This window comes from Pirellulaceae bacterium, from assembly GCA_029243025.1.
Classification (GTDB): Bacteria; Planctomycetota; Planctomycetia; order Pirellulales; family Pirellulaceae.
On record JAQWSU010000054.1, the window covers coordinates 1 to 57,671 of the forward strand.

The following is a 57,671-nucleotide window of genomic DNA, read 5'->3' on the forward strand; positions in this document are numbered from 1 at the left end:
GCTGGAAGGGTGAGTCCGTATTGGGTAAGTGATTCATCCGGGCTATTCATGAGTGCTTCACGAGCAGTTTTGTCGTCACAGACTGCCTTGAATAGTTGATTGAATCCACTCATTTCATTTTCCATTTTAACCTCGTTTCATTTGTTGAAGGACGGTCAAGCCATCACTGGAGGTTGCTGGATTTCCACAGGAGCTTTGCGAAGCCCTGTGACGCCAGTTGAAATTCGACTTGCTCAACTGGTTGAGGAATCCTACCAATGACGAGTCCATGAATGATGGATTTGCCGATTTGGCCTCCGATGATAGTTCACCAACACAACATCGCAAGTCCCAAAAACGCTTCGAGTCTACCGAGTGAAGCATCGCTTACAAGTGGTTCAGCAGAGTGCTCCGGTTCGATGTAATGACGACATCATGCACGGGTTCATCGAATTGAATTTTCTACCCGTTAGGCACAACCCGTGATTTGATCAGTCACACGGAGGATTGAAAATTAAATTTCAAGCTGCTTTAACCTGTTCAACGATGGCGGCGGAAGCTTAAGGCGACGCAAGTTCCGACCAGGATCAGACAAGCAGAGGTTGGTTCGGGAACTGCGGCGGCTTCGACGCGAGGGCCTACCTCATATCCACCGTCTGTGAAAGCAACGACGAAATCTGACCTGTCTAAGTCGGCATCGCCATTCCAGTCCCCGGTTGCCCAGGTTGAGTTACCCGCAATGCCGTCTTCATACTCGCCCGCTGTGAAAACGACAACAAAGTCACCACTGTTGAACTCGCCGTTCAGGTCGGAATCGCCGATGTAGGTCAGCTTGAGTGTCTTGACCCAAAAATCCCGGTCACCTGAGTCAACCGTTCCACTTCCGTCTAAATCGAACGAAGCATCACCGCCGGTGCGAATTGCAGCCGATAGCAAGTCGATGTCCGGCGCATCCAGGATTTCGTTTTTATTGAAATCTCCGATGATGCCGGCACTCAAAAACGAATCAGGGATTAGCTGAGCATCTCCCTGCAGCACGCCGTCGTTGCCGAAACTCGAGGCGTCTTTGATGACTCCATTTTCGACCGTGTCAAAATGATAAAGTGCAACCGTATGTTCGTCGGACGAATATGCGGTCGTGGGCAGCGGGAACGATTCCTCCGCCTCATATCGGACAATATTCGAGAGTCGGACTTCATCGACAAGTCCTTCAAAACTGCTGTTTGTCTCATCGCCACGTGTTCGGCGTCCAACTTTTAGAGTGTCCGGCGAGTCGTTAACTCCGTCTCCTTCCAGAAAACTTTCGGCTACCCATTCACCATCCATGAACATGTTGATGATTTCACCATCCCACGTCATTGCCAAATGCGTCCATTCATCGATTGGGACTTCAAACCCGCTATAGTGCCATTTCCAAGCCTGGTCTTGCGGTCTGACGGCCGTATCATACATACCATTCACAACTGCGAACTCGTAAGAATCTTCTTTGTTGACGACCAAGTTTTCTCGGTCCAAGACCTCTGCTTTGACCCACGCCTCCAGCGTGAAAACCTCGAGGTCTACATCCAAGCTGTCCGAATCGGGGACTTCAAAGAAACTATCAGGGTCACCAACTAGCTCAAGCACCTGATTGCCGCCAATGGCGAATTGACTCAAGAGGCTACAAATCACAGTGACAAGAACAGCAGACAGTAGATTACGTTCGTTCATGAGATTCATCCAATCAAAGATGAGGAGCGTTCATTACGAGTCAAAGTATGGTGGATTCATCGTGCGGTTACAAGAAACAAAAAAACTGTGCCGTGTTTGCGAGTGAAATGCGTAAGAAGCTGAAGGCTTGTCACTACGAAAATAGCGACCTTGGGTTATGAAAAATAACCTTTGGTTTCATTCGTGATGTTCAGTTATCGATGATAGATCCAGGGCTGAAATGACTATTTTTAAATGCAAATGGAACATCCTGCTTAAGCGAGAAGTTGATCGTTTAACCCTTCAGTCGGTTTCGAATTCCGGCCATTACTTTTTTCAGGCGGGAGGAACTTCTTCATCTCGATTGGTATCGCGTTGGAATTTCATCAGTGTGTGTGGTTAGTGTCGCAGTTTGTGTCCCCATGAGGTCGTAGCTATCGCCTAATTGTTTCTGCTGTTTGAGTAAACTTGTTGTCGCATCAGCTGCGTTTTTTGATTCTCATGTGACGCGCGAAGTTGTCTCGCGATTGGTACAATTCTGGATTGATGTGGTCGTCGTATTTTTCAGTGACGCAACCGAGATACTCCCCAAACATGAAGCCGATATTTGCTTGTTTGAAAGGCCAAAATGAAATATCTGATTCTTTTAATTGCCCTCGCTATTCTGACGCCCGATGTAGATGTGGTAGCCGAAGAGTTTGGGCCTTTGTTCAACGGTAAATCGCTGAACGGTTGGATGTCGACTCCCGGCGGTGATTGGAAGGTCAAGAACGGAGTGATTATTGGTACGAGTGAGAAATCCGAGAGTCGCCACGGAATCTTGCTCTCCGATCGGAAGTACAAGGATTTCGTGGTAAAGGGCAAGTTTCGTGTGATGAAGGGGGACAGTGGTTTCTATTTTCGCGCCGAACCAGTTCAGAGTAGTGTCAGCGTCCATGGTTTTCAGGTTGAAATTGACACGTCTCAAGAAACGGGTGGCTTATATGAAACCGGCGGTCGTGGGTGGGTGAAACAACCGTCGGTCGATGTGATCAAGCAACGCAAGTATGAGCCAGGCCAGTGGACCGATCTCGAATTGAGCGCTGTTGGGAAAGATGTCATTGTCAAAATCAACGGGGTAGTGTCTGCCAAGCTTGAGAATGACAAGGGGCGCCGTGAGGGCCATTTTGGCCTGCAACTGCATGGAGGGCAGGATATGCACGTTGAGTTTCGAGATCTTGTTCTGGCCGAGATTAACGGAGAGTCAAGTCGTGAGAGGTAAAGGGGGCTGACTTTCAACGAGCTGTCTTGGCGTGATTGTTTTCGATGGTCGACACGACAATTTTTCCACCTGGGCGGTACCAGGAACGATCGGTCTCAATCCGGTTGATCAAGGCAGTGGTACAAACCTCAAGCTGATTCACGATCTTACGCATCGTCTGCCTGTCAGCACGACACCCTTTGGGATGCGCGGAGATGACGAGCGGATATGACGAGCGGATATGACGATCTGAGCGACTGGGTCACAATCGTTGAGCGTCGGCAGTTTGCAGCGACGTTATTGAAATCCAAGCTTGCGAGTCCACCAGATCCTTAATGGCTCAAAACCAAGTATGGCTGGCAGGGCATTGCGAGCCAGATGGTACAACGAATTCAAGATTTGAAGGTCTGTTGACGGTTCAATTGCTTCGTGCCGTGACTGTCGAAGTCGGTGTGATTGTACCCCCTTCGGATTAGTGACTGATCGGCTGTGAAATTCGTAGGTAAGCAAAGAAGTCTCGCAATTCTTGATTCGTCATTTCATCGAGTAATCCGGTTGGCATGAGGCTCCGTCCAACGGGTGTGATTGCATCCACCTCCTTACGTTGGATACGGATATCTTCACCAGCCTTTCCTCGCAGGGTGACAATTTGTGTGTCTTGATCCGTTACAAAGCCTGAGAGTAAACGGCCCTCGCTAGTCTCTATCGTGACGTATTCGAAACCTTCGCGGATTTCAATATTGGGAGTGATCACACTCGTCAGTAGCGTGTCAAGATTGCCACGCTGGTAAGGTGTGAGGTCAGGGCCAATGTTACCACCCTTGTGAAACAATCGATGACAGGTGGCACATTGTTTCTTGAAAGTTGCCTCACCTGCATAGGGATTTCCTGTTCCGTTGGCGAGGATGTCGCGAACTTGTTGGATGCGTTGTTGAAAATCCAATGCCTGGCTTTGCTCGCTTTTCCCCAAATGCTGTTTTGCTGCGGTGGCGATCGGGGCGTCGGGATGTGTACGGAGTCGATCAGCCACATCACGAGGGATCACAGACGGATCGATCTTGCCAGCTGCAATGCTCTCCGTGAGTTGCCGCGTCCAGACATTTCGGCAGAGCATCAAGTCGAAGAAAGCAGGGAGGACTTCGTCTGGAAATCGCGAGTGATTACCGAGTAGACGTTCACCAATTTCGGGAGCGGAAAAAGCGGAGACGGCTGTTAACGCTGCTCGTTGAAGTGCCGAGTCGCTGGCGGTTAGGGAAAGATCAAGCAGCGGCTGTAGGCTTTCGTCCGGTTTGACTTCGCCTAAGGTGCGTGTGATCGCGATCCGATCCACGGAAGGGAGCGTTTCTTTTTGGAGCAGTCCGATCGCTTCGCGGATCGCTTGCACGTCTCCCAGACGTACGCGTAGTTCCAGCGATGATTGCCCGCTATTGACCAGGGAGTTGGCGAGATTGCTCGGCAGTCCGACCATTCGCCGCCCAACGTAAGCCTGCTCAAAGCCTTTCAATAGCTCGTCCATTTGGTTTTTTTCGGTAGTGATTTTTAATAATCTTGCGCAATGTTGGAGGTCTTGGTTTTTCCCCTTGAGCGCCAAGCTCCGCATTATTCGTGCCAGAATGTGTCGAATCACCATCGGTTCACGACGAAAACGAGGGTTCTCAAACAACGCCATGACTGCATCGCGTTCACGATCGAGATTAGCTTCGATGACCCACCAACAGAGCAGCGGCAGATAGGGATCATCGATGTCTTCGCGATGTTTTAACAGCGCACTTACCAAAGAAATCGCCTGGTCCGGTGGTAGGCGACGTGCAGAGCCTGCGAGTTGAGAACGAACCTCCGCATTTTTTTCGTTCGCTGCAAGGGCGAGAATGGTTGGGTAAAGATTTTCGGGAACGCGGGCTGCTTTCGATGGATTTGCACCGAGGCTATCGATCAGTCCAACTTGATTGCGTTTGTTGGCAAAGCCCACATCATCACAGATGAAGCGAACCGTCCAGTAGCGGACAAGTGGAGATTCGTGTCCCAGAGCATCCAACGCGGTTTTCTGATCCAAGCCAAAGCCTTGATACAAGGCCCACAGTGCATTCAGGGATTCCTGGTGTTCTCCGCTGACCACCAATTGTTGCAACTTGATTGCTGAACTTGGATCTTTGCGTTCGCCCAATAGTCGCACTGCCGTGTGACGGTGCCAGCGGTTTGGATGACGAAGCAGATCGATCAGTTGGTCGGTTGACTTGGCATGGAGATTGAGATCTCGCTCGGTTTTTTCCTGTTTGCCGCGCAAGCGGAAGATGCGCCCTGTGGTGGGGTCGATTTGGCTTTGATAGTGCTGCCCGTGCGCAATGTAGTGTTCGTAAAAGTCGGCAACCAGGACCGATCCATCTGGCGCATTGCCAATATAAACAGGTCGAAAAGCGAAATCGTCAGACGTCAGTACTTTGTCCAAATCATTGGTTTTGAACGTGGCGCCTCGTGGCTGGCGCTGGCTCGCAATCACAAAGTTGTGCAGCGGTTCCACACTAAAAAAGGTGCGCTGATATTTCGCTGGTAGCGCTGTTGCTTCCACGAATGTGGCGAAATGCGTGAAACGCGGAATCGGCTGCTCGCTTGCCATCATGGGCAGGTCACCAAATGCGAATGGATTTCGAACAGGACCAAACTTGTTGGGTGACGTGCCTTGCATGAGATGTAAGCCGCCCTGCATGTAATGCCAACCGCGAGTCTGTCCGCCATTATTTCCTGTGAACAGACGGCCGCCCGAATCAATTTCCAAACCAAAGTTGTTACCACCGCCCTCAGAGAAAATCTCAAATCGTTGGCTTTCGGGGTGATAACGCCACACCATGCAACCCTGGAAGTAGACGCCCGGTGAATTGGGTGGATCGATTTTCGGTCGTGTTACATGACACGAGGTCGTGCTTCCTTGGGCACCATAGAGCCATCCATCCATTCCCCATACCAGTCCATTGGCAACCGAATGCGTGTCTTCCATGCCGAAGCCGCTTAAATGGACAACAGGAGGTCCGTCAGGCACATCGTCAAAGTCTTCGTCGGGATAAAACAACAGGTAAGGCGTGTGCATTACCCAGACGCCACCGCGGCCGCGAATTGCAGCGTTGGCCATGTTAAGACCGTCCTGGAAAATCTTGTGGTGGTCGTACTTGCCGTCACCGGTTGTGTCTTCATGGATAGAAATAACATCGCGTCCGCGATCGTGATGGGGTGGGGGCGGAGGTGTCTTGTCATAGTGGGATCGGTAATAACGATCGCGGCTGATCATTTGCAAACCGGCCGGATACGGATATTGTCGGTATTGAGCGACCCACAAACGCCCGCGAGAATCGAAACTGAAATAGGTGGGCTGAGCGACTAAGGGTTCGGCTAGCATCAGTTCGACAAGCAGATCATCGGCAGCCTTCATTTTTGCGTGAGAGTCTGCGGGAAGAAGTTTCTCGCCATGAAACAGCTTGTTCGCTTCGCCGAGCACGCGATTCGATTCGTGAAACTGGTCGAAGCCGGTCGTTGTTGGCTTCGTTTCCAAGGATCCACCTAAGCGTGCCGATTTGTTTTCTCGTTGAAAATCCCATTTACCCTTGAGAACACATTCCCAGAAATAATTCATGACGAAGGGTGCTTCGCTGAGGAAGCCCCCCTTGCCGTTGGGGGAATACACCCGTATCGACAATTCGTTCCATTGATCAGGGACAAGACTGCCGGAAGGGATTTTGTGTCGATGATTTCCTTGGAGGCCATCCTGATAGTCAGGCGGGAATTCACCGCCGGTGCCGATTTGCTTGCCATTGATGAAAACCTCGTGAGCGCCTGCCAGACTACGGATGTTAAGGATCACCGACTCGCCGTACAGATCTCGTTCGTGCTTACTGAAGAAGGTGCCGTGTGGCTTGAACCAGGTTCGATACCAGGCATATCCTGTAAAATCCTGTTCACTCGGGACTGATACCGATTCCCATTCATCGCCGTTTACACTGGTTGTGGGGTTCAACAACGGGCAAGTGAACAGGATCACAATCAAGATCTTCGAATATTGGTTCATGAATGTCTGTTTCATCAGGGCATGCTGAGCGAGGAAATTAATTTGGTTCCACTCGTGGACTTCATTCGTGATTTGCTGCTTGCTGAGCCTTTTGCATGACGCTGCTCAGCGTGACAGGAGTTCCGCCTAGTCGTTTGCTTTCGTCGGCCGCTTCCATAAAGGCAAAGATCTCCAACGTTTGTTCTGCAGAGACGGGCGGTTTTCCTGTTTTGAAAAATCGAATGATTTCTACGATCAGCGGTTCATAACCGTCAAAGCCACCACCGGAGACGATTCCTTTCGTACCAAAGACCGTGGATCCATAACCTCGCTGTCCGTCTCGAATACCACGGAAGTTTCCAATGCGACCGTCCTTCCAGACGCCGACTGCCATGTCGGTACCCTGCGTTTGGATGCGAGAAACAGAAACACAGCCGCTCCCCATGATTGTAAAAAGGGGTTCGACTCCGTGAATGCCATACCAGAACAAATCAGGATGGTGTGGTTCTAATGGACAGGGGGCATATTGATCGCACCCTATCAGTTCGCCCAGTTGTGGATCTTGCCGAAGGTTAGCCGTTCGCGAGGAAAATCGCAGTGCTGAACTGGAAAAGCAGGGCACGTTGTGTTGCTGAGCCAGTTGGAAGATTTTGATGGCATCCGTAAGTGAGTTCGCGATTGGTTTGTCGACAAAGACCGACTTACCCGCCTCAAACACTGGGCGGACTTCGGCCAAGTGCTTTCGTCCATCGATGCTCAAGATCATCACCACATCGACCTTTGGTAAGAGTTCGTTGATCGAGTTGACAAGTTCGACGCCCAACTTTTTGACTGGCTCGACTTGCGCCCGAAGCAGTTCCATGCTCTGCGGAATATCAGGGCTGCCGCCGGGGAATCCGGCCACCACGGTCATGTCGGCAAGTTCTCCCGTTGCCTCTGGGTCATTGATGATTTTTGTCCATGCTAAGGCATGCGCGTCCATGCCGATGATGCCGGCTTTGATTGGCAGGGATGGCTGATCGGCCCAGCCGATTTCGAAAGACAGTGAAAGGAAGCATGCCGCCAGCAGGACGTCGTGGATTAACTTGAATCGCATGGTGTCATCTCCGATCGTCTTGATCGTTTGCATTCGATTGATAGATTGCTGCCATCGGATCGCCACCTGACTTGAGATACACAATCAGATCGAGGATTTCATCCAGCGTCAGTACATTGACCAAGCCTGACGGCATGGGCGAAACCCTGGATGGTGACGTTTCTTCGATTTGCTCGCGTAGGACTTCAATTGTGCGAGTGTCGAGCGGATTTACTTGCAGCGTGATCACTGTCGAACTCACACCAACGGGTCTTCCAGTGACGATTTTTCCATCCGTCAGTAGGTAATTCGACAGCCGATATTTGTCGTCCATTACCTTGGAGGGTAGTAGGATCGATTCCAACAGCGCTCGCTCGTCAAATCGGCGACCGACATGAGTGAGGTCCGGTCCCGTAAATGTGCCTTGTTCGCCGAGTCGGTGGCATTGAATGCACGATGCCTTGGCGAAAGCGTTTCCGCCCTGTTCCCACGAACGATCGTGTTGAATTTGGGATAATTTGGCTTCTAGTTCTTGCCAGCTCCACTGTTTCACGAAAGGCGCTGATTGGATATCCGGGACGGTTTTTTCTGCTTCTTTCAATTGGTTTAGGTAGGGCGCGAAAACTTCTTGCTCGGCTTTCGTCAGTGTGGAAATCGCATCTTCCCGAATTGCATTCCGGGCATCCGTAAGTAGTTTGCCGCCCTGATACTGTTGAGCTTTGATGAGTGCGTTAAAAAATGTCTCCCGTGTCTCCGCCGTCCAGCCTTCATTTATGCGCGCCAATAGCTGTGAGTAAAAAATGGCATCTTCTTGGCTAATCGATTTGTGAAGTAAATTGACGGTCCGTGGTACAACCTTAGGTGCTTGCAGGTAGATCAGCAGGCGGCAGAGTTCGCGATTGACGTGGCTACTTGGGTGAGGGAAAAGTGAGTCGAGTTGTCGCAGCGCACGATCAGAATTTTTCGCGGAAGGCGAGCCTTGGCGGATGAAAACTAATTCGTACAAGCGCAAGGCATCGAGAAGTTGCTCACGATCCAGCTGTTCAAGCGACAGTTGTTCTAAGGCGATTAACAGATCGGTTTGGTCCTCGGGGCGCCCCCGTCGGGCCAAGGCTATTTTGGCAGCAATCGAAGCATTGGGGCGTGTTTCCTGCAATGCTCTTTCTCGCCACCAAGCAAGGGTCTGACGTTCAATAGCTAGCCTGGCGGCAAAACGCAGCCAACGGTCTTTGCTATTTAAGTGTGGCCAAGCAGCGTTGATTGCGCGGATGTCCTGGCGGGAATGAAATGTTTCCAATTGGTGCCGAATTTGTCGGGATTGAGATGCAGCTTGGATATGTCTGCGATCTTCTTCACTGGGTGAAATTGTTGGTTCCTCTGGACCCTGATACGAGATGCGATAGAGACCCGATTGCGAACCACGGCCGCCGGTTATGAAATACATTGCACCGTCTGGGCCGAACGTGAGATCACAAATGTTCAACGCGCCGCCTTCGAGGAAAACCTGGTATTGGCAGCTATATGTCGCGCCGCTGGGTGACATTTTCACCTCAAGAATGCGGCCATTTTGCCAGTCTCCCATAAATAATGATGCACGATAACGGGAGGGAAAATGAGAGTGAGTGCCAAACTCTATGCCGGTTGGCGAACCCAATCCTGTGTTGAGCGTTGACGGTAGACTATCGGCAAAGTAGGCCGGCCATTTTCCCGTTCCCCAACGCCAACCGTATTCTCCGCCAGAGACAACGTGATTAAGTCGAGTTGGGCGATACCAAGGCAGGCCGACGTCCCATTCCATGTCGGCATCGTAGGTGAACATCTCACCGTCCTGGTTGAAGGCCAGATCGACCTGATTGCGAAAACCACCGGCGATCACTTCCCAGTCACGACCTTCGGGATCGGTGCGCAAAATGTGTCCCACTCGGACTTCGTCGACCGCGTCTCGAGATTCAGGTAGCAAGTGGTCATCTTGAGGGTTGCGGTAGGGCGAATTTGTGGCCACGCCTTTCGGGAAAGCCACGTCGTTACCGTTCACCACGTAAATCATTTCGTCCGGGCCGAGCACGACTTGATTGGTCCCATGGCCGTAACGGCTTTGGTAGTCCATTGATTTGAGTTTTTGGATCTTGTCATACTGGTCATCGCCATTGGTGTCTCGTAAACGATAGAAGCCTCGGCTGTTGGTTGCACAAACATAGAGGCTGTCGTGTGCGTGAAGTACTCCCCGACAATGTTGAAGAGTATTTTCTAATACCTCAAATTCAGCGATTGCCTGCCGCTCGTCATTGAGTGTCAGTCGGACGATTCCTCGTTTGTCGCGACCGATAATCACGCGGCCACGATCATCAAAGGTCATGCTGATCCACGAACCTTCGCCCTGGCGCGCTGAACGCAACAACTGAGCGTGAAATCCTGCTGGTAGGGTAATTGATTCCACGGCGGTGGCCTGCCCACCGCCAGGCAGATCGTTATCCGCATGGAGATCCTGGTAGGCGATTCCCATTGCTAACAAAAACCATGTGAGAAATCGCGATGCTCGGCGATTTGAGCGTGGTTCTGCCAAGAAAAAGTGTTGCATTTTCAAAATCACACCTTCGCAGCTTGCAGAGTAGTCGAGTTCTTTGGTTTTACCGCCACAAATTTATGCTCGACCTGCCATGGTCGAGTGGATTGTTTTGTGGTCCACTCAGCTCGAAAAATGAGAGGGAACGTGAGGGGCGTCGCTGTCGACAGTGGATCGCGATTAGGCCAATCAACAAGATCAGTGCGGATTCCGGTTCTGGGATCAGTTTTCCCGCTGCACGCGGACCTTGCTCGTAACCTGCGTCCTGAAATGCCTTCACGAGATCCCCGGACCCAAAACGTTGGTCAGCGTTCCAATCGCCATGTTGCCAACTGGCAGCGATGTCCTGTTCGAATTTTCCAGCTTGGAAAACGGACACAAGGTCTGAGGAATTGAATTTGCCATCCAGGTTAGCATCGCCAAACCAGCTCCGCTTTAGGTCGCGTACCCAAATCTCCGAATCGGTTGTATCAACCACTTTGTCAGCGTTTAAATCGAAGGAAACGTCGTTTGTTGCCAGTGCAATTTGTTCATGCAAGGCATTGATGTCCTGCAGGTCGAGATTACCGTTGCCGTCAAAATCGCCTGGCAAGATGACAGTCCCGAGTTCGTAAGAAAGGTAAAAACCATCCAGGTTTGCGCCTTCGTTCGGGTAGATGTCGTCCGGTTCTTGAAAGTCACAGCAGAAGTTGTTCGCAAAAAGGATGAAATTGAACTCGGTCGGATTGCCGATGGCTGAGCGAGGAATGGCCAATTCCACGTCGAGCATCGATGATTGATCTCGTTCGAGGTCTGCTGTGTGCCCCCAACCCCACTCTGCTTGGGTGCCGCCAGTAAATTGGTAGGTGGTGGAACCCTCGATTAAATAATCGCTTCCAACCGCCAAGAAATTTCCGTTGTAACCCGATGTTTCGTCTGCGTCCGCATCCAGGTAGGTACCGATGCGCCATGCTTCGTCAACTTCCCATGCGATGGATTCCAGGTGGAAATAGACATTTTGACTGTCGTTTGCGACTTGAATTCGGAAGATGTCGACAGGGAAGAAATCATCGAAATCTTCGTCTTCTTCATACCACGGGATGCCTTCCCAGTCACTGCGGTCTGGATCCCCGGCTGCGACCTGGATCGTACCATCGGGAACCGGATTGCTTTGTTCTTCAAGTGGGTCCGCGTGAGAAAAGGTGGCCAAGTTTAGCACCGAAACGCCACAGACGATACGGAAAATGGAGTTGGACATTGCAAAATGGTTCCAGCTAATTGGCATCTAAAAGGAAGCGTCGATGGATTGCAGAGGTTGCCTTCTCTGCTTTGAGCGATAGACGCAGTTTACCAGATCGAAGAGCGGCGAAAGCAAAAATCAACCAGTCGACTACGAGGGCATGATGTGGTTCCGGGACACTCCTAACGCTGGTCTGATACGTGCCCGCTTGAAATGCAACGATGAAGTCGGCCGATGAAAAGTCGCCATCTCCGTTCCAATCGCCCGTTGCCCATTGAGCATTTAGCGGAATTGTATCTTCGTATTGTCCGGTTTGAAAAACGAAGATTAAGTCAGCTGAATTGAAAATGCCGTCGAGATTCGAATCGCCATAGACGCTCTTCGCGACATGGGTAATCCAATGAGTGCGATCCTTTGCGTCAACCACTCTGTCCTGGTTCAAGTCGTAATTGTGATTCGTCGATTCGTTACGAATCGCTTCACTTAATTCGTCAATTTTCACTGGAGGAATCACGGCAGTTAACAGATCTGACCAGTAGTTTGGCAGGCGGTCGTAGGGGTTGGGTAACAGGTCGTCAGTGATGTAGACTGCCCCGATGTTTCGCTCATCCGCAAGTTGTGTGATTTGCATCATGGTTGATCGATCCGCGGAGTGTACGATATGGGCAAATCGTTCAGCTGGATATCGAGTTACCCATGCAGGTGTTGTGAAGGTCTGATGGTAGAGGTGGCCGAAGCTTTCGTAGGTCACCAGTTTATCGAACGACTCCACAAAATCATTGGGATGAAATCCAGCCGCGCCGTTGCTGCTGTCAAACAAGGCTGATGTTCCCGGATTTCCCGTGATTCGAAGCTGCTCGTTTTTCGAGATGAGATGTGTTTTGATCGCCTGGTAGTAGTTCAGGTTCGCCAGGTCGTTGGAGACTTCATCCAGGAAAATCCCACCGACGAGTGCTTGATCGGTGCGGTAAAAGTCTGGGGTCAGATAGCGATCGATTTCACTCAGGACGAACGATAAATCTCGGCTTCCCCAACGGGTGTGGACATAACCGTAGAGGGTGGCGCCGGCTGCGAAAAGGTCGATTAGGGGGCCTTCCGAGCCCTCGCGATTGATGTAGTTAAATCCAATGTTGCCGTTCCCCGGTCCACTGTTGGGGTTGAGGATTACATCCAGAATTCCCGGCCGGGCAATGTCGGTCATGGCGGCCCAAAGGTCCTGTCCGGATCCACAACACGGGTTGCCGTAGGCCGGAATGATCAATTGCGAAAGTTCGTCGCCGCTGCAGACTGTCTCAAGTCCCAGGCCGCTCAACAACATAAGCACACAGGCTGCCATTCCGGCAATTCTTGATGTGCTGATTCGACTCTTAATGGACCAACGCTCCGGCGTTGGATTGGGGCTTTCCGATCGACGCTGCGAATTGAAAGGGCCCTGTAAGCTGAAGCTCAGCTCCGTCACGTGGATCAATTGATGGTACGGGACTGTTATCAGCGACTCATGTCGGAATATTTTCAGGTCGTCGTTTGCCATAAGAGGTGGAGTTTCGATGGATGAAGGCTGTTTCAACGATCGGTCAGTATATCCCCCGGGATTATGAGGGGCAAAAGGCTGTTTTCGGTAGTTTCATCGTTTGGGGAAATTTTTCCGAAGTGGATGATGTCGTTGTCCGATTTCTGATCGTTGATTACTAAAATCGGAATTTTTCGAAGTGTTATTTAATTTGTTGCAGCTTGTCTTTTTCTTGATCGCATTCCTCAGGAGGGCGGGACAGCAAATGTCAAGGAGATCTGTCGCCGGAGGGATATTATTTTGACTACTCAAGCAATTGTTACTATCTTGAATTGTGTTGAGGAGAACAGAGAGGGAGGCCTAACTCTCAGGGAAGTTGTTGAAGCGACAATGGCGTCACGATTGACGGTTGATTTGCCCTCTTTCGTTGGTGCGTCTTGACGGTGCGTCTTGACGGTGCGTCTTGACGATCTCATATTGCTCCTGTGGGACGACATAACGCTTAGGTAATAGGCGTGGTCCGACGGGAAAGGCAATGTTCTCGGAATTTCAGCCGCAATCTGGGCCAGATTTCTTGCCCTCATCACGAAACAAATTAGCATTTGAATTTATACGGAAATAATCAACGGAGAAACACAAGTGGAGAACACCATGGTGCTGTATCGGGTGCTGTATCGGGCGCTGTATCGGGCGCTGTATCGCCATTTTACGCCAGGGACGATTTTGTGGGTCGGGCTTTTGTGTGGACTATTTACCAGCCCAGTTTTTGGCGTCGAGACCGCTCTCCAACAAACGGCGAACGTGCCTCAAGCTGCATCCTCTGATGCACCCAAAAAACAGTCGGTGAAAAAGCAGGCCAATGCGAAGAAACGGAAACAGAAAAATCGAAAAACAGTGGGGCCTGCAATTGGTGGTAACACAGCAACGCCAATTGATCGAATAACTGCTGCCCCAGGTTTCAAGGTGGAACTGTTGTATTCCGTGCCGGGCGTCGACCAGGGTTCGTGGGTGAATCTATGCACAGACAATCGAGGACGGCTCTTAGTGAGTGATCAGTATGGAGGCATGTACCGAATCGCTCCGCCAGCTCCCGATCAAGGGATTACACAAAATGATGTGGAAAAGGTTCCTGCCGACATTCGAGCTGTTAACGGAATGGTCTGGGCGCGTGACTCGCTCTATGTAGGGGTCAACGATTATGAAGGTAAGATTCCATCTGGTCTCTACCGTCTCACGGATAGCGACGGGGATGATCATCTCGATAAGGTGGAAATGCTGCATGAAATTAAATCCAGAGGCGATCATGGTGTTCACGCGGTAATGCCGACGCCTGATGGGAAAGCGTTATATCTGATTACTGGAAATAACACGGAACCTCCGCCGCTTGCAGACAGCTCACCTGTACGCCAGGTCTGGGGGGAAGATCATTTGCTGCCCAGCATGCCCGATGGCCGAGGCCACAATCGAGGCCGATTAGCACCCGGCGGAATTATTTATCGCGTTTCTTGGGATGGGAAACAGTTTGATGGCGTGGCATCGGGATTTCGAAATATCTACGACGCTGCGATCAATCGCGACGGTGAACTATTCACCTACGATGCGGATATGGAGTATGACTTCAACACGCCTTGGTATCGACCAACGCGGATTTGTCATGTGACGAGTGGTGCGGAATTTGGTTGGCGTAATGGGGCTGGTAAACGTACGCCGTTTTACGCCGATAATATGCCGGGAGTGCTTGATATAGGACCCGGTTCACCGACTGGTATGACATTTGGATACGGTGCGAAGTTTCCTGCCAAGTACCAGAATGCACTGTATGCGCTCGACTGGAGTTGGGGGCGGCTGTATGCCGTGCATCTTGAAGAAGATGGTGCCTCCTATAAGGCGACCAAAGAAGAATTCCTGACAGGGGCTCCTTTGCCGATCACGGATGCGATTATTCATCCTGGTGACGGTGCTATGTATTTTACGATTGGTGGTCGACGAGTTCAGTCTGGCCTTTACCGTGTTACCTATATTGGAGACGAGTCGACAGAGCCTGTTGTTGCAGAACCACGTACGCCAAACGAAGCGACTGTGATTCGGCGCAAACTGGAAACTTTTCATGGCAAACAGGATCCGGCTGCGATTACAGTCGCCTGGCCCTACTTATCCGCCGAAGATCGATTCGTTCGATTTGCGGCAAGAAACGCCGTCGAACATCAGCCAACTACATTATGGGCGGAGAAGGCCTTGTTGGAATCCGATCCGGCGAAACAAGTAGAAGCCTTGTTGGCACTGACGCGCGTCACCGGTGTTTGTCCCCTACATCGCAAAGGCGAAACTGCCGAAATCGATACGGGAATGCGCGACCGAATCCTATCCGCTGCGATTGCGATTGATTCATCAAAACTAAATCAATCCCAGCGGCTTACACTTCAACGAACGATTCAACTTGCGCTGATCCGATTTGGTCGTCCTGATGAAGTGATGGTCAATCGGTTGATTGCAAATCTTGATCCGCAATTTCCAGCCAACTCATTTGAACTCAACTGGTTTCTCTGCGAAACCCTGGCATTTCTACAGTCGCCGACCGTTGCCAGCAAAGCGATCGAATTGATCCAAACAGCTCCCGCTCAAGAAGAGCAAATGCAATATGCTCGATCGATTCGAATGTTAAAGCCTGGGTGGACACCTGAACTGCGGATTGCTTATTTCGAGTGGTTTCTAAAGGCCGCCAATTACAAAGGTGGCGCAAGCTTCGATAAGTTCATTGAATTCATTCGGAATGATGCGGTTGCCTCGTTGTCTGACGATGAAAAATCCTCGTTGGCCGAACTGCTGGCGATCAAGCCGGAAAAAAAATCGGCTCTGGAAAATTTCGGAAGTGTGTTCGAGGGTCGTGAAGAAAATAAATGGACTCTCGAAGAACTGTCAGCTGCTGCGCAAACCGGTCTCACTCAGCGTGATTTCAAGAACGGTCAAAAAATGTTCGCCGCTAGTGGGTGTTACGCTTGTCACCGTTTTGGTAATCAGGGTGGCATGACTGGGCCCGATCTAACCTCTGCCGGTCGTCGCTATTCGCCCCGTGATTTACTGGATCAGGTCATTCATCCAAGTAAAGTCATCAACGAACAGTTCTCCGCAGTCACCGTCGTGACCAACGAAGGGAAGGTGCATAACGGAGTTGTTGTGAATTTGAACGGTGATGGTTTGACACTGAATACGGATCTGACGAATCCGAATCAGCGCGTCAACATCGACCGTAAGCAAATTGACGAATTAGTCGTTTCCAAGACCTCGCCGATGCCGGAGGGATTGTTCAGTCGGATGACCGAAGCTGAAATTCTGGATCTGGTCGCCTATTTGCTCAGTGCAGGTGATGCCACGCATGACTATTTTAAACAGTGATGGATCCCGTTGATTCTGTCGGGTTCAAGATGTAAGCAAGCGTCGCAACGGATGTGCGACGCGAAGGGAAAAGCATCCTGGTCAGTGGCACCCCAGATTTTTTCGTTGTTAATCTCGCTGCGAAAATAACAACGTGGAAAATGAGCTAACCGAATCAAGGCGGACAGTAACTTGCCTCGCTTTTCACCTCTGTTTGTGAGGCGACCAGACCGTCGTTCGCCGAATGGGAGCTCGAAACAGCCCGGTTTGTTAGTCTGAAATTGCCTCGCTTGCTGATTTCAAAGGCCGTCTCTCGCTATGAACGGTTGGCTTGCGAGGTAGATCGTTGCTATCAATCCAAATCAGCCGCTTCCCGAAATTAGCAGTTTTGGATGGAAAAACGCGCGGCGATAGATTTTGCTTGTCACTCTCTGGGATCGTTAGTAGGATCGCCTAGATCACCCTTGCTGTTTTCGCGATTTGCTTGCTTGACACACCACCGTGTCGTGCTGATCAAGGTGTTCGCATTCAGGACTAACTTCAGGCATCAGGTCGGGTGAGCTGAATGACGGGTTGTTCCTGACAGCGAAAAGGGCCACTGTGATGAAGTAAGATTTGCGAGAGGCCCATTTTGAGTGCGATTTTGGCTTCCAGCTATTCAGGAATCAAATTGATTGAGCGCTATTCGCGGATCTATTGTTGCGGGGGAGGCCGGGTTCGCGGAGTGTTCACCTTTCTACTTGTGAGATTTATATGATTAGGCCCCGCGGATCCAATTATCTCTCATCGGAAAAGCGGCGACGACTAAAGGGGCGTTGTTTGTCCGTCGACCGTTTGGAGCAACGCTTGTTACTCGCAGGCGATTTGACGGCGCATTGGTTGGCCGATGATTTGTCAGCGAATCTTCAAGCGGGAACGGTGGTAACCGAATGGATTGATTCGGTTGCCGATTTGCAATCGCGTGCATCGGGATCGCCGACCATGGAGTTCGATCCGTCAAGTGGCAGGGCATTGGTTCGATTCAATGGCAACGACGGTGTCGATACGTTGGTGGTTGATTCGAGGCAGAATCCATTGTCCGAAGCGAATGATTTCAGCGTCGTTGTTGTGTTTCGCACCGACGACACTGAGTTAGTGGGTGGTGATGATCAGTGGTTTCATCACACGGGAATCGTGGATGCAAATCGGATGGGATTTGGGCATGATTGGGGTTTGAGCGTCAATGCTTTGGGGCAAGTGACGACTGGCATGGGCGGTGGCTTTGCCCTCGAGCCCCGTACCGTTATTTCGTCCGTCTCAGGGGTGAATGACGGTCGACTTCACACAGCGATCGTCACGCGTTCAGGCGCTACGCTTACCTTGTCGGTGGATGATCAGGAAATGAATTATCGGGATGATGCTCCTTCGACACAACGCAGTAATCTCGATTTAACTTTCGGTGCCTTAGCCGAGGGACGTTTGCCCTTTCATGGTGATATTGCCCAGGTGAGACTTTATAACGGCGCACTAAACCGAACTGAAATCGTGGAACTGCGGGCTGAGATAGACGCTTACTATCAAAATACCCTGCCGCAGGCGCATGACGATACCTATGAACTTCGAGAAGATGCGTTGTTGTTTCCTGTCAATGTGCAGAGCGGGGTGTTAGCGAATGATTGGGACCTTGAGGGTGACCCTCTCACTGCAGAATTGATAAGTGAACCGAAAGTCGGTACGGTCGCTTTGGCCGAAAACGGTTCCTTTGTTTATACGGCTCCCCAAGATTTTTTTGGCATAGATCGCTTTACTTACGCGGCGAAAGATCATCGCTCGTCGCCCATTGCTACGGTATCACTTAACGTACTTCCAAGTTACGATTCTCCCCAACCCGTTGCCGATACTTACCAGGTATTGCCGGGGGAGTTGCTCCAGATTCCTGCCCTTATCGGTTTGCTGGCCAACGATGGAAATCCAGATCGTGTGAATCTGACTGTATCTGAAATTCGCCCAGTAAACGCTGGGACTCTTTCGCTGAATTCGGATGGAGCATTTGTCTACGATTCGAATGGTTTTGAAGGTGCCGCCACGTTTGCCTATCAGATTCACGATGGGACAACGGTCACGGGACCTGTCGAAGTGACGATCGGAGTCAACACGCCACCCATCTCTGTCGATGATCATTACGTTATTGCAGAGGACGGGTTGTTGGTTGTCGATGCGATCGAAGGGGTGATCTCCAATGATTTGGATCCGCAGACTGACAACGTTCTTTCGGCAACGTTGCTGTCGGATCCAAAGAACGGCACATTGGAGTTGAAGCCTGACGGTAGTTTTTTCTACGCCCCGAATGCTGAATACTCAGGTGTCGATACATTTGAATATAAACTTTTCGATGGTTTTGAAGAATCAGAGGTGTCGACTGTCACGATTCGCGTTCAAATCGTTGATGATCCGCCGACAGCTGCTGTTGATAGGTATTTTGCTCTGCCAGGTCAGGTATTGGCGATTGCCGCGGATACAGGTTTACTGTCAAATGACTTTGACATGGAGGGTCAGAGCCTCGCAGCTCGTCTGCTAACTCGCCCCGCCAACGGTACGGTTGTGCTGCAGCAAGACGGTTCATTTGTTTACGAGGCAAACACCGAATTCGAAGGACGGGATACGTTTTCGTATGTTGCCAACGATGGTGTTACTGATTCCGAGGAGACGTTTGTTTTCGTCCAGGTCGCTGCGCGGCCGGTAGTCATTAGCGAGTTTCTGGCTGTGAACTCCGAAACCGTGCCAACGCGTTTACGAGATTCGGTAGAAAGTCGATTTCGAGGAGTTGATCAGTTTTTCGATTGGATTGAAATTCAAAACTTGCTCGACGTCGATTTGGATATCTCGGGTATTTATCTAACGGACGATGTTGCAGCTCCGATGAAGTGGGAATTTCCAGCTGGTTCAGTCATTCCGACTGGCGAATTCCTGGTTGTATTTGCCTCTGGACTGGATGTCGTCGATCCCCTACTCGATGAGCGAGGCTTGTTGCATGCGAATTTTAAAATTGGCAATCAGGGGGAGTATTTAGGGCTGACAAATCAATCGGGAACGACAATCGATCGATTTGAGAACCCTCCGGAACAGTTACTGGACATCTCTTACGGAAGATTAGATGAGCAACCTTCCTATTTTGCTAAGCCGACGCCCGGTGAGGAAAACCTGAACGCACGCTTCGATCGAATGAACGAAGTGGCTGTCGATCCGATTCATGGATTTTATGATTCACCGATTCAAGTCACGATTGCCAGTGAGGATCCTACCGCTCGTATTCGTTACACGTTGGATGGATCGGAGCCGACAGAAGATAACGGTAACGACTATACCGGTCCCATCTCTATTTCGTCTACGACCACATTACGAGCGACAGCTTGGGGGAACCAATCCCTGCCGGCGCCGATCACGACCCACAGTTATCTGTTTTTGGCTGACATCATGCGGCAATCGCCCAGTGGTGATGCGCCCAACGGTTGGCCCGATCGTCCCGTGCGAGGACAAGTATTTGATTATGGCATGGATCCCGCAATCGTGAATGATCCGACGTGGGGACCACAGTTGTCGGATGCATTGACTCAAATTCCCTCTGTTTCGATTGTGTTGGGGCAGGATGATTTGACCGGCAAGAAGGGAATCTATGTCAATCCGACCCAGGATGGTCGCGACTGGGAGCGACCGGCTTCGGTAGAGTTGGTTTATCCGGATGGAACCCGCGGTTTTCAGATTGATGCGGGACTTCGTATCCGTGGCGGTTTTAGTCGGGGCGGATTTAACCCCAAACATTCGTTTCGATTGTTCTTTCGTGATCAGTACGAGGGAGTACTGAACTTTCCGCTGTTTGATTCTGAAGGCACTGATGAATTTCGTGCCATCGATCTGCGGACGGCACAAAACTATGCCTGGAGTAACGACACCTTTAATGATGAAACGCGAAACAGTTTTTTGAGAGATATTTTTTCCCGAGACCTGCAGCGCGAAATTGGTCAGCCTTACACCCGCGGGCGTTATTATCATTTGTATTTGAACGGACAATACTGGGGCCTTTACCAAACGGAAGAACGCCCCGAGGCCTCTTTTGCCGAAACCTACTTAGGAGGTGAGGCTGCGGATTATGACGTGATCAAAGCCAGTGGGGGAACGCTTCAGGCGACCGACGGCGAACTTCAGCCTTGGCGAGATCTTTGGGAAATTGCCCATCGTGGCTTTGAGTCACTCGAAGATTACTTCTTGATTCAGGGGAAAAACCCTGATGGAAGTGATAATCTCAATCTGCCGGTGCATGTTCAAGTCGACAATGTGATTGATTTTGCCATCAACTACATGTTCACCGGCAATCAAGATATGCCCACGTCGTTAGGCAATGCATCGGCTAACAATTTTTGGGCCATTCGTAATCCTAATACGCGAGATGGTTGGCAGTTTGTTGCTCATGACAATGAGCACAATATGTTGTCGGCAAGGGACGATCAAACTCGCGATGATCCCGCCGGACGAGCTTTCGGTTCCTTTAATCCAAAGTATCTGCATCAGCAGTTGGACGCCTTGCCGGAATATCAATTGCGGTTTGCTGATCGTATTCAGAAACATTTTTTCAACGGTGGCGCAGTAACTCGGGAAAGGGCTCAAGCCTTAATGCAGGCACGCGTGGAACAGATCAACACAGCGATTGTCGCTGAATCCGCGAGGTGGGGTGATCAACATAACGAACCACCACTCACAAAGGATACCTGGCGAAAAGAAGTTGATTGGCTCCTGAATACTTTTCTGGGTCAACGCACACAAGTCGTTCTGAACCAATTCCGGAAACGTGGCCTTTATCCAAGCGTCGAAGCACCGCAATTGAATCAACATGGTGGATTGGTTGATGTTGGATTTTCGCTCGAGATGGCAACGCCAACAGGAGTGATCTACTACACGCTGGACGGAGAGGATCCACGGGAAATTGGCGGTGCAATCGGTGCGAAGGCGCGCGAATGGTTGCCCAATCAACGACTCGATTTCCAGGTCGATACGCGAGTTATGGCACGGGTTTGGACCGGGGCTGAATGGAGTGCATTGAGCGATGCTCACTTTCAGGTAGGCGAAGCAGTTAGCCCAATCGCTTTGCGCATTTCCGAAGTTCACTATCACCCATTGCCCGCTTCTGATGTGGAAGTGGCGGCAGGGTTTGAAAACGCCGATGACTTTGAGTTTATCGAGTTGGTTAACACGTCAGAGCAAACGCTTGATCTTGGCCGTGCCGAATTGGTGCGAACCGACGTTGAAGGCAGGAAGGTAGGAGTTGATTTCGATTTTGCCGCAGCTGAGGTGGTACGCTTGGAGGCAGGAGAACGTGTTGTCGTGGTCGAAGATCGGGCGGCATTTGAATTCCGCTATGGCACTGAGCTACCTGTCGTTGGTCAATGGAGTGGTCGCTTGAGTAATGCCGGTGAGTTACTGACACTATTGGCTGACGGTCAACCACTGCAGCAATTTAGTTACGATGATGAGTGGTACCCGAATACGGATGGTGGAGGCCGATCTTTAGAGATCCTGGATCCAGCAAATCCCAATCTTGATAGCTGGAAGCTGGCCGCATCCTGGCGAGCAAGTTCGCTTCCCGGTGGTTCTCCGGGACGCGCATCGCGAATTGTCGGAGATGTCAACAACGACGGTGTCTTTAACCCGAGCGACCTCGTGCTGGTTTTTCAAGCTGGCAAATACGAAGATCACATTCCGAAGAACGCCATTTTTGAGGAGGGAGATTGGAATGGCGATGGCGACTTTAACTCGAACGATCTTGTGCTGGCGTTTCAGGTTGGTGCCTTTGTCGCTGCTGGAAAACCGTTGGATCATCAAATAGCCGCTGCGATTGATGCACTTTTTGCGGCCGAAGATGATGAAGAATAATCTCCGCGATTCTATCGCTGGTTGTTGATTCAGCTGCCATGAATGTGGTTCCTGCGATCAATCCCCAATGAAATCTGTGGTTTGTGTGAGCCATTCGATTTGATTTCGTGTCGGAATATCCTGAATCCAATTCCGCTGCACAGTCACGGGAATCGCCAGCCCGACCGGTTGAATTCGCTTGGGCAGTTTGGGGAGATTTATTCGAACCCGAGGAAGATCGTTGAGGAACGGCTTTGTCTTCGGACCCAACGTTTGTAAAATCGAGTGCGGACAAGTTGGAGTAAATAGCTGCGGAGAAAAAGAATTGCGTTCTGAATCACCTTCATCGACAGACAAGTTTGACGCCGGTTGGAAGCTCGAGAATTCCTATGCACGACTTCCCGATGTGTTTTTTCAGGAGGTCGATCCGGCGCCCGTCGCGGCTCCAGAGGTTTGCACGTGGAACCAAAGCCTCGCATCACAGCTTGGTTTAGATTTGATTGATTTACCCCAATCCGAATTAGCACGACTACTGACAGGACAAAGGATGCCTCCCGGAGCGAAACCGATCGCCCAGGCTTACGCGGGGCATCAGTTCGGCGGGTTCACCATGTTGGGAGATGGGCGTGCTATTCTGCTTGGAGAGCAGCGTACGCCGACTGGGGAACTGCTTGACATCCAATTCAAAGGTGCGGGGCGAACGCCATTTTCGCGTGGCGGTGATGGGCGAGCTGCATTGGGGCCAATGCTTCGCGAGTTAATCATTAGCGAATCGCTAGCTATGCTGGGGATCCCAACGACGCGCAGTCTCGCGGTTGCGACCACGGGGGAAGTTGTCCAACGTGAAACACCTTTAGCCGGAGCGATTCTGACGCGCGTTGCCGCGAGCCATTTACGGGTTGGTACTTTCCAATACGCTGCCGCCCGCCAAGAAATTGGAAATCTGCAAGCCTTGGTCGATTATGCCATTGACCGGCATGATTCGGACTTAGTGGGCCATCCAAAAACATACCTCGAGTTTTTTCGACGTGTGATGGATCGACAGGCGGCGTTGATTGCGCAGTGGCAGCAAATTGGATTCATTCATGGTGTGATGAATACGGACAATATGACGATTAGCGGCGAGTCGATTGATTTTGGACCATGTGCATTTATGGACCACTATGACCCGGACACTGTCTTTAGTTCTATCGATCACGGTGGTCGATACGCCTACGGCAATCAACCTCAGATCGGACAGTGGAATTTGGCACGATTTGCCGAAACGTTGCTCACTTTGATCGATGATAAGGCCGAGGCCGCAGTCGAGATGGTAACCGATGTGCTCAAGGATTACCTGCCGTGTTATCAGCGGTATTGGATGGATGGAATGCGGAGAAAGTTGGGATTGCAGTCAGAGGAAGAGCATGATCTCGAAATGATCGAAGGACTGCTGAATTGGATGCAAAACGCGAATGCCGATTTCACCGTGACTTTTGATCATCTCTCAACGAAGAAGTTGTGTGACGATCGCTATCAAGACGGAATATTTCAAACGTGGTACCAACGTTATTCGGAACGCTGCGAGCGGGATTCGTTAGATTCAAGCTCAAGCGAAGCGTTGATGCGATCAGTGAATCCATCGGTGATTCCTCGCAATCACCGAGTGGAGGAAGCCTTGGCGGCAGTTGTTTCTGATAATGATTTGTCGGTGATGAATCGACTGCTGACTGCAATGGATTCCACCTATGAACGTGATGAAAAATATGCCGAATACCGTAGTCCACCACCAACCGGGTTGGCGCCCTACCGAACCTTTTGCGGAACTTGATCTCGTAACGCCGGACCCGAGACTGGCGGATTTTTGCGCCGGTTATCAATCAAAACAAAGGTCTTGGGGCCGTTCTGCAAAAAGCGAAATGCCCCATCATCGGTTCGCCTGAGTTGGGCCAATTCACTGTAACGAAGTAAAATGCCGCGCAATCCTCTTGGTTGATGCTTCTTAGAATCCAACGATTTTTTGCGTGATTAATTTTGAATTGATTCAAGTGCCGGAATTGACATTTCTGGAAAGCCCTAGGATGCTGCAGCGTTGATCACAAAGCTGATTTAATCGTTTCCAAACTGACGCCGAGCAGTTTGCTTGCGATCGCATTGAGGTCGGACTCCTCACCTTGGAAATGGAAGGTGCGATGAATGTGGGTCAAGCTTTTCCGGGGCCAAGAGCGGCCGCGCGGGAAGAAGTTTCCAGCTCGTAGAATGGCCCTAATCCCGGCTTGCCTAGCTCGAGGGGGCCGTCGTTGTAGCTGTTAATCACGTCGCCCGCATAGGGTTGGTCCTGTAATTTCCACATCGAGTTCACATACTGGTCAGCGGGCTGATTCTATTGGACAAGGGTTAATAGCTGGTTGTCCGAATCGTAGCTGGCTGCGATCTTCAGTCGCTTGGCCGGCACTTTGCCAAAGTAGTCGTCGTTCATAATCGCTCCGAGTTTGGATGCCGGTCCCTGGCGGAACGGAATGGCGATCGTTGTGGTCGGGGACGGGTTGAACATCCCCAAGATCCAAACTGAGAGCAATCCAGTATTTTTCTGCCATGCTTTGTTGCCAGCGTTGCGGATGGTGTTTTCTGACTGATAGGCGACGAGCGATAAGCTGTTGGGAACCGAAGTCTTTCATGTTGCAGCAACGTTGGCTCGCGAGAGTAGCTTGATTTTCCGCTGGAGATCGATCGAGAAAATCGTTCCGGAATAGTTGGTGAGTTTGAAATTCTTCTTGAATGTTATTTGGTTCTTAGTTTTCTTCACGATGGGATACGGCTCAGTGTCAATCGGAGCAGGCGTTTGCCAATGTTCTAAGTCGAACGGGTCATCTTGCTTGAAGAAGATCGAGAATTGGCCTGCTTCGGGGCCCATCCAAAAACGATCTTCTCCGCCAAAGGCATTGATGTGCGGAACACGTTGGTCGGAAGCGATTGGATTTCGGTTGATCCAACCCAGACTCATGCCTTGATTGCTGGAAGCCGAACTGGTCATAACACGTCCCTGATAAGCAGGCACCACGGCGACTTGCGCCGATTGGTCTGCGGAAGACAGCACATGTAGTTTCCACATGCTGTTTTAGGAACTGGACGTCGTCATCGAATGTCGTGGCAGGGAGGGGGCCGTTCAGCGCAGCAGTGCACTGAAGACGAAACAGTAGATGAAACAGTAAAACGTATGCGTGGATCTCATGGATTTTATTCGAATTCTGTTGGCAATAGGGTGGCCCAGGCCGGCCGAAACAGTTGCGGAGATGATCCTGATGGCCACTCTCGGAAACGTCGGAAGCGAGCGTCACTTTACCTGTAAATCGTGTTTGAAAAAAATTGGAACGCAGCTGTTTGAAATTATTTGCATCTGCTCCGATCGAAGAGTTCTACGTTGGACCTACCTCCGTCTGATTCTGGAGGCGCTGGTCCCACCAGAAATCCAAGCCAATTGAAACAACCGACAGAATTTCTCTCCGTTTTGCTGGTCGGTGGGTACAATTCGAAGCATGAGTCTAGCAAAGGTAATTCTGAAATCCGAACGCAAGCGAATGCTCCCAACCTTAATCGGGTTTGGACTCTCGTTGGTGCAATTGCACCCACCGCTTGCTAACGCGAACGAAACGGAAGGCAAGGCGGCGACGACCGCAGCAGAAATCGGCAAGCAAATTTTTTTGGATACGACTCTTTCTAATCCGCCTGGGCAAGGCTGCGTTTCCTGTCATCAGGCTTCCGCAGCATTTGCCGATTCAAGACGCGTATCGCCAGGGGCAGTAGCCGGTCGGCAGGGAAAACGAAATTCACCTTCACTCATGTACGCTGCGCTGATTCCGGGCCGTGCTTACGAGGATGTTTTCACGAAAGATGGTGAGGAAATCTATGCCTGGGAGGGAGGACTTTTTCACGATGGACGAGCGCGTGATCTGTTTGATCAAGTACAGCAGCCATTCTTTGACCGCACTGAGATGAACCTGGCTGATAAGCATGCGCTTGCGTCGAAGTTGCGATCAGCGACCTATGCCACTGATTTCAAGAGCTGGATGGGTGAAGAAGCCTGGTCTGACGATCAACAGTTGACTTACCACGCGTTTCGAGCTTTGGTCGAGTTCCTGAAAGAACCTATGTTTCGTCCCTTTGACGCTCGCATCGATAATTTCCTTGCTGGTCAGCGCGACGCTCTTACCAAAGCTGAAAAGCGTGGCCTCAAGCTGTTTCGAGAGGAGGGTAAATGCGCCGACTGTCATTTTCTTACCCCCACGAACTGGGAGAAACCGCTGCTTAGCGACTTCGGATACGATAATTTGGGCGTGCCTTCTCGGGGAGAGAAGGATCCAGGACTCGGAGCGCTCACAAAGAATTCTGATGAACTGGGTCAATTTCGGGCTCCATCGCTTCGTAACATTGCGCTGACTGCACCGTACATGCACAATGGTTCGATTGCCACGCTTCGTGACGTGATCGAGTTCTACAATAAACGTGATGAAGAAAAAAAACGTTGGGGGCCGACCGATTATCCCCAAACCGTTAACCATGATGATATGGGAAAACTTGGCCTGACGGATCAACAAGTCAGCGACTTGGTTGCACTCATGCATGCCTTTACGGATCGCACCTTGTTGAACATTAAGCCAGATGACCTCTTTCCCCGAACCCCGAAAAATGTGCCGAGCACTCAGGACAAACGTTTTTTTTTTCCGGATTGGACCCACCGATTAGATCCATCATTTCCAGGTGCAGGGGATCTGGAAAAATAGCTTGTGAGGTACGGGGCCGTTAAAATCCTGTTGAGGAAAATCGAAGACTTGATGCGGCAGCGGAGCATTTTCGCTGCTGCCCAGAAAAGAAGCTGTACACGATGTTTCGTAACTTCCTCTGCTTTATCTCCGTTTCAGCGCATCATCAAAATACGGGTGTCGTCCTGATCTGCCTTGTCTTGCAGCTGCTTGCCAGTGGCAGATTGCTTGCCGATGAGGAAGAGGAAACGGTGAGCCCGGCGATTTCTCCGTCAGCAGCTCAGGCAACTTGGTCGTATCCAGAGAATTTCGCCTTCGAACTCTGGGCAGACCAGTCGCTTGTGGCAAACCCGGCTGCTATTTCTTTTGACGAAGCTGGGCGATTATTTGTAGCAGAGCATTTTCGCAATCGAAAAGGGACGGAAGACGATCGCATGCATCCTTATTGGATGGACGATGACTTTGCGATTCGCACAGTGGACGATCGCCTGGCCATGTATCGTAAATGGGCAGCGGCAGGGAAGAAGCCAATGAGCTTCTACACGGAGCATGCCGACAGGATTCGCATTGTGAGCGATTCCGATGGAGACGGAGTTGCTGACCGATCGGTAACCTACGCCGAATTCGGTGAAGTGCTCGATGGCGCCCTGGTGGGATTACTGGCTCGACCAGACGGCATCTGGGTAACGAATATCCCACATCTCTGGAAACTGACAGGCTCGCGAGATGACGGGATGGCGGCTGAAAAGGAGCAAGTGCTTACTGGTTTTGGGGTGAAGGTCTCACTACATGGGCACGATTTGCACGGCATTATCGAAGGTCCCGACGGACGATTCTATTGGAGCATTGGCGACCGTGGGTATCATGTCAAATCAAAGGAAGGCAATCTATTTCACGATGCGTATGCCGGCGCCGTTTTTCGTTGCGAACGAGATGGATCAGACTTTCAAGTATTTGCGACCGGTTTGCGCAATCCTCAGGAGCTTGCGTTCGACGAGTTTGGGAATCTGTTTACCGTTGACAATGATGCGGATGGGGATGATCGTGCTCGAGTGCTCTATCTTGTCGAAGGAGCCGATTACGGTTGGCGGATGTCTTACCAATGGCAGGATCAACACAAGATTTCTTGGGCTCCGTTCGTTGAACGGACTTGGTGGCGCGAAGGTTTGTGGGAAAATAAGGCCGGTCGCAGTCCCACCGTACTTCCAGCCATTGGCCATTTGACCGAAGGTCCCTGCGGATTAGTAAGGATACCGGAGCTGAGCACTTTTCCGGACGAGTCTCGTGGTGCATTTTTGATTGTCGATTTTCGCGGCGCGGCGATCAAAAGCAATCTTTGGCAATTCAAGGTCGACCGTCGGGGTGCCGGATTTCAAATGGTGGATTCGAAGCCGCTCATTTCTGGCATGATGCCGACTGATATTGAGTTTGGGGCTGACGGCGCACTTTACATCGCTGATTGGATTGAGGGCTGGTCGGGCGATGGAATGGGTCGCATTTGGAAAATGAGCTGCGCCGTTGAAAAACAACGGGAAGCAAAGCTGGCCAAAGCTCAGAAATTGATGCAGCAACCGACCGGTGAATGGTCGGACGAATTGTTAGCTGAGTTGCTGGGACATGTCGATGGACGAATCCGTTTGAAGGCTCAGTTTGCAGTTGTCGACCGACCTGAATGGATCACAATGCTTCAGGCAATTGCTCAATCAGGAAATCGGATGGCTCGCTTGCATTCGCTGAGAGCACTCGGGCAAATTCAACGCTCGGCTCACAATCAAACAGCCGCTTCTGTTCTTGCGCCAGTTGCGAATCTGTTGGGTGATCCTGATGAAGAAATTCGAGTTGCGGTGGCTCGCTTGCTTCGTGATACGCCGATGGAGAAGATGTTGGAGCCACTGAAACAATGTCTCGCCGATCCATCCCCGCGGGTGCGTTTTTTTGCGACGCTCGCCTTGGGCCGTTCGGGGAGTCCAAATACTATTTCTGCGATCTCCGAACTGATCATCACTGACTCAGAAGTAGACGAGTGGATACAGCACGCGGCGGTGATGGCGTTGACCGAAATCGCGGCTGAACATCGACAAGAAGTTATGCAGCTGGCAAGTCACGATCATCCACAGGTTCGACTGGTCGCATTGCAGGTAGCCAGCCGTATGGAAACTCAGCAAGTTGCTAGCTTCCTGCACGATCCTGATCCTCGGTTGGTTCTAGAAGCCGCTCGCGCTATCAACGATGGACCGATTCCAGAAATGTTACCGAACTTGGCAGCATTGATAAGTAATGAAGAAGCAATCAATGATGTTGATCTTGCACTTCGCGTTTTGAATGCGAACTTTCGCCTTGGCGAGCCGTCGCACGCTAGTCGGGTGGCGACTGTCGCTGCAAATGCAAACGCCCCCGAACTGATTCGACGAGAAGCTTTATCGCTACTCGCGGAGTGGCCGGTCCCGTCTCCTCGAGAACGGATTGCCGGAACATGGCAGCCCTTGCCTCTTCGGAGTTCAGCTGCTGCAGCGAAAGAGGCTGCACGTGTTGTCCCTGAACTTGTTCGTGACCGGTCAACTGCAGTAAGAAAGGCTGCCGTCGCATTGGCCCAGCATTACGAAATCAATCAAGCCACCGATAGCCTGCTCGAGTTGGCTGCTGACTCGCGACTACCTGCAGCTGAACGAGCTGAGGTGATTCGGAGTATTTCTTTCCTGGATGCAGCAACGGTAGCAGACGTCATGCAGAATGCGTTGGGCGATGCGACGCCCGAAGTTCGGGCTGCCGGACGCGATTTGCTTGCTGTCCACGAGCCCTCCCAAGCACTCGATATTTTCGAAGCGACGCTGGTGGATGGTCAGCTGCTTGAACGCCGATTCGCTTTGCAACAACTGGCGCGAATGGAGCCCGATCGTGCCTTTGAAATGGTTGTTGGTCAACTGAAACTCGTGGCGGAAGGGCGTAGTTCCCATGAGTTAGAGTTGGATATTTTGACCTCTGCCAAAGACAGTGCGAATCTCATTACGATCCACGGGAATGATCGGAAACGACGTCGAGCTGAAATCGCACCTTTGCTGCAGCAATACCGAGAATTTTCCAGCCAGTCGTTGAATAATCCCGTACTCGTCGAATATCGTTCTGTACTACAAGGTGGGGCTGAGGCACGCGGACGTAATATCTTCTTGCGAAATCAAAATAGCCAATGTGTGCGTTGTCATCGTGTTGATTCTCAGGGTGCAAGTCTTGTCGGACCCGACCTGTCCGATGTGGGACGCCGCTTGTCACGTTTGCAGATTGTTGAATCGATTGTTAATCCCAGTGCGCAAATCGCTCAGGGATATGAGGCGGTTACACTGATGACGGTCGACGGTAAAACGGTCTCTGGAATTGTGACTGCCAAGTCGAATGAGTCGATCACGATTCGACCGCTAGTCGCCACGGAAAACGAGGCGAGTGGACATCAAGATGGACTCGCGGCAGCAGTCGATGCGGCCCCGATCACTATTCCGATGAAGCAGATTGAAGAAATTGTGAAATCACCGAAGTCCGCGATGCCGGACGATCTCCACAAGACACTCACATTGATCGAATTACGCGATTTAGTCGAATTCCTTGCGACCCGCCGCACTCCATCCAAGTAGTGGACTCGCGTCGACGCGGTTGTTTGTTGGCTGCCGCGATCTTATCTGCTTGGCGTTGGGATGCGTGGGATCCTGACTGGCAAGAAAAGTTGCTGCTGATGACAAATGGCTCGTGCGTGCAAGACAGTGAGTCTTTTGGCGACGTGGACCATTTTGTCGGGCGGCGGTTGTTTTGTGTGCTTTGTTTTTTCAGCATTCAACTCGTCTGTTTTTACTTCTCAGCGGTATTGCCAGTGTCTGCTTGTGTTGCGTGCATCGCTTGGACCGAAGCGTTTGCGCCTTCAACAATGCGTGGACCGAGGTTGCGGCCATAAAAGCTTACGCTCGCTTCGTAACCGCCTCGGTCATATTCCTCTGGCGAAAGAATGTAGCTGACCCATGCGTCGGCAAGACCGCCTACCGTGACATGCGGGGTTCCGCTGAGCCGGATCGCGTGCTGTTTGATCTGTATTCCGAGTTCCGCAGCCATCTCACCCGGGACTCCGATAATCAGCAAATCACCCAAACGGAAACAACTACTTGCCGTTTGAGAGGGAAACATCACGGGCAACATTTTCTGCAGAAGTTCCTCGCTCAATCCATATTCATCGCCACCTGTTTTCATGAAATCGGGATGCCATCGTCTTTCGGGGAGTTCGAACGTCTCCGAATGGTAGCCGAAGATTACTTTGCGTTTGGGCTTCACCTTCGTCCATAATTGGTGCGCGTATTGCGACAGTTCTTGCCCGTATCGTTCTGCAGCTTTCCAGCGATCATCCCCTGAGCCAGGTCGAACGACGGGCGCTTGATCACCTTCGGCACCGTTGTAATACATGACATTGACATTCTTGCCGATCGTACGTTCCAGGGATCGTTGTAAGTGTCCAGGCCAGCCTCCGGAGAAGAGCATTTGTTTGGCCGACATGAATGTTGGATGGGCTGTAAAGGTAACTAGCACGGCTAATGGGCGACCGGTAGTTTGATCGATTCGCGTCACGGTTAGTGATTTGTCTGTTAAGCCGTCGCGCTGTCGCCGATTACGGTTCCAGCCAATCATTTCTTCCGATGCCGTTCCGACCACGACGTCGACTTGTTTCCAAGCTGCCTGCTGAACGGCCAATTGACAACGCTCCAAGGTCCACTTGTAAAGGCGATTGTCGAAGATACCCATCTGTTTGTTGCCCAGCGAGTTAGCGGGGTTGATGGCATTCAAGTCGATGCTTGTGTGGGAATGGCTGGGTAACAACATAATTTGATCGGCTGCCCAGCCGTCGTTAGCGAGGCGTTTCACAAGGGCCGTTTTAAACGCAGGGGGGAACGCCAGGATGTCGGCTGTGAGTAGCGCAAACTTGCGATTCGTGTCACCAGCGGAGATGACAAGTGCTTTTACAAACACGCGATCATGCACTCCCTCTGCCGGACGACTCATGCGTTCGCCGTAACCGCCTAGCGTTGCGTTCAGCTTCGCCGGAGGAGTGACGTCAACCTGTGATGTACCAGCCGTTAACTGAGAGGTGATTAGCGTTTTGTCAATGGATGCTTCTTCTGTCCCGCGTTCGTCTGTTTCACACAGAAATGCCATGTTTTGTCCTGGAGCGTGACCTTGCAGACTCGCTTTTTCAGTCGCGAAATCGGCTGCATCGATACTCAAGAATCTTTGCCTAGTACGGGGCTCAATACGGCTCAGTCGCTTGATTCTTTCATCTTTGCTGTCTCCGCACTCCCCGGTAACCTGCCGTATGTTCCTCTCCGCAAGACTCGCATCCGGACTCACCATTTTTGAAATCGTTCGATGAGGGATTGGAGCAGCAGAGGTCACGATTGAGATTTGCTCTGAGCGTGTAGCAGGCCTTGCGTCCATTGCGACACTACAAGCAAAGTAGACGAAACAAAAAATGGCGCTTTTAATCATGGCATTCTCGGTGCAGTCATTTGTCGGATAGGATCCACAACCTTTTTATGTAATCGAATCAGATGGTAGCCGATTTATTGAGGTCAGAAATTGCTTGCCGTTGATTCTCGCGTCTTGAAGCAAGCTCTGCAACTTTCTCACGTTTTGCCGAGCGGACCTCGGCTGAAATATGTCAAAAGTCTGAAGATCATCGAAAGACGAAATGAAAACTTCTCTGGCACGGAATGGTTGAGCGAGGGCCGTGACGTTAGTCTTGTGTCCTCAAAGTGTACCGGGAAGACTGTTGAACAAACTGGCGTCTTGTGCCGTATGAGGGCTGTTTGGATTGCTCGCTTGAAAAATGAGCGATTCGCGGTTGCCGAGCATTGCAAAAAAGTGTTTCGCATGCAGGTTTGATCCATCTGGGAAATCGATCTTAGTCGTTCCAGATGATGCATCAGGGGAATTTGTGAGAGTTGAGTACGTGTATTGATTAAATCATGATGTGGGGTAAGCATGTGCAATAAATTGATCACAACCCTAGCGAAGAGGGCCCTTCTCGGTCAGTTTTCTCCAGTGGTTGTTTGTCGGGTGATTACGAAGCAGGCGAGAGGAATAGTTTTCGTCAAGCCTCTTTTGGTTCTGAGCTTACTCGTGCTTGCGGGCTGTGATAACCGTGTCGCTAACGACACGGTTAACGTTCAAAGTGAAGTTCTGTCTCCCAATGGGAAATTGATCGCCACGAGTTTTAATTGTGAAGGCGGAGGCGCCGCGGGATATAACTACAGCAATGTGAGCCTGAGGAAATTTTCAGACCCCTTGAACCAACGCAATGGTCTTTTGGGAAAGCATAAGACATGGAGTGGATTCTCAAACATCAAGTTGCGCTGGATTGATGACGCGAATCTAGAAGTTTCTTATTCACAAGCAACGCAACCGGAGTATCGCGACCACAACTCGGTACGCGTTGAATCGAAGCACGGTGTCAAAATTCACTATTTGATTCCTGATTGATATCTTCTTCGATGAAAAAACTTGTCGAAAAACATCAGCGACTAGGCAGGGGCTGAGGTATGCCAATGAGGTATGCCAATGGATGGTGATCTGATTTGAGCGGTAACTACTGTTGCAGATAGCTGTCCAATTTGCGTTTGGCGTTGGCCAGGTAGCCCGGCATCAGTTCTGGTTGGCCACCAATTTCAAATACAAGGGCCCCCTGATAATCGAGTTCGCGGAGTCGTCGGATCAGGCGCGGATAATCGATAAAGCCATGAATCAGTGGCTTGTGCTCTTTCCACGTCTTGGGTTCGATATCGTGAATGTGGAAATGGATCAGTTTTTTACCAAGACGTTCGGCTAGCTCTAAATTGATATCGTTGTAGGCTCGGATTCCGGCTGGTGTCGCTCGTTCTTCTGGCTTCACTCGACGTAATAATTCTTCGTATTGCCCTTGATGCCCAACGTCGATCGCCGCTCCAACGTTGGCGTGGTCGACTTCATGAACGAGTCGAACAAAATCTTTCACCGATAGTGGATAGCCTGTTTCCAATGCGAGTTGAAAACCTCCTGCCTTAGCTAAATCGCCCCACTGTCTAATTCGACGAATCATCAGTGGCCAGGTTTCTTTCAGGCCCATGTCTGGCCCCGGTTTGGGATGCATGACTCCGATCTTTGCTCCGAAAAATCCGGTTGCCTCCAGAGACGTTTCCATTGTCCTGACTGCATTGCGAGCCTGTTCGCCACCCGGTGAAAAATAGTCTAACCCGCTGTAAGGTAGGTGAGTTGTGACGAGTTGGAAGTTCTGGATTGCATCCTGAATGCGAACTTTCAAATCATCATCGAGTTCATTGAATCGAAATCCTGGGAATTGACCGGGCGTTGGATCGGGCGTGCCGACAAGATTCTGCAGTTCGATTGTTTGGAAACCCAAGTTCTGTAGCAAGTCGATCGTGTCAAAAAGACCGTAGCCAGAGATCGCCGTGTTAGCACCTAGCAGATAGGGTGTGGGACGCTCATCTGCGCGTGTCGGGCATGCCGTGCCCAGAAGTGCAGCGCTCATCGCGAGGAATTCGCGACGTTGGAACTTTAAGCGTTCTAGGTGACTCTGACGGTTCCCATTCATGGAATGCTCCTGGTCTAATGTTTGTGTTCGATTCTGGGACCGAGCTAATTTCTGACAGAAGTATTGAACAGGCAGCGAAGTGGAGGAAGGCTTAGGGTGTGAATTGGTCTCCTGCTGGGCGAGCGTCGAGTCGCATTTCCTCTTGGAAAAGAATCGCCATACCTCGCAGTTTACGGGAGATTTTTCGATCGCGTACGAATTGGGATTCACCCGGATCTTTGGACAGGTCGTAGAGTTGCAGGGTGGGATTCAAATAAAGTTTCCAATTGTTCCAACGCACAGCGGCCAACGCTCCCTGGCTACCGTGATAGAAAAATGCGTCGTTGTATTCGTCGCGTTGAATTAATGGCTCCCATTCACCTGGCGGATTCCACCGTCGCCGCAGTGGGACGGACGCATTGAGTGACTGGTTCATGGATGGAGGGGGAACGGAATCAAAATCACCTGTCAGTAATGGGTTGATGTCCCGTCCATCAATAACTCGCTGCGGAGGAATTTCGATGCCTGCAAAGGTCGCGATGGTTGGGTACCAGTCCATTGCACGAACCACGGCTGCCGATTTTTTGCCTGCTTGGATGCCCAGTTTGGGCCCCCAAGCGATGGCGGGAACTCGGATACCTCCTTCGAAGGTTGAAAGTTTGCCTCCTCGTATCTTCTGTTGGGGCGTGCGTCCCGGCCCGCGGCCGTTATCCGAGGCGTAGATCACGAGCGTGTTGTCGTCGATCTTCAACCGGTTCAGACAATCAAAAATGAGACCCACGTTGTAATCGAGTTCCTGGATGGCGTCACCATACTCGCCCCAATCAGAACTGCCCTGGAACTCGTCGCTGACACCGAGTGGGACGTGAAGCATGGTGTGCGGTAGGTAGAGAAAGAATGGACCCTCTTTATTTTGTTCGATGAATTGAATGGCCTCATTCGTATAGAGTTTGGTTAGCTCTGCCGGGTCGGCTGGACGTTTAACCACATCACCATTTCGGATTAGTGGCACCCCTCCGGCCTCATTGAAATAGACGATTTCCACTGGATCGAGATTGTGCAAGAGCCCAAAGTAGTGATCGAAACCCTGGCTGCGTGGCAGGAATGGAGCCTTAAAGCCGAGGTGCCATTTGCCAATGCAAGCTGTGGCATAGCCGGTCGTTTTGAGTAATTCAGCGAGTGTTAATTCGTTGGGGTGAATGCCGGATGGCGAATCAGCTCGGTGCACCCAGGTTTCGTTGCCAATGCGGCGTGGGTAACATCCGGTCAACAGGCCTGCCCGCGAAGGGCTGCAGATTGGAGCGGCCGCATAATAGTCGGTAAAGCGGATACCTTCCTGCGCCATTCGATCAATTCGCGGTGTTTTGACCTCTGTTGCGCCATAGCATCCCAGATCGTAGTAGCCCTGATCATCGACAAAAATCAGGATGATATTTGGTGGATGATCGGTCGCCGTTTGTGACAGTGCGGCGCCAGAACCCATGAGCAGCTGTGCAAATAACAAGAAACCAATCAAGCGAAACGAGCTTTTAAAAATCATGAGTTGTTCCAACCGATTTGACTGATGCAGTTCAAGGAAATTCACCTGCTGTTTGGCCAGCGGTTTCTGATAAGCCGGACGAAGTTGGAGCGATCGGTGTTCCGGCCTGTCGCGTTGCCTCATAGCTCCTCGGTGGAGGAAGGTGAATGCCGTCTTCGCAACGGGTTGATATCCCGTGGAGGATTACCTGTTTTGGATCAAACGTCACGATTGCTGAATTTTTACGCGATGAGTTCATCGATGACTTTGCCACCGAATTGACTGAGTTGTTTAAAGCGTCCTGCGTGGTAGTAGGTTAATTTATTGTCATCGAGCCCGAGTAATCGCAGCAGCGTCACGTGGAAATCTCGGACATGATGCACGTTTTCGACAGCCTGCATGCCGGTTTCGTCTGTTGCTCCGATGGTGTGGCCGGCATTGCAGCCGCCTCCGGCCAGCCAAATTGTCATGGCGTTGGGGTTGTGGTCGCGTCCGTAGGCGACTCCACCTCGCACGCCGTTGTCGGGGGTGCGTCCAAATTCGCCACACCAAACGATGAGTGTGCTTTCAAGTAAGCCGCGGTTCTTTAAGTCTTTGATGAGCGCCGCGATCGGTTGGTCGACTCCGCGGACAAGATTGCCATGGGCACGTTCGATGTAATCGTGGCTATCCCATGTGCCGTTGTAAAGCTGGACGAAGCGGACGCCTTTTTCAACCATTTTTCGGGCGAGTAAACATTTTCGACCGAAGGCGTCCGTTTCATCTTCTCCAATGCCATACATCGATAGGGTTTGTTCGGTTTCGCCTGATAAATCAATCGCATCCGGAACCTCCATCTGCATCCGGAAAGCTAATTCATAACTTTGTAATCGGGCTGACAACTCCTCGTGGTCAGGATGTTGATCCGCATGTCGCTTGTTCATTCGGGTCAACAGATCAAGGTTTCTGCGTTGACGTGCGGGTGTCACGTCCCTCGGCGGTTGCAGGTCAAGGATAGGAGATCCCGTTGCTCGCAACGGAGTGCCTTGATAAAAAGCGGGCAGGTAGCCATTACTCCAGTTGGCGGCTCCGCCTTGTGGGTAAGAGACTTCCGGTAGAACCAAGAATCCAGGTAGATTCTGATTGACCGATCCAAGGCCATAGGTAACCCATGCACCTAGTCCCGGATCGCCGCCGAAACGATTTCCGCAATTCATTTGGTACATTGCCGTGGGATGGTTGACACTGTCAACCTGGCAGCCGCGGAAAAAACAAAGTTCGTCTGCCACTTGGGCAAGCTGTACCCAATTCTCAGCCATGTCGGCACCACTTTGGCCCTGTTTGGTGAATTGGAAGGGACTCTGTACAAAATATCGCTTGCCGCTTTCCATGGCGGACTTTTGCTCACCCTGGCGAACAAATTCTTGTAGGTGCAAATTTTTTAAAGCAGGTTTCGGATCGAAAGTATCAATGTGCGAAGGTCCACCTTCCATCGTTAGGAAGATGCAGTTTTTTGCTTTGGCAGGTAGATGGCCGTCTCGGGGCGCGAGTGGATTTTGTTTTTCGGAAGTAGATTCGTCTGCATGCGAATCCTCCGTGAGCAATGATGAGAAGGCAAGGCTTCCTAAGGAAGCGCCCAATCCGTAAAGGAATTGACGGCGGTCGTTCATTTTTTAGACTCGTAGGAAAGTCGAAATCTAATAGACGTAAAGGAACTCATTCAAATTTAAAATAACAAGACAAACGTCTGACAAGGCTTGAGTCTTACGGTCGACATCGGTGGGTTGCAGATCCGGTACGAAGTCAGCATTTGAGTAAAGTTGTTCGACGAACGAAAATTTTTCTCCAGTGTTTTCTTCGATTGCTTCGCGAACGATCTCGGCAGGAGGCAGCGGACGGGTGGGGGCAGATTTTGGTAATGAATGCTCGATTTCACGCCAATGTGTGGTTAGCTCGTCCAGTTCCAAAGGCGTGGGATCGCGTGATAGGGCCAACTGGAAGCAGCGAATGACTGCAGCGCGATCGTTGTCGGTTTCTTGTCTTGCTCGTGCTGCCAGGGTTAACGCCCGCGTGTGTGTGTTCTGACCATTGAATAGACTGAACACTTGTGGAGTCACCGTTGAGGCTTCACGCTGTTCACAAGAAAAGTCAGGTGCGGGGCGATTGAATACTTCCAGGAAGGGTGGAATCAGTCCGCGGAGCTTCAGTACATAGAGGGAACGTCGGTGCCGTTGCTCGGGGTGTGTACTGGGCATCCAAGCGGCAGCAAAGGTACCCATGACTTGTCGTGGTTGCAGGGCGACTTCCTGATTGATTTCCGGGCGACAAGGGATACCGCCAAGCGTCGTGTTAAGCTCGCCAGTAACGGCCAGCATCGCATCCCGTAATTCTTCGGCACTCAGTCGGCGGGGAGTAAATGCTGCATAGCTGGTGGCTTCAGGGTCACGATCACGCAGATCCATTGGATGGGGATGTTGGCTGGATCGGCAGTATGCGTCTGACGTGAGAATGCGGCGGTGCATCGCCTTGATCGACCAGTCCTCCTGCACGAGCGTACTAGCCAGCCAATCGAGGAGCTCCGGATGAGTCGGTTTCTTGCCAGTCGATCCGAAGTTATTGGGATTGCCTGCTATCGCCTTGCCAAAGTGCCAAAGCCAGAGGCGATTTGCGATCGTGCGCGTCGTCAATGGGTTGTTGGGGTGAGAGACCCAATTGGCAAATTCAGTACGACGACCGTCTGTCGTGTCGGGGATGGTTGTCGAAACTAAATGGTTGATTGCACTCAAGGTACCAGGTGAAACTTGTTCGCCGGGCGAAAATGGATCGCCGCCGGTTAAAATGGCTGTTTGCTCAAACTTGCTCCTTTTCATGGGAGCAGCGGGAATTCGAGTTGGCGAGGAAACGTTTCCAACGCTCTTTGTCGGTCCGTTGTAGACCGCGAGTGCGTAGGGTTGGTATCGTTCGAATTCCCAGTTGAGGCGTGCGAGTCCTTTGCGCGCAATTCGCTCTCGCCCAAACTGCTCGGGTGTAAAGTCAAGGTTCTTCGGCGGATATTCGCTTTGCGCCACCCCCGCTGCACTTAAGGTGCCTCTCGCTCGGTTGAAAAGCCCTTTCGTGATGCCTTTTGCCTTGGCTTTGTCGATCGCCTCATTCCATTTCGCGGGCGAAGTTCCTTTTTCTCGGTACCAGCGATCGGCAGCTTTCAATAAATGGCGATCAAGTTCGGCGAGCGTTTGCTGATGTGTTTGCCTAATTCTTTGGAGATATTCTTGCTCATCAAATCCCGATCTGTTTTCTTGCTCTAAGAAACTGGCTTTACGTTCGACCAACTGCGTTGTGCTGAAGACAGCTTGAATGGAGTAATAATCCCTCGTCGGAATCGGATCAAACTTGTGATCGTGACAGCGTGCACATTGCAGCGAATGGGCAAGAAATGTTTCACCGACACTGTTCGTCACATCATCGAGAAAGCGTTGACGCGCAACTTTTGGCACTTCCATTGACGTCAATTCCCAAGGCCCCATGCGCAGGAATCCCGTGGCAATGATCATTTCAGAGTTAGCCGACTCTTGTTCGTCACCGGCGATTTGCTCGCGAATAAAGCGATCAAAAGGTTTGTCTGTGTTGAAAGAACGAACGACGTAATCGCGATACCGCCAGGCATTACCTCGCTCGAAATCGTTCGCAAATCCGGATGAATCAGCGTAACGAACGACATCTAGCCACTGTTGGGCCATTCGTTCGCCGTAATGGGGAGATGCTAATAAACGTTCGATCACATCTGAAAACGCCTCTTTGTCGGAGCGGGAATCATTCAGAAAAGCTTTCACCTCGGGCGGGGTCGGAGGCAGACCGATCAAATCAAAGCTGGTACGACGAAGCAACGTTTTGCGATCGGCTCGCGGTGCGACGGTCAATCCGTCCGGTAGTTTTCGCCCGATGAGTAGGTCGATCGGATTTCTGTTGCCTTGGACACGGACTTCCGTCACAGGTTGATATGCCCACAATCCGGCTGGATCATATTTGCGATTTGTCCAATCGCGATCCAAACCTCCCGATGTCGTGACCGCGATTCCATCCTCGGCAGACCATTGATCGCCATACTCTTGTTCAAGCTCCCGTTTTCTTTCAACGTTCGGCCATTCTGCTCCCGAACGGATCCAATCATTTAGCCATTTGAGTTGCGCCGCGGACAAGCGTTCGGCCTCTTTCGGGGGCATCTCGGACCAGTTGTCATGTTGACGGGTGGCGGCTAGATACAATGGGCTCTCGTTCGGTTTTCCTGACGTGACCGACGGTTCGCCACTGTCTCCACCCGCCAGCAAACCGGGCATCGACCCGAGATCCAGTGAGCCTTCGATCTCATTCGGATCGCCGCCGTGACAACCGAGGCACTTTTCACGTAGCAGGGGGGCAACTCGACGTACGAAGAGGATTTCGGATTCTGTTGAGATAAACTCTTCGCCCCGGACTTTTACGACACCCAGCATCAGGCTGGTGAGAAGGACAAAGATTGTGATATGTGTTTGCATGGTTCTCTATTGTAACGAAAAGTAAACGATAATGAGGGTGCAATTAATTGCGATTGTGTGTGTCGTAAGTGACCTGGTTTCTCATTTCATGAAACCACTTGTATTGGTGATCCGGTTGCTGATGCGATCGTTTTCAGTATCGTCAAGCGCCAATAGATCTCGTAGGTTCGGTGTAAACGCGTTCTGTAGCGCGATGTCAATGAGTCGCTTTTGGTACTGCTGCTGTGGTTTGTCACGCCGGCAGTAAAACGCATGGAGTGTTCGACGTGATTGTGTTGATCGATTTTCCATACCGCCGTGCCATAGATGTGCGTTCATGACAACTGCTGTTCCGGCGTTTCCGGTTATCATGACTTGGTCAGCATGGTCCTCGAACGGATCTGCGAGCACGTTTTCCGGTAATCTGTTGCTGCGGTGTGTGCCCGGCACGATTCGAAGTGGACCATTTTCAAACGTTATATCCTGCAGCATCCACAAAACGTTGCAGACCCAAAAGCCTGTCTCGTCAGGGATGGCGCCCATGTCGGCATGAAGCGGTTGACGGAAATTGCCATTAGGCGGAACGCTTCGTAGATTTAAGCTGCTTAGTTTGTAATCACCGAGTACGTGCGCGACATAAGATAGAGCTGTTTTGTTTGTTATCACGCGAGTAAACACAGTGCCTTTGTTGACTAAATTGGCGAGTCGCTGACAGCCTGGTTCTTGTTTGAATTCTGACCCAGCGGAATCCCCTTCTTCTTTGAACAACCTGTCAATGCCGGCGTTTAAATCGGCCAGCATGTCTAGACTCATTGCGTCGGGTAAGACGACAAGACCGAATTCATCAAGTTGTTCTGTTGGACCAGGCATCAGAGTTTGCAGTTTTGTTTTGTTAGTTAACCTAGTTATGTAAGCATCCGGTCACAGTTCGTGTGCTGTGGCGTAGCACCTATTTGTGCAATTTGAAAAATGAATCAAAATTCAATTCGTCGAAGCCGAGCCTCATTGTGGTGTCGAAAGATGCTTCGGTGTCAAAAACGGCATATTGGCAAATGTTTGTATCCGCCAATATAATGCTCGTGTTTGTCGGCTTTAAGCTTCTGTTGAATCATTGCCATTCGTCTTATATGACTCTCTAATCATCAGAGGCGGTCCGAAGAATAGGATTATACTTGCCGATGGTTGGGGAGGGCGACCTGTTGCTCGCTGGCCAAAGCAAGAGAAGTATAATTGAGGGCAGCAGCGTGATGGAAGAAAGAAACCGCTTCTTCATCGTTGTTCGCGAGCGCTGTGATCGCAAACGAAGTTTTTCTCAGAAAGCAGCCGTTTACCGTGGAACGCGAAGGCGATTGTTAACATTCAATACGGATCAGGCTAGAAAAACCACTGGAATCATGTCAAAGTATTGGGATGTCTCAACTGCTCGATAATAGAAAACGTAAGCATGTCATTGTGACCGGTGGAACTCAAGGAATCGGCTTGGCAATCGCTCACGGTTTTGCAAAAGCCGGTTGGATGGTCACGGCCGCTGGCCTCGTGCTTAAGCCGGAACTTCAGTCCACCCAAGGTGTTTCCTTTGTTGAATTAGATGTCACCGATCCAATTGCGGTTGAATCGTTGCTGGATCAGATCGATTCGTTAGACGCACTTGTAAATGCAGCTGGGGTGATTGCAAGGAACGACGAATTTGATATCGAGACCTTTGAGCACGTGGTTAATGTGAATCTTACTGGTGCGATGCGAGTGTCTACGGCGGCGCGTGACAAGTTGTCGGTCAACGGTGGTGCCATTATCAATCTTGCCTCCATGTTAAGTTATTTTGGAGGGGCTTTCGTACCCGCCTACTCGGCTTCAAAGGGGGGGGTTGTGCAATTGACAAAGTCACTTGCCATTGCTTGGGCCGAGTACGGAATTCGCGTCAACGCAATTGCGCCAGGTTGGATTGAAACAGAGATGACTGAAGCACTGAGATCAGACTGCCAACGGAATGCTACAATCCTTTCACGGACGCCGATGCAACGTTGGGGCAAGCCGGAGGAGATGGTGGGTCCCGTCTTGTTCCTTGTCTCTCCAGCGGCTTCGTTTGTTACTGGTGCCGTATTACCTGTTGATGGAGGTTACGCCATTTGTTGAGTGTGCGATTGTCGAGTGACGAGCGAAGAAAGCAGGCCGGGCCACAGGAGCTGTTGCGTTCTCCCTCAAGAACACGATCTCGACGACCAGGTGCGCTACCTTCGTCATTGCTAGTGTTGGTTCAAACACAGGCGCGAGTTGTCGTCAAGGGAGCCGTATGGATGGTGAGAGGGTTGGTATCGTTCGAATTTCCAACTGAGTCGTTGGAGTCCTTTACGTGCAATTCGCTCTCGGCCGAATTGCTCCGGTGTAAAGCCAATTTGCTTGGGCGGGTATTCGCTTTGCGCGACGCCTGCCTAAGCCAATTTACTTCTCGATACATTGAAGATTCTAGCGGTGATGCCCTTTGCCTTGGCCTGTTCGATCGCTTCATTCCATTCCGCGGGCGAACTTCCTTTTTCGCGATACCAGCGTTCGGCACCTTCCAGTAAGTGGCGATCGAGTTCGGCTAGCGTTTACTGATGCGTCTGCTTAATTCTTTGGAGGTAGGTTTGCTCCTCAAAGCCAGACCTGTTTTCGTGCTCTAAAAAACTGGCTGTACGTTCGGCTAACTGTGTCGTGCTGAAGACCGCTTGGATGGAGTAATAATCCTTCGTGGGGACAGGGTCACACTTGTGATCGTGGCAGCGTGCACACTGCAAGGAATGGGCCAGAAAGGTTTCCCCCACGCTGTTGGTGACATCGTCGAGAAAGCGTTTCCGTGCGATTTTGGGTACCTTCATGGAGGTTAGTTCCCAGAGGCCCATCCGCAGAAATCCCGTGGCGATAATCATTTCAGAGTCGTTCGCATCATGCTCGTCACCAGCAATTTGTTCGCGGATGAAGTGGTCGTAAGGCTTGTCGTTGTTGAAAGAACGCACCACGTAATCTCGATAACGCCATGCATTACCGCGTTCAAAATCATTGGCGAATCCCGACGAATCAGCGTAACGGACGACATCCAGCGGATGTTGCGCCATCCGTTCCTCATAATGGGGCGACTCTAATAAACGATCGATCACATCCGAAAACGCTTCTTCATTCGACCAGGGTCATTCAGGAAATCATTCGCTTGCTCCGGTGAAGGCGGCAAACCGGTCAAGTCAAACGTGGTCCGTCGAATTAACGTCTTGCGATCGGCTTGTGTTGCGACAGACAACCCAATTGGCAGCTCCTGCTCAATTAACACGTCGATTGGGTTCCTCTGGCCCTTGACTCTTACCTTTGTCACGGGTTGGTAGGCCCATAATCCGGCTGGGTCGTATTTGCGGGTTGTCCAATTGTCATCTAATCCCTTCGAGGTGTTGACTCTGATTCCATCCTCGGCCGACCATTGGCTGGCATACTCTTCTTCAAGCTCGCGTTTTTTCTCGTTACTCACCCACACTGCTCCCAAGCTAATCCAATCTCGCAACCAAATTAGTTGTTGAGCGGACAAGCGTTCGGCTTCCTTGGAAGGCATCTTAGACCAGTCGTCATTTTGACGAGTGGCGGCTTGATACAATGGGCTCTCATTCGGTTTTCCCACTGTCTCCACCTGCCTGCAATCCCGCCATCGATCGAAGTTTCAATGATCCTTCGATCTCATCCGGATCACCCCGTGACAACCGAGACATTTCTCCCGAAGCAAGGGATCGATCCGACGCACGAACAGAATCTCGGAATCGGTTTTGGCCGACTCCTGACCATGGGATTCCAGGTTGAGTCCCATGGGGATGACGACAAGAGCGAACAGTAAGAACAGTTTTTGCGTGATGCTCTTATTTCTAATCGATTCAATGGTTGGTGGGGTAGTTCGTGATCAGATGATTTCTGAGTCAAGGCGACACGCTTTGTCATTTCATGAAGCCGCTGGTGGTGGTTGCGTGTTTACTGATGTGGTCGTTTTCAGCATCGTCAATTGCGAATAAGCTTCGTACTCCTGTCGTGAACGTTTTCTGCAGGTTCTTGTCGATGAGCCTCTTTTGGTACTGTTGCTGCGGTTTGTCTCGGCGGCAGTAAAACGCATGGAGTACCCGCCGCGGTTGTTTCGATCGATTTTCCATTCCGCCATGCCACAGATGTGCATTCATCACCACAATCGTTCCTGCGCTACCGGTAACGATCACTTGATCGGAATGATCCTCGAAAGCATCAGCGAGCACTTGTTGCGGGAGTTTGTTGCTGCGATGTGTGGCCGGAACGATCCGCAGCGGACTATTTTCAAGCGTGATGTCTTGCAACATCCACAAGACGTTGCAGACCCAGAACCCTCGCGTATCCGGTATCTGAATGCAGTGGCTGACGGACGTCGCTGCCTGGATTAACGCTTCGAAGATTTAAACTGCTTAGTTTGAAATCACCGACCACGTGCGCGACATGAGGTAGGACTGTTTCGTTAGTGATCACTCGCGTAAATACATCGCCTTTGTTGACTAGATTCGCCAGCCGGCGACAGCCTGGTTTCCGCTTGAATTCTGATCCCGCCGAATCAGCTTCTTCCTCGAACAATTTGTCAATTCTCTCGTTCAAATCGCCGAGCAACTCTTGGTTAATTGCGTTGGGTAAGATGACAAGACCGAATTCATCAAGTTGTTTAGTAGAACAAGTCATCAGATCCTGCGATTTGTTTCGTCGGTACACCCCGTTGTCTTACCATCCGGGCGTAATGAATGCGGAGTGGTTCGGGCTGTGTTGGGATCGGAGACTTCCGATAGGTAAGACGCCTCGCTTGTTCGTCGGCAAGAAATCCACCGACCGGAAGTACAAGTATTGGCCAATAGGATAAGCTAGACGGCATGCGACCTTCTCCTCAAGATACATTCAGCATCGGCGTCTTCTTCTGGTCCGAATGGACGAGGACATTCAGCAAGGGGAGTTCCTTTTCAAACCTTGCACAGTTGCTGACTAGTGTTCAGGCGTGATACAACTCGTTGCTGGAGGTGGCGTAGCGAATTCAGGCTTAACTTGCCGAATGAATGAGCAAGACGGTTCATCGGAAGAGTGTCTGACTCGTGTGTCGCAAGAATTGCCTTCGGAGGTTTGGTATCCGAAACGCCAGTGCGGTGGCAGGTTGCGTCCGGCAATGCCAATTTTCTTGTGTTCGCGGCTTCAATCTTCGGCTGGCGTCACGATCATCTCGCCGTTCATGACTTTCCAATGGCCAGGAAAGGTGCAGAGATAGGGATACCGACCTGGTTTCTTCGGAGCGCGAAAATAGATCGTAAACTTTTCTTTCGGCAAAACGATGTCCGTATAGGCCAATACATCGTCTGTCGGTGGGACATAGTGTCGCAGTGCAGCCTCCGGATCAGCGATTAGCAGATTGGCGCGCTTTCCAACTCGCTCCAGTGCGTTAACTTCGACGAGTACCCAGTTATGTGGCACAACATCAGGATTCGACAGCGTCAGGGCTAGGGGTTCGCCGGCTTGGACACGGATGGATTTTGTGGCATAGGAAAGGTCACTACCGATATCGATTGTAAGCGGGCGAGCGTGATCGAGTTTCTTAAGGTGCGGATTCTTAATACTACGCGTTGCCATTGCCAGATCGGCTACTATCGGGTGCGGATGAATTGGTTTGTGAACCGGCTTGTAATTTGGCAAGTGGGTGAACGGTTGGTCGAGTTGGTGCACGGTCAGGAAGAGATCATGAAACACATCTGGGGCCGATTGCAGTTGCAGGTGCAGTTGGTTAACCGGTTGCAGATGAGGAATCTGTAGAAAAAGTGTACGGCGGTCGGCAAGCACATGGGTTGCTTTGATCGGCAACGTGTCATGGCCACGAAGGCCGTGGTGATGTGTTGAGAATTCTGGAGATCCGTAAGCGGGACCATATCGATAGTTCCAGCATTGGGCAAAATGGTTGTCTGACTCGAGGGCCGTTGCCTTATCGATCGGTGCGGAAAACGTAACGGCTATACCATTTTCGTGGGCGCGAAAGCCGATGGGTAGTTGAGTCTCGGTACCCGTATATCGGACGCGTTGAAAACAACCATCTTCGGATGTAAACGAGACCCAGCCCTGCATCCCACTCACATAAAGCTGGCCATCGGTGGAGCTGAATCGACCACGATGGGATCCAGAAAGAAACTCACCGGGTAATGGCACGACTGCGCCTTGAAGTTGTTCACCAACTTTGTCACGTAGGATGAGGAAATGTGAGCCCATTCCAAAAGAGAAATGTAGCAGTTGCCCAGCAAGGGGGCCCCAGCGATCGCTGGATACATACGTTTGTCCGCCGCTGGAATTGTCGATTCCGCGCGGAAGGTAAACCAGCGGTAGATCAGGAACTCGCCCCTCGATTGGACCTCGATAGCCGAAATGCGGTGTTGGTTGAGAGGCCCTGGAAGCATCGGGCCGCACGGCACAGATCATCGATGCAGGCGTCCATTCACCCTCGGAACAGGGCACAGTCACAGTTCCATCTGGAAGCAAGCCCAAGCCATCTGGATTGCGGAAGCCCGTGGCCACGACCTCGGCCTGGTCTCCATCGGGCGAGATCTTTACCAGTCCTTGATTGCTGGAGGCTGTGTAGAAGTTTCCCTCAACGTCGCGTTCCAGTCCGCAGATGAAATCATGGCCAGCGTTTGATATCTGATAGGCATTGCTGAAACACTCGTAGAAGTCTGCCTCGCCGTCCTTGTTGAGGTCGTGTAACCGAGTGATTTGATCTCTTCCCAGCACGAAGATGCCATCCTTGTCTACGACGATTCCTAACGCTTGATGGAGTCCCGCTGCGAACCGTCGCCACTTGGCCTTTCGCGACGGGTACTGAAAACCGGTGACGTGCCAGACATCCCCTTGCATCGTGCAAACCAATGCTGATCCATCTGGCAGGAAGTCGTGTCCTCCGCAAAAGAGCAACGCGTTCCAGGGGTTTTCAATTGGCAAGCCAATCGTGTCGATTGCATAGGGGTTGCCGCTGCCAAGTCTGATCGCCGTTTCGAACTCTTCTGGCCATTGACTCGGTGCATTCTCTCGCAAGTGCCGAAGCGGATGCTCGTTAACCTCTGCCACGATGTGAGAAAATTTACCGTCTGTGACTCCGGGAACGTCTAGCAGTTCCCGTTTTCCGATCCGATAGGCAAATGCCACGCGATTGCCATGTCGATAGAAACCATGGTATTTAAACGGCGGACGAATTTGCGATTTTTCTTTGAGGTGTGGGACAGCTTGTCCTGACATTTCCAAGCCGTTCAGGAACCCATGTCGAAACGTCGAGAACTTCACAAAGTCGCCTTTCCAGACAGCCTCGTATGACAGTGTTTCCGGGTTGAAACAGGTCGAAAGCCCGATCGCATCATCCAGTTTGACACAAATACCACGCGAGACGGTTGCACCGTTTCCGCGAAACACACCGGCTTGGATTGATCCGAGTTGGGTATGATTCCAATCGTTGCTGGCCCAGGTTTCTTCGTCCTGATTTCCCCAGTGACCGAGTTCGCCGCCGTCCAGTCCGGGGAACTCTGCCAGCAGCGGTGGAGTGACCGGCAACCTGCGGAAATAATCGGCCTGTTTGCTGTAAAAGTCGAACAATCGGTTGCGATTCACGTGGTGTTGCCAGTTGGGTCGTTGTTCGGCACGAATCGGTCGTCGTTCTAACGGAAATGTGGCCGGTGGTCTCCGGTGAGCTTGAGCATGGAGCATCAGCATTTCCCTTTCGTCGTCGGGAATGCCGCTCGCCGTGCCAAGCGATAAAATGAACGCCAATAAATCGGCTACTTGCTGTTCTGTCATCGCAGCCGTGAGATTGTTGGGCATCAAAGTGCCAACTTCCTGTTGTGCTTCGATCGAATCGAGCTCGAATACTTGATCCCCTGACTTGGATTTGCTCGGATTACGGAGTACCAGTTGACGTTCATCTTTGCTGACGATGTAACCCTGATGTGATTTTCCGGAATCATCAATAATCAGATGAGTAACGTACTCCGGTTTGACTTGTCGTTTTGGCCAGATAATCGACTCGACGATTTCTTCTGGTTTGCGTTCCGCGGCAATTTTTGTCAACGCTGGACCAACCTTGCCCCCATGACTTTGAATCTGGTGGCAAGATAGACAAGCTGACTTGTCAGAAGTGAACACCAACAGTCCACGATGCGGATCACCGAACTGCCTTGCACGTTCAAGCATTTGAGCGACGAGTTGAGCAGAAAACTCCAGTTGGTCAGTCGATGGTGGGGTAGGGGCGGCCTGTTGCGCGCTGGCTAACGCAAGAGGGATGGTCATTGCGAGCAGCAGAGCGAGGCGGAATTGTTTATTAAAGAGGCAGTACATTCTAAGAAACACCTTTTACATCGTTGTCCACGAGTGATGTGATTACGACCGATGTTTATTCCAGAAGACCGTCGCATACTGTGGAACTTCAAGGGTGTCGACGACATCCGGTTCGTCCAACAACTTTGTCAGCATCCAACAAGTCCAGACTAGCAAATCGATCCGAATCGTGTCAAATTGTTGGGATGTCTCAATTGCTCGATGAGACAAAGCGCAAGCATGTCATGGTGAAAGGTGAAACTCAAGGAATCGGTTTGGCAATCGCTCGCGGTTTTGCACAAGCCGGTTGGACGGTTACTGTTGCGGGGATCGGGCGTGAGTTGGAACATCAGCCAACCGAAAGTTTATCCTTTGTTGACTTAGATGTTATCGATTCAACTGCGGTTGACTCGTTGCTGGAGCAGACCGATTCGTAAGACGCACTTGTAAACGCAGCTGCGGTGATTGCGAGAAACGACGAATTCGATATCGAGATGTCCGAGCAACTGGTGCTATGTGAATGTTACTGGTGCTATGTGAATGTCCAAGGCGGTGCGTGACAAACGGTCAGTCAACAGCGGTTCCATTATCAATCTTGCCTCCATGTTAAGTTTTTTGGGAGGTGGCTTAATCCCCGCGTTCTTGGCTTCCAAGGGGTGGTAATGTGCAATTGACGAAGTCACTTGCCATTGCTCGGGCCAGCTCGGAATTCGCGTTAATGCAGTCGCCGTTTGACGAGCGACGAAAACTTACAATTACCTGACGGGAGCTGTCGCGTTATGACCAATGAACACGATATTAACGACCAAGCACTCATGCCTTACCAATTGCCAATGCCGGTCGACGCCCAGACTGAAATCGTCGTCAAAGGAGCAATACCTGATGATGAGCCCGTTTGGGTTCCACAGGCCGAGAACGTCTGGTTTCGACCGCTGTGCTTAAATATTTCCAATGGTTATTGGGTTAATCTGTTGCGAGTCACGAAATCTGGTGTTCTTAGCCGTCACCGCCACCCCGTCCACGGTTTTGTGATCAAGGGACGTTGGCGCTATCTGGAACACGATTGAATTGCGGACCAAGGTTCTTACGTCTACGAACCGCTCGGCGAAACCCATACGTTAGTTGTGCCGGACGATGTTAAGAAGATGATTACGCTGTTTCAAGTCAACGGAGAGATGCATCACGTCGATCCCTGGGGTAAACAGTTTGGATATGAAGATGTCTTCACCAAAATTGACATGTGCCGCAGCCACTACAATAACGCCGGCCTAGGGGCGGCGTTTGTTGACCAATTAATTCGCTAACGGACAAGATTGGACAAAAGCTCTCAAGGAAGTCTTACCCGACTTGTCAACATCTTTGAATGGATTTCCTCAGGCGAGCGTGGAAGACGCAAAATCCTAAGCACAAAAGCACGATGCTGTTTGGCTCGGGAACGGCCGCCGCGGGTCCGCGAGGCCCCATTTCGAACCCGCCACCTGCAAATGCCGTCACGAGGTCACCCGTATTGAATTCGCTGTCACCGTTGAAATCACCTTCGGCCCAGGTCGAATTACGAGCCTCCGGGTCCTCGTATTCACCTGCCGAAAATACGGCGACCAAATCGCTCGTGTTGAACAGGCCGTCTAGGTTCGCATCACCAAAGTAGGTGTTTTTGAGCTGTTCAACCCAAACCTGTCGGTCGGCAGCATCGACGCGACTGTCATCGTTTAGATCAAAGCGTGGCTCATTTGAACCGTTGCGCGCCACCGTTGAAAGTTCATCGATGTCGGCGGCATCCAGGTTGCCATCCCCATTAAAGTCACCTGGCACACCCGCCCCGGGGGTTGCCGGTGCGAAGATTCCGTACTTGCCATCGATAATATCTCCAGCATCTTCTTCGGCATTGACGCCATCACGTCCTGGCGAGATCATCCGATGCCAACCGAGTGTCTCCGGTGACACGACTTCGCCCGGGGCAAGAGGCGTCGGAGTTCCCTCGAAATCCTCTTTCCAGACTTCCACGCCTTCCTCCAGGACACGGATATTATCGTAAAAGACCCGGCCGAAAACCTCACCGTCCGGCGGCCATGCATAATTGCTGAGTAGGATTGTCAGTTTTTCGCCAACGCATTCGTTTTCGACGCAGACATCGCCCTCGAGTGGCGTGATGTAGGTTGCACGGTTCGTGACCCACTCGCCGTCATCTGGAGTGTTGTCCCATGACGGTGCGTATCCCGTAAACGACTGAACAATGTGACCATAGCTGTCGCCGCCAATCTCATCCGCCGTCGACCAAAACTGAATGCTTTGGTCTGCCAACGTTTCCCCGACTCCGTTGCCAATGGCTGCTTCGATTACGTATTCCGTGTCTTCCTTCATGACGACATCCGTAACGATGCCGACGAATACATTCGGATTAGGCTCTTGTTCGGTGACCCCGAAATCGTCCAAGAATAGAGCCTGGTTTCCACCTGCTGGTTCGGCAAATGGATTCTCCTGATCGAAGACCGGGACGGTGTACTCTTGTGCCGAAGTGGTGTCCGTCCAGGCAAGTGAAAAAGCAGCTAACGCGATTGTGAAAATTACCCGACATTTCATGACTTTCACCCCAACACATGGAATAGAACGAACCGACCAAGACGAAAAGGCACTCGTTGCTTTTGATTTTGTTCTAGGCAGGAGGCTGAGTTACTGAACTAATCGAACGTCTGTTTCTGGAACGTCTGTTTCTGTTGGTTTTCAGCCTAGCGAGGTTGAGCGGCTTTGCAACTTATTTAGAGATTATTTATTGATGTACGGTTGTTTGCGTTCGTATAATTTCAATCGCCGTCGCATTTGTTTAGTGATTAGGCTGGCTGGTCGCGTCGAATCAATGTGGATGGCGTTCTTTGCGGACAACACGGCTCGTTCAAATTGCCCTGTTGCGGCATACGCTGCAGCCAGGGTGTCTAAGACTATAGAGTTTTTGTGGTCCGATAAACTCGCTGCCTGTTCAGCCAGCATGAGCGCTCGTTCGGGATCGCGTTGTTGTGCATCGGGATGTGTGGCGAGAATCCAGGCCGTGGAACGAATGACCGGAACCCAATTAGGTTTTAGGTCGATGGTACGATCATACTGTTTAAGGGCCAACTCGAACTTGCCTTGGGAGGCGAGAACTGAACCGAGCCGAAAGTGAGCCTGCGCATTTTCAGGGTTTAGTTGGGTCGCTTGTTTTAACTGACTAACCGCGTCCTCCAGTTGGCCGTTCAAGGCGAACGCAATTCCCAAATTCAACCGGCTGTTGTCACTGCTCGGATTGAGTTCTACTGCCGTGCGGAAATGTTTGACAGCGGGAACGAATTGTTTTCGGTCCATGAGTGCCATGGCGAGATTCTGGTGAGCCTCTGCATACTGAGGGCGAAGCCGAACGGCTTCTCGTGCGTGCTTTAGAGCCTGCTCATGTAGCCCCTGTAGGCGAAGCACTACACCAAGATTGTTGTGAGCTTCGGCAAACTCTGGATTGGCCTTTATCGTCCGTTGGTAATGCTGCATCGCTTCTTCACGTTTGCCTTGCGAAACCAGTGCATTTGCCAGTTGGTAATTAGCGACATCATTTTCAGGTTGAATATTTAGTGCAGCACGCAGGTGTTCTAGTGCCTGGATCACGTTGCCAGTACCGATCAGGATCGGTGCAATATTAAGGTGTGCATCTGCAAATTTCGGATTGGCTCGTAAAGCCTGGCGGTAATGTTGCAGTGCCTGGTTCGTCTTTTTTTGACTTGCTAAAATATTGCCCAAGTTGTTATGTGCTTTGGCATGCTGTGGGTGGACTTCAATTGCCTTCCGTAAGTAGACCGTGGCCTGTTCCAGTTTGTTTTTCTTGATCAGCGCCAGGCCAAGGTTGTAGTTTGAACTGGCGTTGTCAGGGCTCGTGTTCAGCAGCTTACGATATTGCAAGATTGCGTCGTCCAAGTCGCCGCGATTCATTAGGTTGTTTCCCAAGCGTGTGAATAGCCGAGGAAGATACGGGTCGTCAGTCATTCGCAGTCGATGCTCGGTAGCATATTTGATGGCATCGTCCAGATAACCACCGTCCGCAAGCTGAAGACAGAATCCCAAGTGCCAAAACATATTGGGGGGCTCGTGCCATGTGCCCTGAAATGGTAAGGCTTGGCCGGTCAACCGAAATCGTTCGAGAGGAAGCTTGTTGACGTCTGCCACGATTCGATCGACCGTCACAGGTCCTTTGTACACCGCAGCCAATTCACCGGAAGCATCAAGTAACACGCTGGTGGGAACCGGTAAGGGTTGATTTGGCAAGAACAAGTGATCGTGCACCATTTGCAACTTGTCGACCAGTTCCGATGTTGCCATTCCCGTCCGGAATGGAAGCTTCATTTGTTGGAGTAATGCTTGGGCCGTTTCCATGTCAGAGTTTTTATCCGAGGAGAGGTCATCAACGGAAAGGGCCAGAACCTCAACCCCTGCGTTGCTTAATCTTTGTGAGTTATTCTTCAATGAATTCAGCTCATGAAGACATGGCTGACACCAGCTGGCCCAAAGATTCACCAAGAGTGGCTTCCCATGGTGGTTTGCCAAAGATTGGGTGTCACCCGTGAGGGTGCGGTATGCCATTTCTGGCAATGGCACTCGCGAGCAAAGTAGCACGTTCACACGGTCCGTGGGCTTGATGGCTTCCGTTTTTGAGGCGGCGAGTTTCAGCTCTCGTGTCGGTGGATTCCGAAGTTCGGCACGGCCGCTTCCCTGGATGATTCGATAGCGCCGATCTGCAGATAAGTTTGTAAACTCCTCGGTATTTCCTCCCGGCCAATGAACAACCAGTTTCACGACGTGTTGAGAACTACCGAGACCGAAATGTAACCATTTACTTGATTGAGCCAAAAATCCTTCTCCGGCGCGCAACGTCCGAACGAAGGTGGATGGTTGATGCTGAACTACTGATGTGGTTTCCGAGCTAGGTTCTTCGATTTCGGCGTTCCGAACAGTCAGCACGACCCTTGCTCCGATCGCATCTCGATTGCAACTGACTCCCCTCAGTCGCACCGTTAGAAAGTGATTCTTGGACGGGATGTCATTGCGGAGAATTCTCAGGCGAGGGGAGGTGCGGTTGGCAAGCCATATGTCCAAATCACCGTCTTGGTCCCAATCCACCACTCCAACAGCCCGACCATCGTCGAGGAAATCAAATCCGGCTGCGGATGAAATATTGGCGAATGAGCCCTGCCGCAGATTCAAGAATGCGCAGTTGCGTTCGTAGCCGCTCCATGAAACTCCGCGTTGTGCCAGCTCGTCCAAACGTTCTGAGGCCATGGTGAAATTTTCCGGCAAGTCGCCCCCACGCGGTGTTTCGACCGGTGATTGCGACACGACCTGCCGCCAAAAGAAACTTCATAAATCATCGTTTGGCGCTTGGGAGAGGTAGCCATTGCAAACCAGCAAGTCGTCCCAGCCATCGTTGTTGACGTCAGCGAACAGGGAGCCCCAAGACCAACGCCCCATGGTGACACCCGCCTGGAGACTCACATCGCGAAATGTCCCATCACCTGCGTTTTGCAGGAGCGTATTGCCACGAGCAAGCTGTTGGTACGCTAATCGATCTGCGGTCGGCTTGAAGGTGCTTTGTGAGGTCACGCGGTGACCGGCGGCCGAAAACATATTGGAAATGTAGATATCCATCCAGCCGTCGCGGTTATAGTCACCCCAGGAGACTGACATGCCGAAATTCGCGTCGATTGCGTTCGCGGCAGGTGCGACATCATGGAAATGTCCTTGATCATTGCGGTATAGGTTGTTGTGACCAAAATCATTCGCCACATACAAATCCATATCCCCGTCATTGTCGTAATCTTCCCAGGAGGCAGAGTAACTCCAACGTGTGTTGTTCCGGTCCAACCCCACCTGCGCAGTCACATCGGTCAATGTCCAGTTTCCGTCATTTCGAAGCAATACATTTTCTCCGCCATTGGTGGCGTTGAAAAAAGGCACGGGACGACCGAACCGAGACAGTCCGGCAGCGCGATCGGCAACATAATTGCAAAGATAGAGGTCGAGCATGCCGTCGTTATCGTAGTCCACCGATGTCAAGGAGTATTCATACGCGCCCGCATGTTTGGTCTTGAGCGAAAACCGGCCATGACCATCGTTGGCGAAGAGCAACAGGCACTTACCGGTCGCGACCGCTAGATCCTGGTCACCGTCGTTGTCCAGATCCAAGAATAGCGATGCGTAGGACCAATCCAACACATCGACACCCGACTGCCGCGAGGCGTCACGCACGGAGCCATCCGGATTCTGCAACAACAAGCGATTGGGAAGTCCTCCAGGTTGGCAGACATAGATGTCTTCCAATTCATCACCGTCAGCATCACCGATTGCAAAGCCGATTTGGCCTTCCAGTAATCGCGGACTCAGATGCGATTCTAAACGACGCATCCAGTGGTCGGCACCATAACGCAGTTGTTCGCGATAGCATGGCGTCTCGCCCAACACCGACTCTGTGCAATCTGCAAACCATGTTCCCGTATCGCCACCGGCTTCAACTTCCTCATATTTCGACGATTGAATTGACTGAATCCGAAGTTCCCCCTTATCCCTTTGACGCTCCCATTGAACGTCCCACACGGCTGTTTGCTGAAGCGTGCCCGAATCCGTGCGGCCTCGGGATTCGAAAAAAATACGTGTGGCGGCCATCGTTTTTGAGATCGGATCAACGCGAACCACTTTGAAATTCACGCGAATATTGGTTGCTCCCTCGTAAACATCACTGAGTTCCTGCAGTAAATGGACCATCTTTTCCTGGCCGATTGCTCTGCGGGCAGAGCTGTTGCCTGAGGTATCGCGCCGGACGACAATTGAGTCGTCTTGGAAGACGACAGACAACTGCTTTGCGCGAAGAACTCCCACGGAGACGTTTTGGGCGGCAATCTCCCTGAGTGAAGTAGGGTTGATGCGTTGAGGATTCTGCAACAGTTTTGCAAATCGTTTTAATACTGCAGACACATCAGCGGCAATGGATTCGGTTTGCCAACCATCGCTTTGCGGATCGAGTAACTGTTCTCTGCCAATTTGCCGGGAGTTAGATGTTGCGGTTGATAGAGTGGGCAAACTGTCAGGGCCAAGGGTTGAAATTGAGCCCGGCGAATGGAGTTCATCAGAATCTTGGGACGGGGTGCCACCTCTGCGGGAAACGACGGCGTCGTCGGATCGGGAAGACCAATACAGACCGATAGCGAAGATCAAAATGATCATGCCTGCGAGACTGATCTGCCACAACCGCCGGCTGCGAGGACGCGGATTGCCAACGAGTGGTTTCTGATTGGAGTTGCTACGTCCCATGTTGCCGCGGTCGTCAGGGGTGTGAGAAACTCAGCAAACGAAGCCGCCAGGCCGAACGTTAAATCGAACCATCGGAAGTTTCTTCATTCTAATAGGTTTTCGCCGCTGCGTCCTTCATTTTCGTCAATACTTTCTTCATGCCGATCAGGTTCTCGCGAAGACTTTCTTCGGTATCCAGTTCGGTCCGATGATCCAGGATTCCGATCGGACCGTCGTAGCCGCTTGCCTTGACGATTTTCATCATTTCGATTTCGTGTTGGCCCTCGCCAACCGCCAAGATCTTAGGTTGGGCTTGGTCGTTCATCCCGTTCAGATTGACGCAAAACAGGTATGGCTTCATCTGGGCAATCTGACGCGCAAAGTCCTCGACATGTTCGTGGCCGTGGTGAAAGTTGTAAACAATGCCTACGTGATCGGCGTCGGCATTCTCTCGCAGCCATTTACATACGGCGACCATATTCGAGGGTTCACCCGTCCATCCGCCGTGGTTATAGATTCCCAATTTACAACCAAGCTGACGCGTGCGTTCGACGAGTGGCATTAACTGACGACCCGCGGCCTCAACCTTATCTTGTTGGCTTCCCTCATTCGGCGCTGTGAGCATTTTCCACACTTGCGGGGAGATGTTGTACTTTGCAAAAAGATTAAACATTTCTTCATGCGTGTCCCAAAAAGCAAAGAATTCAAGACCGTGTTCCTTGTAGGCGAGAATTTCATCTTCAAAATCTGCCACATGCTCTTGCCGCCAGTCATAGGCGACCTTTTTTAGTCCCAGATCATTCAACATTTTCGCGCGAGCTTGGGGCCCTCGTTTTGCCGCGTCAAAAGGAACGATACACCAAGCGACTAGATTCGGCTTTGCGTAGATACTTGGCGATTGGGATTCTTCTGCTGGGGAATAGGTTGGCTTCCAGAGCAGGGCGAGAAATACCAGCAATGACATAACTACGAATGGTCGGACATGTGCGGATCGTTTCATGGCGAGTTCTCCTCTAAAGTTCGGGCAGGTCCTAGAAATTCCAGCAGGTTATCGACAGCTGCGTCGCAGGCACGCGACACACTCTCACTGGTAAAGGCTCCGATATGTGGTGTGGCAATGACCT

General features: G+C 51.2%; 40 protein-coding genes (1 of these 40 running past the window's edge). 14 read left to right on the forward strand and 26 right to left on the reverse strand.

Annotated elements, in window-relative coordinates:
- Positions 1–519: 519 nt before the first annotated feature.
- Complete coding sequence (locus P8N76_26230) at positions 520–1,689, reverse strand: LamG domain-containing protein (protein MDG2385196.1); 1,170 nt, start codon at positions 1,687–1,689, stop codon at positions 520–522.
- A 607-nt stretch (positions 1,690–2,296) separates the two neighbouring features.
- Between P8N76_26230 and P8N76_26235 the strand changes: the two genes are divergently transcribed.
- Both P8N76_26235 and P8N76_26240 read left to right on the forward strand, forming a co-directional pair.
- On the forward strand, positions 2,297–2,929 hold the full coding sequence (locus P8N76_26235; GenBank protein MDG2385197.1) for a DUF1080 domain-containing protein: 633 nt from the start codon (positions 2,297–2,299) through the stop codon (positions 2,927–2,929).
- Positions 2,930–2,960: 31 nt separating this feature from the next.
- Positions 2,961–3,140, forward strand: coding sequence for a hypothetical protein (locus tag P8N76_26240; GenBank protein ID MDG2385198.1), 180 nt, complete (start codon positions 2,961–2,963; stop codon positions 3,138–3,140).
- Positions 3,141–3,380: 240 nt separating this feature from the next.
- Here the strand turns inward: P8N76_26240 and P8N76_26245 are convergent, their stop codons facing one another.
- From P8N76_26245 to P8N76_26265, 5 genes are all read right to left on the reverse strand, one after another.
- A complete protein-coding gene (locus P8N76_26245; protein MDG2385199.1) occupies positions 3,381–6,962 on the reverse strand; it encodes a c-type cytochrome in 3,582 nt (1,193 codons plus the stop codon).
- Positions 6,963–7,023: 61 nt separating this feature from the next.
- Positions 7,024–8,037, reverse strand: a complete 1,014-nt coding sequence (locus P8N76_26250) for a Gfo/Idh/MocA family oxidoreductase (GenBank protein MDG2385200.1) — start codon at positions 8,035–8,037, stop codon at positions 7,024–7,026.
- Between the two features lie 4 nt (positions 8,038–8,041).
- Complete coding sequence (locus P8N76_26255) at positions 8,042–10,594, reverse strand: heme-binding protein (protein MDG2385201.1); 2,553 nt, start codon at positions 10,592–10,594, stop codon at positions 8,042–8,044.
- 49 nt (positions 10,595–10,643) lie between these two features.
- Positions 10,644–11,816, reverse strand: a complete 1,173-nt coding sequence (locus tag P8N76_26260) for a hypothetical protein (GenBank protein MDG2385202.1) — start codon at positions 11,814–11,816, stop codon at positions 10,644–10,646.
- A gap of 16 nt (positions 11,817–11,832) precedes the next feature.
- Positions 11,833–13,134, reverse strand: coding sequence for a spherulation-specific family 4 protein (locus tag P8N76_26265; protein ID MDG2385203.1), 1,302 nt, complete (start codon positions 13,132–13,134; stop codon positions 11,833–11,835).
- A 215-nt stretch (positions 13,135–13,349) separates the two neighbouring features.
- Between P8N76_26265 and P8N76_26270 the strand changes: the two genes are divergently transcribed.
- The 4 genes from P8N76_26270 (at position 13,350) to P8N76_26285 (ending at position 24,373) form a co-directional block, all read left to right on the forward strand.
- The gene (locus P8N76_26270; GenBank protein ID MDG2385204.1) at positions 13,350–13,490 is read left to right on the forward strand and encodes a hypothetical protein; all 141 of its coding nucleotides are present in this window, start codon (positions 13,350–13,352) and stop codon (positions 13,488–13,490) included.
- A gap of 457 nt (positions 13,491–13,947) precedes the next feature.
- Positions 13,948–16,701 (forward strand): c-type cytochrome, encoded by a 2,754-nt coding sequence (locus P8N76_26275; protein MDG2385205.1) that lies wholly within the window; start codon positions 13,948–13,950, stop codon positions 16,699–16,701.
- A 732-nt stretch (positions 16,702–17,433) separates the two neighbouring features.
- Positions 17,434–22,584 carry an Ig-like domain-containing protein gene (locus P8N76_26280; GenBank protein ID MDG2385206.1) on the forward strand — a complete coding sequence of 1,717 codons (5,151 nt, stop codon included), beginning with the start codon at positions 17,434–17,436 and terminating at the stop codon, positions 22,582–22,584.
- Positions 22,585–22,888: 304 nt separating this feature from the next.
- Positions 22,889–24,373, forward strand: coding sequence for a YdiU family protein (locus P8N76_26285; GenBank protein MDG2385207.1), 1,485 nt, complete (start codon positions 22,889–22,891; stop codon positions 24,371–24,373).
- 372 nt (positions 24,374–24,745) lie between these two features.
- Here the strand turns inward: P8N76_26285 and P8N76_26290 are convergent, their stop codons facing one another.
- The 3 genes from P8N76_26290 to P8N76_26300 all read right to left on the reverse strand — a co-directional run bounded on the left by P8N76_26290 (position 24,746) and on the right by P8N76_26300 (position 25,639).
- The gene (locus tag P8N76_26290; protein MDG2385208.1) at positions 24,746–24,895 is read right to left on the reverse strand and encodes a hypothetical protein; all 150 of its coding nucleotides are present in this window, start codon (positions 24,893–24,895) and stop codon (positions 24,746–24,748) included.
- 30 nt (positions 24,896–24,925) lie between these two features.
- On the reverse strand, positions 24,926–25,096 hold the full coding sequence (locus tag P8N76_26295) for a hypothetical protein (protein MDG2385209.1): 171 nt from the start codon (positions 25,094–25,096) through the stop codon (positions 24,926–24,928).
- A gap of 120 nt (positions 25,097–25,216) precedes the next feature.
- Positions 25,217–25,639, reverse strand: coding sequence for a hypothetical protein (locus P8N76_26300; GenBank protein ID MDG2385210.1), 423 nt, complete (start codon positions 25,637–25,639; stop codon positions 25,217–25,219).
- Positions 25,640–26,120: 481 nt separating this feature from the next.
- On the opposite strand from P8N76_26300, the gene P8N76_26305 reads away from it, so the two are divergent.
- Both P8N76_26305 and P8N76_26310 read left to right on the forward strand, forming a co-directional pair.
- Positions 26,121–27,323, forward strand: a complete 1,203-nt coding sequence (locus P8N76_26305; protein ID MDG2385211.1) for a cytochrome c peroxidase — start codon at positions 26,121–26,123, stop codon at positions 27,321–27,323.
- A 101-nt stretch (positions 27,324–27,424) separates the two neighbouring features.
- Positions 27,425–30,925: a HEAT repeat domain-containing protein gene (locus P8N76_26310; protein ID MDG2385212.1), complete on the forward strand. Its 3,501-nt coding sequence runs from the start codon at positions 27,425–27,427 to the stop codon at positions 30,923–30,925.
- Between the two features lie 211 nt (positions 30,926–31,136).
- Here the strand turns inward: P8N76_26310 and P8N76_26315 are convergent, their stop codons facing one another.
- On the reverse strand, positions 31,137–32,555 hold the full coding sequence (locus P8N76_26315) for a neutral/alkaline non-lysosomal ceramidase N-terminal domain-containing protein (GenBank protein MDG2385213.1): 1,419 nt from the start codon (positions 32,553–32,555) through the stop codon (positions 31,137–31,139).
- A 756-nt stretch (positions 32,556–33,311) separates the two neighbouring features.
- On the opposite strand from P8N76_26315, the gene P8N76_26320 reads away from it, so the two are divergent.
- Positions 33,312–33,809 carry a hypothetical protein gene (locus P8N76_26320; protein MDG2385214.1) on the forward strand — a complete coding sequence of 166 codons (498 nt, stop codon included), beginning with the start codon at positions 33,312–33,314 and terminating at the stop codon, positions 33,807–33,809.
- Between the two features lie 106 nt (positions 33,810–33,915).
- Here the strand turns inward: P8N76_26320 and P8N76_26325 are convergent, their stop codons facing one another.
- From P8N76_26325 to P8N76_26345, 5 genes are all read right to left on the reverse strand, one after another.
- Positions 33,916–34,917: a sugar phosphate isomerase/epimerase gene (locus P8N76_26325; protein ID MDG2385215.1), complete on the reverse strand. Its 1,002-nt coding sequence runs from the start codon at positions 34,915–34,917 to the stop codon at positions 33,916–33,918.
- A gap of 91 nt (positions 34,918–35,008) precedes the next feature.
- A complete protein-coding gene (locus P8N76_26330) occupies positions 35,009–36,436 on the reverse strand; it encodes a sulfatase (GenBank protein ID MDG2385216.1) in 1,428 nt (475 codons plus the stop codon).
- A gap of 221 nt (positions 36,437–36,657) precedes the next feature.
- Positions 36,658–38,064 carry a DUF1501 domain-containing protein gene (locus P8N76_26335; protein MDG2385217.1) on the reverse strand — a complete coding sequence of 469 codons (1,407 nt, stop codon included), beginning with the start codon at positions 38,062–38,064 and terminating at the stop codon, positions 36,658–36,660.
- Between the two features lie 27 nt (positions 38,065–38,091).
- Positions 38,092–40,926, reverse strand: coding sequence for a PSD1 and planctomycete cytochrome C domain-containing protein (locus P8N76_26340; GenBank protein MDG2385218.1), 2,835 nt, complete (start codon positions 40,924–40,926; stop codon positions 38,092–38,094).
- A gap of 81 nt (positions 40,927–41,007) precedes the next feature.
- Complete coding sequence (locus P8N76_26345; protein ID MDG2385219.1) at positions 41,008–41,775, reverse strand: phytanoyl-CoA dioxygenase family protein; 768 nt, start codon at positions 41,773–41,775, stop codon at positions 41,008–41,010.
- Positions 41,776–42,315: 540 nt separating this feature from the next.
- Between P8N76_26345 and P8N76_26350 the strand changes: the two genes are divergently transcribed.
- A complete protein-coding gene (locus P8N76_26350) occupies positions 42,316–43,038 on the forward strand; it encodes an SDR family oxidoreductase (GenBank protein MDG2385220.1) in 723 nt (240 codons plus the stop codon).
- A 455-nt stretch (positions 43,039–43,493) separates the two neighbouring features.
- On the opposite strand, the gene P8N76_26355 is transcribed toward P8N76_26350, so the two are convergent.
- Positions 43,494–43,997 (reverse strand): DUF1549 domain-containing protein, encoded by a 504-nt coding sequence (locus P8N76_26355; GenBank protein MDG2385221.1) that lies wholly within the window; start codon positions 43,995–43,997, stop codon positions 43,494–43,496.
- Positions 43,998–44,035: 38 nt separating this feature from the next.
- Positions 44,036–44,545 carry a DUF1549 domain-containing protein gene (locus tag P8N76_26360; GenBank protein ID MDG2385222.1) on the reverse strand — a complete coding sequence of 170 codons (510 nt, stop codon included), beginning with the start codon at positions 44,543–44,545 and terminating at the stop codon, positions 44,036–44,038.
- Between the two features lie 42 nt (positions 44,546–44,587).
- Here P8N76_26360 and P8N76_26365 point away from each other — a divergent pair, with 42 nt between their 5' ends.
- On the forward strand, positions 44,588–44,755 hold the full coding sequence (locus tag P8N76_26365; GenBank protein ID MDG2385223.1) for a hypothetical protein: 168 nt from the start codon (positions 44,588–44,590) through the stop codon (positions 44,753–44,755).
- 97 nt (positions 44,756–44,852) lie between these two features.
- On the opposite strand, the gene P8N76_26370 is transcribed toward P8N76_26365, so the two are convergent.
- The 4 genes from P8N76_26370 to P8N76_26385 all read right to left on the reverse strand — a co-directional run bounded on the left by P8N76_26370 (position 44,853) and on the right by P8N76_26385 (position 49,272).
- A complete protein-coding gene (locus P8N76_26370; GenBank protein ID MDG2385224.1) occupies positions 44,853–45,242 on the reverse strand; it encodes a phytanoyl-CoA dioxygenase family protein in 390 nt (129 codons plus the stop codon).
- Entirely contained in the window at positions 45,220–45,609 is a 390-nt protein-coding gene (locus tag P8N76_26375) for a hypothetical protein (protein MDG2385225.1), read from the reverse strand. Before P8N76_26375 ends, P8N76_26370 begins: the two co-directional genes overlap by 23 nt.
- Positions 45,593–45,796 (reverse strand): hypothetical protein, encoded by a 204-nt coding sequence (locus tag P8N76_26380; GenBank protein ID MDG2385226.1) that lies wholly within the window; start codon positions 45,794–45,796, stop codon positions 45,593–45,595. Before P8N76_26380 ends, P8N76_26375 begins: the two co-directional genes overlap by 17 nt.
- 311 nt (positions 45,797–46,107) lie before the next feature.
- Positions 46,108–49,272, reverse strand: coding sequence for a plastocyanin/azurin family copper-binding protein (locus tag P8N76_26385; protein MDG2385227.1), 3,165 nt, complete (start codon positions 49,270–49,272; stop codon positions 46,108–46,110).
- 185 nt (positions 49,273–49,457) lie between these two features.
- On the opposite strand from P8N76_26385, the gene P8N76_26390 reads away from it, so the two are divergent.
- The 3 genes from P8N76_26390 (at position 49,458) to P8N76_26400 (ending at position 50,555) form a co-directional block, all read left to right on the forward strand.
- On the forward strand, positions 49,458–49,688 hold the full coding sequence (locus P8N76_26390; protein MDG2385228.1) for an SDR family NAD(P)-dependent oxidoreductase: 231 nt from the start codon (positions 49,458–49,460) through the stop codon (positions 49,686–49,688).
- A gap of 342 nt (positions 49,689–50,030) precedes the next feature.
- The gene (locus P8N76_26395) at positions 50,031–50,318 is read left to right on the forward strand and encodes a hypothetical protein (GenBank protein MDG2385229.1); all 288 of its coding nucleotides are present in this window, start codon (positions 50,031–50,033) and stop codon (positions 50,316–50,318) included.
- A 78-nt stretch (positions 50,319–50,396) separates the two neighbouring features.
- Positions 50,397–50,555 (forward strand): hypothetical protein, encoded by a 159-nt coding sequence (locus P8N76_26400; GenBank protein ID MDG2385230.1) that lies wholly within the window; start codon positions 50,397–50,399, stop codon positions 50,553–50,555.
- A 46-nt stretch (positions 50,556–50,601) separates the two neighbouring features.
- Here the strand turns inward: P8N76_26400 and P8N76_26405 are convergent, their stop codons facing one another.
- The 5 genes from P8N76_26405 to P8N76_26425 all read right to left on the reverse strand — a co-directional run.
- On the reverse strand, positions 50,602–51,831 hold the full coding sequence (locus P8N76_26405; GenBank protein MDG2385231.1) for a hypothetical protein: 1,230 nt from the start codon (positions 51,829–51,831) through the stop codon (positions 50,602–50,604).
- A gap of 183 nt (positions 51,832–52,014) precedes the next feature.
- On the reverse strand, positions 52,015–54,600 hold the full coding sequence (locus P8N76_26410; protein MDG2385232.1) for a tetratricopeptide repeat protein: 2,586 nt from the start codon (positions 54,598–54,600) through the stop codon (positions 52,015–52,017).
- 21 nt (positions 54,601–54,621) lie between these two features.
- Complete coding sequence (locus P8N76_26415; GenBank protein MDG2385233.1) at positions 54,622–56,568, reverse strand: VCBS repeat-containing protein; 1,947 nt, start codon at positions 56,566–56,568, stop codon at positions 54,622–54,624.
- A gap of 88 nt (positions 56,569–56,656) precedes the next feature.
- Entirely contained in the window at positions 56,657–57,547 is an 891-nt protein-coding gene (locus P8N76_26420; GenBank protein ID MDG2385234.1) for a TIM barrel protein, read from the reverse strand.
- On the reverse strand, positions 57,544–57,671 hold the end of the coding sequence (locus tag P8N76_26425; protein ID MDG2385235.1) for a phosphoglycerate dehydrogenase. It continues 835 nt past the right edge of the window; the window shows 128 of its 963 coding nt (coding positions 836–963); the start codon falls outside the window, past its right edge; it ends in the stop codon at positions 57,544–57,546. The genes P8N76_26420 and P8N76_26425 overlap by 4 nt, the downstream gene beginning before the upstream one ends.

What these genes read in the sequence shown, in the direction of transcription:
- P8N76_26260 (MDG2385202.1), bottom strand. Translation starts at nt 11,816, where the DNA reads ATGTCCAACTCCATTTTCCGTATCGTCTGTGGCGTTTCGGTGCTAAAC.
- P8N76_26305 (MDG2385211.1), top strand. Translation starts at nt 26,121, where the DNA reads ATGCTCCCAACCTTAATCGGGTTTGGACTCTCGTTGGTGCAATTGCAC.
- P8N76_26365 (MDG2385223.1), top strand. Translation starts at nt 44,588, where the DNA reads ATGATCCTTCGATCTCATCCGGATCACCCCGTGACAACCGAGACATTT.
- P8N76_26235 (MDG2385197.1), top strand. Translation starts at nt 2,297, where the DNA reads ATGAAATATCTGATTCTTTTAATTGCCCTCGCTATTCTGACGCCCGAT.
- P8N76_26280 (MDG2385206.1), top strand. Translation starts at nt 17,434, where the DNA reads ATGATTAGGCCCCGCGGATCCAATTATCTCTCATCGGAAAAGCGGCGA.
- P8N76_26290 (MDG2385208.1), bottom strand. Translation starts at nt 24,895, where the DNA reads ATGTGGAAATTACAGGACCAACCCTATGCGGGCGACGTGATTAACAGC.
- P8N76_26340 (MDG2385218.1), bottom strand. Translation starts at nt 40,926, where the DNA reads ATGCAAACACATATCACAATCTTTGTCCTTCTCACCAGCCTGATGCTG.
- P8N76_26245 (MDG2385199.1), bottom strand. Translation starts at nt 6,962, where the DNA reads ATGAACCAATATTCGAAGATCTTGATTGTGATCCTGTTCACTTGCCCG.
- P8N76_26350 (MDG2385220.1), top strand. Translation starts at nt 42,316, where the DNA reads ATGTCTCAACTGCTCGATAATAGAAAACGTAAGCATGTCATTGTGACC.
- P8N76_26405 (MDG2385231.1), bottom strand. Translation starts at nt 51,831, where the DNA reads ATGAAATGTCGGGTAATTTTCACAATCGCGTTAGCTGCTTTTTCACTT.
- P8N76_26255 (MDG2385201.1), bottom strand. Translation starts at nt 10,594, where the DNA reads ATGCAACACTTTTTCTTGGCAGAACCACGCTCAAATCGCCGAGCATCG.
- P8N76_26270 (MDG2385204.1), top strand. Translation starts at nt 13,350, where the DNA reads ATGAAGGCTGTTTCAACGATCGGTCAGTATATCCCCCGGGATTATGAG.
- P8N76_26370 (MDG2385224.1), bottom strand. Translation starts at nt 45,242, where the DNA reads ATGTTGCAAGACATCACGCTTGAAAATAGTCCGCTGCGGATCGTTCCG.
- P8N76_26250 (MDG2385200.1), bottom strand. Translation starts at nt 8,037, where the DNA reads ATGCGATTCAAGTTAATCCACGACGTCCTGCTGGCGGCATGCTTCCTT.
- P8N76_26375 (MDG2385225.1), bottom strand. Translation starts at nt 45,609, where the DNA reads ATGACTTGTTCTACTAAACAACTTGATGAATTCGGTCTTGTCATCTTA.
- P8N76_26335 (MDG2385217.1), bottom strand. Translation starts at nt 38,064, where the DNA reads ATGAACGACCGCCGTCAATTCCTTTACGGATTGGGCGCTTCCTTAGGA.
- P8N76_26325 (MDG2385215.1), bottom strand. Translation starts at nt 34,917, where the DNA reads ATGAATGGGAACCGTCAGAGTCACCTAGAACGCTTAAAGTTCCAACGT.
- P8N76_26295 (MDG2385209.1), bottom strand. Translation starts at nt 25,096, where the DNA reads ATGTTCAACCCGTCCCCGACCACAACGATCGCCATTCCGTTCCGCCAG.
- P8N76_26345 (MDG2385219.1), bottom strand. Translation starts at nt 41,775, where the DNA reads ATGCCTGGTCCAACAGAACAACTTGATGAATTCGGTCTTGTCGTCTTA.
- P8N76_26355 (MDG2385221.1), bottom strand. Translation starts at nt 43,997, where the DNA reads ATGGCGCAACATCCGCTGGATGTCGTCCGTTACGCTGATTCGTCGGGA.
- P8N76_26420 (MDG2385234.1), bottom strand. Translation starts at nt 57,547, where the DNA reads ATGAAACGATCCGCACATGTCCGACCATTCGTAGTTATGTCATTGCTG.
- P8N76_26330 (MDG2385216.1), bottom strand. Translation starts at nt 36,436, where the DNA reads ATGATTTTTAAAAGCTCGTTTCGCTTGATTGGTTTCTTGTTATTTGCA.
- P8N76_26400 (MDG2385230.1), top strand. Translation starts at nt 50,397, where the DNA reads ATGATTACGCTGTTTCAAGTCAACGGAGAGATGCATCACGTCGATCCC.
- P8N76_26265 (MDG2385203.1), bottom strand. Translation starts at nt 13,134, where the DNA reads ATGGCAGCCTGTGTGCTTATGTTGTTGAGCGGCCTGGGACTTGAGACA.
- P8N76_26390 (MDG2385228.1), top strand. Translation starts at nt 49,458, where the DNA reads ATGTCTCAATTGCTCGATGAGACAAAGCGCAAGCATGTCATGGTGAAA.
- P8N76_26380 (MDG2385226.1), bottom strand. Translation starts at nt 45,796, where the DNA reads ATGCCGTCTAGCTTATCCTATTGGCCAATACTTGTACTTCCGGTCGGT.
- P8N76_26415 (MDG2385233.1), bottom strand. Translation starts at nt 56,568, where the DNA reads ATGGGACGTAGCAACTCCAATCAGAAACCACTCGTTGGCAATCCGCGT.
- P8N76_26320 (MDG2385214.1), top strand. Translation starts at nt 33,312, where the DNA reads ATGTGCAATAAATTGATCACAACCCTAGCGAAGAGGGCCCTTCTCGGT.
- P8N76_26310 (MDG2385212.1), top strand. Translation starts at nt 27,425, where the DNA reads ATGTTTCGTAACTTCCTCTGCTTTATCTCCGTTTCAGCGCATCATCAA.
- P8N76_26395 (MDG2385229.1), top strand. Translation starts at nt 50,031, where the DNA reads ATGACCAATGAACACGATATTAACGACCAAGCACTCATGCCTTACCAA.
- P8N76_26385 (MDG2385227.1), bottom strand. Translation starts at nt 49,272, where the DNA reads ATGTACTGCCTCTTTAATAAACAATTCCGCCTCGCTCTGCTGCTCGCA.
- P8N76_26230 (MDG2385196.1), bottom strand. Translation starts at nt 1,689, where the DNA reads ATGAACGAACGTAATCTACTGTCTGCTGTTCTTGTCACTGTGATTTGT.